At 63.5% G+C, this 57,375-nt stretch carries 49 protein-coding genes, 1 pseudogene and 1 riboswitch (1 of these 51 cut by a window edge); of the genes and pseudogenes, 26 read left to right on the top strand and 24 right to left on the bottom strand.

From position 1 onward, the window contains the following. Positions 1-30: 30 nt before the first annotated feature. Positions 31-291: a DUF1344 domain-containing protein gene (locus tag AC3WWH_RS04335; RefSeq protein ID WP_057250698.1), complete on the top strand. Its 261-nt coding sequence runs from the start codon at positions 31-33 to the stop codon at positions 289-291. Positions 292-385: 94 nt separating this feature from the next. Here AC3WWH_RS04335 and AC3WWH_RS04330 read toward each other — a convergent pair whose 3' ends face one another. From AC3WWH_RS04330 to AC3WWH_RS04315, 4 genes are all read right to left on the bottom strand, one after another. Next, complete coding sequence (locus AC3WWH_RS04330) at positions 386-970, bottom strand: histidine phosphatase family protein (protein WP_058320385.1); 585 nt, start codon at positions 968-970, stop codon at positions 386-388. Positions 971-1,017: 47 nt separating this feature from the next. Further along, positions 1,018-1,836, bottom strand: a complete 819-nt coding sequence (fabI, locus tag AC3WWH_RS04325; RefSeq protein ID WP_057250703.1) for an enoyl-ACP reductase FabI — start codon at positions 1,834-1,836, stop codon at positions 1,018-1,020. Positions 1,837-2,044: 208 nt separating this feature from the next. Further along, on the bottom strand, positions 2,045-3,151 hold the full coding sequence (locus AC3WWH_RS04320) for a DnaJ C-terminal domain-containing protein (RefSeq protein ID WP_058320386.1): 1,107 nt from the start codon (positions 3,149-3,151) through the stop codon (positions 2,045-2,047). Positions 3,152-3,357: 206 nt separating this feature from the next. Further along, positions 3,358-3,810, bottom strand: a complete 453-nt coding sequence (locus AC3WWH_RS04315; RefSeq protein ID WP_058320387.1) for an RT0821/Lpp0805 family surface protein — start codon at positions 3,808-3,810, stop codon at positions 3,358-3,360. Between the two features lie 141 nt (positions 3,811-3,951). Between AC3WWH_RS04315 and pdxH the strand changes: the two genes are divergently transcribed. Then, positions 3,952-4,572: a pyridoxamine 5'-phosphate oxidase gene (gene pdxH, locus AC3WWH_RS04310; RefSeq protein WP_057250709.1), complete on the top strand. Its 621-nt coding sequence runs from the start codon at positions 3,952-3,954 to the stop codon at positions 4,570-4,572. A gap of 11 nt (positions 4,573-4,583) precedes the next feature. On the opposite strand, the gene AC3WWH_RS04305 is transcribed toward pdxH, so the two are convergent. Next, positions 4,584-5,624, bottom strand: coding sequence for a polysaccharide deacetylase family protein (locus tag AC3WWH_RS04305; protein ID WP_058320528.1), 1,041 nt, complete (start codon positions 5,622-5,624; stop codon positions 4,584-4,586). Between the two features lie 231 nt (positions 5,625-5,855). Here AC3WWH_RS04305 and AC3WWH_RS04300 point away from each other — a divergent pair, with 231 nt between their 5' ends. Next, on the top strand, positions 5,856-7,115 hold the full coding sequence (locus AC3WWH_RS04300; RefSeq protein WP_373419807.1) for a D-alanyl-D-alanine carboxypeptidase family protein: 1,260 nt from the start codon (positions 5,856-5,858) through the stop codon (positions 7,113-7,115). Between the two features lie 126 nt (positions 7,116-7,241). Here the strand turns inward: AC3WWH_RS04300 and tldD are convergent, their stop codons facing one another. Together tldD and AC3WWH_RS04290 are read right to left on the bottom strand one after the other, a co-directional pair. After that, positions 7,242-8,657: a metalloprotease TldD gene (tldD, locus tag AC3WWH_RS04295; RefSeq protein ID WP_058320388.1), complete on the bottom strand. Its 1,416-nt coding sequence runs from the start codon at positions 8,655-8,657 to the stop codon at positions 7,242-7,244. 74 nt (positions 8,658-8,731) lie between these two features. Further along, the gene (locus tag AC3WWH_RS04290) at positions 8,732-9,931 is read right to left on the bottom strand and encodes a winged helix-turn-helix domain-containing protein (protein WP_058320389.1); all 1,200 of its coding nucleotides are present in this window, start codon (positions 9,929-9,931) and stop codon (positions 8,732-8,734) included. 172 nt (positions 9,932-10,103) lie between these two features. On the opposite strand from AC3WWH_RS04290, the gene AC3WWH_RS04285 reads away from it, so the two are divergent. Genes AC3WWH_RS04285 through AC3WWH_RS04265 form a run of 5 tightly spaced genes read left to right on the top strand, consistent with a single transcriptional unit; the run spans position 10,104 to position 14,649 of the window. Next, positions 10,104-10,784, top strand: a complete 681-nt coding sequence (locus AC3WWH_RS04285) for an energy-coupling factor ABC transporter ATP-binding protein (RefSeq protein ID WP_058320390.1) — start codon at positions 10,104-10,106, stop codon at positions 10,782-10,784. Then, positions 10,778-11,383, top strand: a complete 606-nt coding sequence (locus AC3WWH_RS04280; RefSeq protein WP_082640658.1) for a CbiQ family ECF transporter T component — start codon at positions 10,778-10,780, stop codon at positions 11,381-11,383. The genes AC3WWH_RS04285 and AC3WWH_RS04280 overlap by 7 nt, the downstream gene beginning before the upstream one ends. Positions 11,384-11,419: 36 nt before the next feature. Further along, positions 11,420-11,983 (top strand): biotin transporter BioY, encoded by a 564-nt coding sequence (locus AC3WWH_RS04275; protein ID WP_058320391.1) that lies wholly within the window; start codon positions 11,420-11,422, stop codon positions 11,981-11,983. Positions 11,984-11,987: 4 nt separating this feature from the next. After that, positions 11,988-13,490 (top strand): class I adenylate-forming enzyme family protein, encoded by a 1,503-nt coding sequence (locus AC3WWH_RS04270; RefSeq protein ID WP_058320530.1) that lies wholly within the window; start codon positions 11,988-11,990, stop codon positions 13,488-13,490. After that, positions 13,468-14,649: a thiolase family protein gene (locus AC3WWH_RS04265; protein ID WP_058320531.1), complete on the top strand. Its 1,182-nt coding sequence runs from the start codon at positions 13,468-13,470 to the stop codon at positions 14,647-14,649. The genes AC3WWH_RS04270 and AC3WWH_RS04265 overlap by 23 nt, the downstream gene beginning before the upstream one ends. 56 nt (positions 14,650-14,705) lie before the next feature. On the opposite strand, the gene AC3WWH_RS04260 is transcribed toward AC3WWH_RS04265, so the two are convergent. Beyond that, positions 14,706-15,107: an acyl-CoA thioesterase gene (locus tag AC3WWH_RS04260; protein ID WP_058320392.1), complete on the bottom strand. Its 402-nt coding sequence runs from the start codon at positions 15,105-15,107 to the stop codon at positions 14,706-14,708. Positions 15,108-15,123: 16 nt separating this feature from the next. Between AC3WWH_RS04260 and AC3WWH_RS04255 the strand changes: the two genes are divergently transcribed. From AC3WWH_RS04255 to AC3WWH_RS04225, 7 genes are all read left to right on the top strand, one after another. After that, complete coding sequence (locus AC3WWH_RS04255; protein WP_058320393.1) at positions 15,124-16,095, top strand: zinc-dependent alcohol dehydrogenase family protein; 972 nt, start codon at positions 15,124-15,126, stop codon at positions 16,093-16,095. 63 nt (positions 16,096-16,158) lie between these two features. Beyond that, entirely contained in the window at positions 16,159-17,088 is a 930-nt protein-coding gene (locus AC3WWH_RS04250; RefSeq protein WP_058320394.1) for a histone deacetylase family protein, read from the top strand. A gap of 2 nt (positions 17,089-17,090) precedes the next feature. Continuing rightward, complete coding sequence (locus AC3WWH_RS04245; protein ID WP_058320395.1) at positions 17,091-17,342, top strand: exodeoxyribonuclease VII small subunit; 252 nt, start codon at positions 17,091-17,093, stop codon at positions 17,340-17,342. A 110-nt stretch (positions 17,343-17,452) separates the two neighbouring features. Further along, entirely contained in the window at positions 17,453-18,376 is a 924-nt protein-coding gene (locus AC3WWH_RS04240; RefSeq protein WP_058320396.1) for a pirin family protein, read from the top strand. Positions 18,377-18,620: 244 nt separating this feature from the next. Next, positions 18,621-20,534, top strand: a complete 1,914-nt coding sequence (dxs, locus tag AC3WWH_RS04235) for a 1-deoxy-D-xylulose-5-phosphate synthase (RefSeq protein ID WP_057250732.1) — start codon at positions 18,621-18,623, stop codon at positions 20,532-20,534. Positions 20,535-20,817: 283 nt separating this feature from the next. Then, on the top strand, positions 20,818-21,588 hold the full coding sequence (locus tag AC3WWH_RS04230) for a TlyA family RNA methyltransferase (RefSeq protein ID WP_058320397.1): 771 nt from the start codon (positions 20,818-20,820) through the stop codon (positions 21,586-21,588). Further along, on the top strand, positions 21,585-22,835 hold the full coding sequence (locus tag AC3WWH_RS04225; protein WP_058320398.1) for a class I SAM-dependent RNA methyltransferase: 1,251 nt from the start codon (positions 21,585-21,587) through the stop codon (positions 22,833-22,835). Before AC3WWH_RS04230 ends, AC3WWH_RS04225 begins: the two co-directional genes overlap by 4 nt. Before the next feature lie 169 nt (positions 22,836-23,004). Here AC3WWH_RS04225 and mcpU read toward each other — a convergent pair whose 3' ends face one another. From mcpU to AC3WWH_RS04210, 3 genes are all read right to left on the bottom strand, one after another. After that, positions 23,005-25,092, bottom strand: coding sequence for a methyl-accepting chemotaxis protein McpU (gene mcpU / locus AC3WWH_RS04220; RefSeq protein WP_492376895.1), 2,088 nt, complete (start codon positions 25,090-25,092; stop codon positions 23,005-23,007). A gap of 354 nt (positions 25,093-25,446) precedes the next feature. Next, a complete protein-coding gene (locus AC3WWH_RS04215; protein ID WP_058320399.1) occupies positions 25,447-26,199 on the bottom strand; it encodes a crotonase/enoyl-CoA hydratase family protein in 753 nt (250 codons plus the stop codon). An 11-nt stretch (positions 26,200-26,210) separates the two neighbouring features. Further along, the gene (locus tag AC3WWH_RS04210) at positions 26,211-27,992 is read right to left on the bottom strand and encodes an acyl-CoA dehydrogenase family protein (protein WP_058320400.1); all 1,782 of its coding nucleotides are present in this window, start codon (positions 27,990-27,992) and stop codon (positions 26,211-26,213) included. A gap of 187 nt (positions 27,993-28,179) precedes the next feature. Between AC3WWH_RS04210 and AC3WWH_RS04205 the strand changes: the two genes are divergently transcribed. Further along, positions 28,180-29,169 (top strand): transporter, encoded by a 990-nt coding sequence (locus tag AC3WWH_RS04205; protein WP_058320401.1) that lies wholly within the window; start codon positions 28,180-28,182, stop codon positions 29,167-29,169. Between the two features lie 47 nt (positions 29,170-29,216). Here the strand turns inward: AC3WWH_RS04205 and AC3WWH_RS04200 are convergent, their stop codons facing one another. Both AC3WWH_RS04200 and AC3WWH_RS04195 read right to left on the bottom strand, forming a co-directional pair. Then, positions 29,217-29,669 carry a BA14K family protein gene (locus tag AC3WWH_RS04200; protein ID WP_057250743.1) on the bottom strand — a complete coding sequence of 151 codons (453 nt, stop codon included), beginning with the start codon at positions 29,667-29,669 and terminating at the stop codon, positions 29,217-29,219. 171 nt (positions 29,670-29,840) lie between these two features. Further along, positions 29,841-29,972 (bottom strand): hypothetical protein, encoded by a 132-nt coding sequence (locus AC3WWH_RS04195; protein WP_255570933.1) that lies wholly within the window; start codon positions 29,970-29,972, stop codon positions 29,841-29,843. A 103-nt stretch (positions 29,973-30,075) separates the two neighbouring features. Between AC3WWH_RS04195 and AC3WWH_RS04190 the strand changes: the two genes are divergently transcribed. Further along, the gene (locus tag AC3WWH_RS04190) at positions 30,076-31,227 is read left to right on the top strand and encodes a glycoside hydrolase family 25 protein (RefSeq protein WP_082615826.1); all 1,152 of its coding nucleotides are present in this window, start codon (positions 30,076-30,078) and stop codon (positions 31,225-31,227) included. 4 nt (positions 31,228-31,231) lie between these two features. Here the strand turns inward: AC3WWH_RS04190 and AC3WWH_RS04185 are convergent, their stop codons facing one another. Together AC3WWH_RS04185 and AC3WWH_RS04180 are read right to left on the bottom strand one after the other, a co-directional pair. Then, positions 31,232-32,326 (bottom strand): FAD-binding oxidoreductase, encoded by a 1,095-nt coding sequence (locus AC3WWH_RS04185; RefSeq protein WP_057250745.1) that lies wholly within the window; start codon positions 32,324-32,326, stop codon positions 31,232-31,234. Position 32,327: 1 nt separating this feature from the next. Further along, on the bottom strand, positions 32,328-33,572 hold the full coding sequence (locus AC3WWH_RS04180; protein WP_057250748.1) for an aromatic ring-hydroxylating oxygenase subunit alpha: 1,245 nt from the start codon (positions 33,570-33,572) through the stop codon (positions 32,328-32,330). 104 nt (positions 33,573-33,676) lie between these two features. Beyond that, positions 33,677-33,885, bottom strand: a riboswitch (cobalamin riboswitch). A gap of 313 nt (positions 33,886-34,198) precedes the next feature. Between AC3WWH_RS04180 and AC3WWH_RS04175 the strand changes: the two genes are divergently transcribed. The 3 genes from AC3WWH_RS04175 (at position 34,199) to AC3WWH_RS04165 (ending at position 37,430) form a co-directional block, all read left to right on the top strand. After that, on the top strand, positions 34,199-34,798 hold the full coding sequence (locus AC3WWH_RS04175; protein ID WP_492376894.1) for a DUF6656 family protein: 600 nt from the start codon (positions 34,199-34,201) through the stop codon (positions 34,796-34,798). A 79-nt stretch (positions 34,799-34,877) separates the two neighbouring features. Then, positions 34,878-35,852: an L-threonylcarbamoyladenylate synthase gene (locus tag AC3WWH_RS04170; protein WP_057250750.1), complete on the top strand. Its 975-nt coding sequence runs from the start codon at positions 34,878-34,880 to the stop codon at positions 35,850-35,852. A 144-nt stretch (positions 35,853-35,996) separates the two neighbouring features. Next, positions 35,997-37,430, top strand: a complete 1,434-nt coding sequence (locus AC3WWH_RS04165; protein WP_057250752.1) for an FAD-binding oxidoreductase — start codon at positions 35,997-35,999, stop codon at positions 37,428-37,430. Between the two features lie 70 nt (positions 37,431-37,500). Here AC3WWH_RS04165 and AC3WWH_RS04160 read toward each other — a convergent pair whose 3' ends face one another. Further along, complete coding sequence (locus AC3WWH_RS04160) at positions 37,501-39,975, bottom strand: DUF1217 domain-containing protein (protein ID WP_058320402.1); 2,475 nt, start codon at positions 39,973-39,975, stop codon at positions 37,501-37,503. 334 nt (positions 39,976-40,309) lie between these two features. Here AC3WWH_RS04160 and AC3WWH_RS04155 point away from each other — a divergent pair, with 334 nt between their 5' ends. Beyond that, positions 40,310-40,876: a DUF6101 family protein gene (locus AC3WWH_RS04155; protein ID WP_057250756.1), complete on the top strand. Its 567-nt coding sequence runs from the start codon at positions 40,310-40,312 to the stop codon at positions 40,874-40,876. A 513-nt stretch (positions 40,877-41,389) separates the two neighbouring features. Here AC3WWH_RS04155 and ubiA read toward each other — a convergent pair. From ubiA to AC3WWH_RS04140, 3 genes are all read right to left on the bottom strand, one after another. Next, positions 41,390-42,349 carry a 4-hydroxybenzoate octaprenyltransferase gene (gene ubiA, locus AC3WWH_RS04150; RefSeq protein WP_058320403.1) on the bottom strand — a complete coding sequence of 320 codons (960 nt, stop codon included), beginning with the start codon at positions 42,347-42,349 and terminating at the stop codon, positions 41,390-41,392. 70 nt (positions 42,350-42,419) lie between these two features. Next, a complete protein-coding gene (locus AC3WWH_RS04145; protein ID WP_058320404.1) occupies positions 42,420-43,226 on the bottom strand; it encodes a MipA/OmpV family protein in 807 nt (268 codons plus the stop codon). 172 nt (positions 43,227-43,398) lie between these two features. Further along, positions 43,399-44,214, bottom strand: coding sequence for an AraC family transcriptional regulator (locus AC3WWH_RS04140; RefSeq protein ID WP_058320405.1), 816 nt, complete (start codon positions 44,212-44,214; stop codon positions 43,399-43,401). A 109-nt stretch (positions 44,215-44,323) separates the two neighbouring features. On the opposite strand from AC3WWH_RS04140, the gene AC3WWH_RS04135 reads away from it, so the two are divergent. From AC3WWH_RS04135 to AC3WWH_RS04115, 5 genes are all read left to right on the top strand, one after another. Beyond that, on the top strand, positions 44,324-45,520 hold the full coding sequence (locus tag AC3WWH_RS04135) for an MFS transporter (RefSeq protein ID WP_058320406.1): 1,197 nt from the start codon (positions 44,324-44,326) through the stop codon (positions 45,518-45,520). A gap of 172 nt (positions 45,521-45,692) precedes the next feature. Then, on the top strand, positions 45,693-46,733 hold the full coding sequence (locus AC3WWH_RS04130) for a polyamine ABC transporter substrate-binding protein (RefSeq protein WP_058320407.1): 1,041 nt from the start codon (positions 45,693-45,695) through the stop codon (positions 46,731-46,733). Continuing rightward, positions 46,730-49,099, top strand: coding sequence for a putative bifunctional diguanylate cyclase/phosphodiesterase (locus AC3WWH_RS04125; protein ID WP_058320408.1), 2,370 nt, complete (start codon positions 46,730-46,732; stop codon positions 49,097-49,099). Before AC3WWH_RS04130 ends, AC3WWH_RS04125 begins: the two co-directional genes overlap by 4 nt. Positions 49,100-49,205: 106 nt before the next feature. After that, a complete protein-coding gene (purD, locus tag AC3WWH_RS04120; RefSeq protein WP_058320409.1) occupies positions 49,206-50,477 on the top strand; it encodes a phosphoribosylamine--glycine ligase in 1,272 nt (423 codons plus the stop codon). Between the two features lie 107 nt (positions 50,478-50,584). After that, the gene (locus AC3WWH_RS04115; RefSeq protein WP_058320410.1) at positions 50,585-51,112 is read left to right on the top strand and encodes a plant virulence effector HPE1-like domain-containing protein; all 528 of its coding nucleotides are present in this window, start codon (positions 50,585-50,587) and stop codon (positions 51,110-51,112) included. Between the two features lie 115 nt (positions 51,113-51,227). Here the strand turns inward: AC3WWH_RS04115 and AC3WWH_RS04110 are convergent, their stop codons facing one another. From AC3WWH_RS04110 to AC3WWH_RS04090, 5 genes and pseudogenes are all read right to left on the bottom strand, one after another. Next, positions 51,228-51,731, bottom strand: a complete 504-nt coding sequence (locus tag AC3WWH_RS04110; protein ID WP_058320411.1) for a 2-thiouracil desulfurase family protein — start codon at positions 51,729-51,731, stop codon at positions 51,228-51,230. Between the two features lie 135 nt (positions 51,732-51,866). Then, a pseudogene (locus AC3WWH_RS04105) lies at positions 51,867-52,235 on the bottom strand (cupin domain-containing protein); the annotation flags it as partial. Between the two features lie 118 nt (positions 52,236-52,353). Beyond that, a complete protein-coding gene (gene glyS, locus AC3WWH_RS04100) occupies positions 52,354-54,519 on the bottom strand; it encodes a glycine--tRNA ligase subunit beta (protein ID WP_113398721.1) in 2,166 nt (721 codons plus the stop codon). A 112-nt stretch (positions 54,520-54,631) separates the two neighbouring features. Continuing rightward, positions 54,632-56,572, bottom strand: a complete 1,941-nt coding sequence (locus AC3WWH_RS04095; RefSeq protein WP_058320533.1) for a DUF2207 domain-containing protein — start codon at positions 56,570-56,572, stop codon at positions 54,632-54,634. A 123-nt stretch (positions 56,573-56,695) separates the two neighbouring features. Further along, positions 56,696-57,375 carry the 3' portion of a 3-phosphoshikimate 1-carboxyvinyltransferase gene (locus AC3WWH_RS04090; RefSeq protein ID WP_058320412.1) on the bottom strand. 592 nt of this gene lie beyond the right edge of the window, so only the last 680 of its 1,272 coding nucleotides appear in the window; its start codon lies off the right edge, out of view; the stop codon is at positions 56,696-56,698.

Below are 57,375 nucleotides of genomic sequence, written 5' to 3'. Positions count from 1 at the left end.
TTCGCAGAATCGTTGAAAAGGGCAAGAAAGATGCGTTTTGTCATTGCCGCGCTCATGGCCGCCGCCGGCTTGCTTTCGCCTTTGTCCGCTCTTGCGGAAAGCGCCGACGTGGAAGCGACCATTACGGGTGTCGACACCGAACGTCTCAGCCTGCAGCTCGATGACGGCAAGAGCTACCAGGCACCCGAAGAATTCAATTTCGAGGGCCTGAAGGAGGGCGTGAAGGTGCTGGTCTTCTATACCGAAGTCGATGGCAAGCGGGTCATCAACGACCTCGAAATCGTACAGTAAGCAGCGACCCGTCCCTCAGATCACGCAATTCCGGACGGGAAACCGTTCCATACTTTTCCTGGCATTGCTTTGGGGCGGGTTATCGTTCCGGCCGTCAGATCCAGCCGATGGCACCGCCGGAAATGCGCAGAAGGCGATCCTGCGGGATCGCCGCAGACGCAGCCTCTTCGGCCTCCATTTCTCCAAAGAGCTTGAAAAGCGATCGGATGACACCGCCGTGGCTGACGCAGACGGTCGGCTTCGTCACGTCCTTTAGCCAGGCGGCAACACGCCAGGACAGGATTTCGTAACTCTCGGCATCAGGTCCCGGCGGAATGAAGTCCCACTTCACCGCGCGCCGTTCGGCGATCCTTTGCGGCGCCGAGCGCTTGAGCTCGGGAAGCGTGTGCCCTTCCCAGTCACCGAAGGATACCTCCTTCAGCCGTTCGTCGGTACGGTAGGCGGCGGGATCGAGCCCCATCGCCAGCCTCACGCGCTCCATGGTCTCGCGCGTGCGGCCAAGCGGGCTCGCGACGAAATCGAAATGCGCGGCGTCGGTGCCGAGGATACCGGCGAGTGCTGCGCCATTGCCGGTCGCCTGCTGGCGACCGAAATCATTGAGCGGGATGTCCTTCTGCCCCTGGAGCCGGCTTTCGGCATTCCAGTCGGTCTGTCCGTGACGGATCACATAGATCAGCACAACATGTCTCCGGGCAGCGGGGCCGTCGAACCGGCAAGCCGTGCCGATCAGTCCTTGAGCACGGAGATATCGGGCGCGTCCACCGCCTTCATGCCGACGACATGGTAACCGCTGTCGGCGTGGTGGACTTCACCGGTGACCGAACGCGAGAGGTCGGAGAGCATGTAGAGGCCGACGTCGCCGACTTCCTCGATCGTCACGGTGCGGCGCAGCGGCGCGTTGTACTCGTTCCACTTGAGGATATAGCGGAAGTCGCCGATGCCGGAGGCGGCCAGGGTCTTGATCGGGCCGGCGGAGATGGCGTTGACGCGAATGTTCTTCGGGCCGAGGTCGACCGCGAGGTACTTCACGCTGGCTTCGAGCGCAGCCTTGGCCACACCCATGACGTTGTAGTTCGGCATGACCTTTTCGGCGCCGTAGTAGGTCAGGGTCAGCATCGAGCCGCCATCGGTCATCAGCTTTTCAGCACGACGGGCAACCGCGGTGAACGAGTAGACCGAAATCTGCATCGTCTTGGCGAAGTTCTCGGGCGAGGTATCGACGTAGCGGCCGGTGAGTTCGTCCTTGTCGGAGAAACCGATCGCGTGCACCACGAAGTCGATCTTGCCCCATTGCTTTTCGAGCGTATCGAAGACGGCGTCGATGCTGGCTTCGTCGCTAACGTCGCAATGGCCGGCCATGAAGCCGTCGATCTCGGCGAGCAGCGGCTCGACGCGCTTCTTGAGCGCATCGCCCTGATAGGTCAACGCAACTTCACCACCCTGCGCGTGGATGGCCTTGGCAATGCCCCATGCGATGGAACGGTTGTTTGCAACGCCCATAATGACGCCGCGTTTGCCCTTCATCAGACCGGATGCCTGAGCCATGGTAAGTCCCCAATACTATTTCCAGCAACGGCCGGCGCCGGTGCCAAAGTTCACAAATGTCATACACACCCCACCGAACGGGTGCGGCAAATTGTCGAGAATTGCCTATGGCATAGTGGCAAGGGTGGTTCAAGCGCGCCTGAGATCAGGAACTGTTAGTCCCCGTAATATTGGTTCAAAGTGTCAGCGAACTGTCACAAATCGACCGTCACAGATAGAATCCGTCGCGCTGCGACTTCATCAGATCGGTCACCTTCTCATCCGGCGTGTCTTTCAGGACCAGCCGCAGCTCCACCAGGAGATCGCCATGGGTCCCGTAGGTTCCGGGCAGGCCTTGGCCTGCGAGACGGACGATCTTGTCCGAACCGGACCAGGCCGGCACGACGACGGTGACCGGACCAACCGGCGTCTCGATGCGCTCCTCGCAGCCGAGGACGGCACCCTGCAGATCGATCGGCAGGGTCGTAAGCACATCAAGACCGCGGGTGCGGAAGGTGCCGCTCTGATCGACCCTAAGCGTGACGACGACATCGCCGCGGCTCATGCCGGTGACGCGATAACCCTGTTCCGCCAGGCGAATGGTCTGCCCGTCGACGGCACCCGGGGGAATTTGAACCTTCAGGCTCTCGCCATCCGGAAGCTCGACCGTCAGGCGCTGGCGATTGATCAGGTCCTGGATGCTGACAGCCAGATCGATGGTAAGGTCGGGCACCTTCTCGGCGGTCTTTGCTGCGCGGCCGCGGATGCGCCGGACGATGGCTGCGACGAGTTCGGCTGCGGGCGCTGCGGCGCGCTGCATGAGCGGCGTATCCGTCTTGGCAACGACTTCCGGCTGCGCATCGGCCGCAGGTTCAGGCTTTGCCTCGGCAGCTTGAGCCGGGCGTTCCGGCTCCTTGGCCGCTGTCGGTTTCGGCGCGGGCTTGGGCGATGGGGTCGACGCCGGCTTCGGCGACGGCCGGGCCGACTTGGCACGTGCTTCGGCGCCGAAGATCTGCGAGATGGCGTCCTCGGCGGTCTCCGCGTCGACGGGCGCCTCCTCCTGGACATTGCCACGCATCTTTGCCTTCATCGCCTCCATGCGACGAAGCTCGGCCTCGCGGCGCGCATAGTCGTAGCGACTCCTGAGCTTCGGATCGCGCAGAAGCTCATAGGCCTTGCCTGCCTCGGCAAAGCGCTCGGCGGCAGTGGGGTCGTCCTGGTTATGGTCCGGATGCACGGCCTTTGCCAGCGAACGCCAGGCCGCCTTGATTTCGTCCTGCCCGGCGTTGCGCCGGACACCGAGGATCGCATAGGGATCACGCATGGCTTCTACCATCTTCTCTGATCGGCGGCCTCTCCCTGATGCCCGCCTTATGCCCCGATTGAAGGCGTCATTGTCGCCCGTCCACTGAGCACCGATGATCCGGAGAACTTGCTAAATAGTGGTTAGCCGCAACGGCGCCACCGGCTCTGGAATGAGCGCCGCGGACGATCGTTCGCACTTTTAGAGAATTGTGGTTAATCGCCGATTGCCGCGCTATCTCAGGCGCGCGGGCCGAAGCTCGTCAGATACCAGGCGCCATCGCCGCCCTGGCACGTGCTGCCGTCGAACTTTGCGATGCCCTCGTAGGAATGGCGCGTCGTGGTGAAGCGGCGGCAGAGCATACCGCTCGCGCGGTCTTCCTGAATGATGCTGATGACACCGGCGCTGCCGGAAGTCGCGTTGGCCCAGGGGATCGGGTTGATCGAGCCGCCACCGAGTTCGGCCGATGTCACGGCATTGCGAACCATCACGGCGTCGGAGAGGCCATCGGAGGTCTTGGCAACCGGAACGGTACCCGTCGAGACCGTGCGGTCGACGCCGCTGCCAAAGAAATCGAGACCCGCGCCCATGCAGCCAGAAAGCGACAGGACCGGCAGGCAAATTGCCGCGCTACGCAGCAAGGCGAAGGAATACCCCTTCTTGGTATCGATCCACTTTGCTATGTCTTGCACGGCAATCCTGTCAGACTCGCTGGAGCCGCACGCTGCTCGAGAAGGTCAACGTACAGGCTCCGACATTTTTGATGCGGAAATACCGGTCGGGCTCATCCCGAAGCATTTCCGCGCCAGACATCACGGCATTGGAAGGCAATAATGGCGGCGAATGAGTTAACAAGCGGTGACTTCACCGAATCAAATGAGCCCTTTTCCCTGTTTGGCACATGGCTGAAGGACGCGGAAGGCAGCGAAATCAACGACCCGAACGCGGTCGCGCTTGCCACCGTCGACAGCGACGGACTGCCGAACGTCCGCATGGTTTTGCTGAAGGGCTTCGACGAACGCGGTTTCGTTTTCTACACGAATTTCGAGAGCCAGAAGGGCCAGGAAATCCTTGGCGCCCGCAAGGCGGCCATGTGCTTCCACTGGAAATCCCTGAGGCGGCAGGTGCGCGTGCGCGGTCCGGTCGAGATCGTGACCGACGAAGAGGCAGACGAATACTTCAAGAGCCGGCCGCGCGGCAGCCGCATCGGCGCCTGGGCATCGAAACAGTCACGCCCACTTGAAGGCCGCTTCGCACTGGAAAAGGCCGTCGCCGAATACACCGCCCGCCACGCACTCGGCGAGATCCCGCGCCCGAGCTACTGGTCCGGCTTCCGCATCCGCCCGACCTCGATCGAATTCTGGCACGACCGCCCCTTCCGGCTGCATGACCGGATGGAGTTCCGCCGGGCAACACCCGAAGGCGGCTGGGAAAAGGTGCGCATGTACCCTTAATTGGCGGCCGTTCAGGCGCCCGCCAAGCGGAATGGGATACCGGACGCCAGCGCCGAGACGTAACGTGCCCGCTGGAAATGACCATTCAGCGAAATGCGCGGCAGCGCATGAAGGCTGGATGTCGCGCGTTCGACGAGCGTTCCGGGCCGGGTGGTGACCGCGAGGGAAAAACCGAGATCGGCGACGATGCGATGATCGCGTGCCGAGACGGCTGGTGCGTCGCCATAGGGATAGGCGAAGGCCAGAGGCTGCCGGCCGGTAATGGCCTCGACACGCTCCGCCGACTGGCGAATTTCTCGCCTTGCGTCGTCGCCGCTCAGGCGCGCGATTGAGCGATGGCTGATCGTGTGCGCGCCGAGGCTGGCCAGCGGGCTTTCGATCAACCGCCGAAGCCCTGTCTGATCCAAAGTCAGCCGTTCGGTAATCGCCAGCGGATCGATGCCGTGTTCGATCGCTACGGCGTTCAGCAATGCAATGGCCGTCGCTTCATCGCGGCTATGAACGACCGCCGCGACACGATTGAAGGCCGCCTGCTTGTCCGCAGTCGTACGCGTTGGCAGCGTCTCGACACCGTGACCGAAGTCGAACCGCAGCGTCTCCTTCGTCGCGAGCACGTCGGCGAGCGTTTCCCACCAGAGCGTATGGGTTCGATCGATGAAGCCCCCAGCGACAAACACGGTGAAGGGTGCAGCATGGCGCTCGAACACCGGCAGCGCATGCGCGAGATTGTTCCGGTAGCCGTCATCAAGCGTAAAACAGGCGATCGGCCCGCCTCCGGTGGCCAGCGCATCCGGCAACTGTTCGAGCGGGACGAAACGATAGCCGTCACGCTTCAGCGTCGTCAAAGCTGCGTCGAGGAATTCCGGCGTGATCTCCAGATGGGCGTTGGGATCGAAGGCACGCGCAAGCCTCGGCCGGACATGGTGCAGCGTGAAGATCGCCCCCTTTCCGCGCGCGCCACCCATCAGCCCGACGCGGCTCAGCCCTCCGGCGACCTCCAGTCCGCCGGCGATGGCGGCGCGGCGAACAATTGTCGCGATCGTGCTCTTGATGTTCGGCCCCATGTTTCCCCGCGGCATACAGGCCTGGAAAGTTAACGGCGAGGGCGTTAAACCTTGTTGAACGGAGAGGACATTCATTGGCCATTTACCACGGCCCCGAAAACAGGGCGGGACCGCCACATTCCGCCCTAAAGTTGCAACAAAGACACGCACCTTGTCACAAAACGAAACAGCTTTGCGCCCGGCCGACGGCGCTTTCCGACGGGGATCGACATGAAAACTTTGCGCTGCCTCCTGCTTGCGATCTTCGCTTTCGCGCTTGGGTCCGCAACGGCAATCGCCGGAACCGCCTCGCTGGTACTGGATGCGCGCACCGGCAAAGTCCTGTCGGCCGAAAACCCTGACGTGCTCAACCATCCGGCCTCGCTGACCAAGATGATGACGGTCTACATGACCTTCGAGGCGCTGCGGCGCGGCGAACTTTCGTGGGACAGCAAAATCAAGGTCTCGAAGGCAGCCGCCGCCAAGCCACCGATGCGCCTCGGCCTCAAGTCCGGCATGACTATCACGGTTCGCGAGGCCGTGCTCGGCATGATCGTGCGCTCAGGCAACGACGCGGCGACGGCGATGGCGGAAAGGCTCGGAGGCTCCGAGGCCAACTTCGCCCGGATGATGACCGCCAAGGCGCGGCAGCTCGGCATGCGCAAGACGGTCTTCACCAACGCCTCCGGCTTGCCGGCCAGCCAGCAGGTGACGACAGCGCGTGAGATGGCGACGCTTGCCGTCGCGCTGATGCGCGACTTTCCCAGGGAATACCGGCTGTTTGCCACCGAGAGCTTCAGCTTCCGCGGCCGCAAGGTCCGCGGCCACAACAATCTGATGTATCGCTACGAGGGCATGGACGGCATCAAGACCGGCTATACCAACGCTTCCGGCTTCAATCTCGTCAGCGCCGTCAAGGACGGCAATCGCCGGGTGGTCGGCGTCGTGCTCGGTGGGCGGTCGGCGCGCAGCCGCGATGCCAAGATGGCGGCACTTCTCGATCGCCATGTCGGCAAGGCTTCGACTAAGATCGGGCGGCAGCTGGTCGCGTCCACCCGCGGCGGGAAGGTGGTCGAGGTGACGTCGGCCGCGACATTGGACGTTCCAATGCCCTTTGCCGCGCCCCAGCGGACGAAGCAGGATTCCGTTGCCGCTTTGATTGCGGCAACATCCACAGCCGCTATACCTGCGGAACGTCCCACCGAGGTGGCTGAGATCGAAACGACGGCGGCGGCACCGGCTGCAGCTGGCGGTTGGCAGATCCAGATTTCGGCGGCACCGTCTGCCGAGGCAGCCCGCATGCTGCTCGCTCAGGCACGCTCCGAAGCCGGCGCTCCCCTCGCCGGAGCCACACCCTACACTGAAGCTGTCGGCAAGGGCGCCAATGCCATCTACCGCGCCCGCTTCGTCGGCTTCTCGAGCCGGGACGCCGCGGCCGCGGCCTGCGATGCGCTCAAGCAGCGCTCCTATGATTGCATGATGCTGCCGTCGCGCGGGTGAGCTTTAAGGCGCGGGCCATCTTTCGGCCCCGAAGAGCGCTAATGGCGGCGCGGCTCTTGCTTATGCAGAGCCTGCCGCCCACAGGGATGGGCGCGGCACCCATCACCGGAACAGCCGAGACCGTTCTTACGCCTGCGTGCCGCCGACGGTGATTTGATCCATGCGCAGATGCGGCTGGCCGACGCCGACGGGCACCCACTGGCCGGCCTTGCCGCAATTGCCGATGCCGGTGTCGAGCTTGGTATCGTTGCCGACCATCGTCACACGCTTCATCGCGTCCGGGCCGTTGCCGATCAGCATGGCGCCCTTCACGGGCGCGCCGATCTTGCCGTTCTCGATCAGGTAGGCCTCGGTGCAGCCGAAGACGAACTTGCCGGAGGTGATGTCCACCTGGCCGCCACCGAAGGAAACGGCATAGATACCCTTCTTGACCGACGCGATGATTTCCTCCGGCGTCCTGTCGCCAGAGAGCATGTAGGTATTGGTCATGCGCGGCATCGGCACATGGGCGTAGCCCTGGCGGCGGCCATTGCCGGTGGGCGTCATGCCCATCAGCCGGGCGTTCTGCCGGTCCTGCATGTAGCCGACGAGCTTGCCGTCCTCGATCAGAACGTTGTAGCCGGACGGCGTGCCTTCGTCGTCGATGGAAATCGAACCCCGGCGCGCCTCGATGGTGCCATCGTCGACGACAGTGACGCCCTTGGCAGCGACCTGCTCGCCCAAAAGGCCGGCGAAAGCCGACGTTTTCTTGCGGTTGAAATCACCTTCGAGGCCATGGCCGACCGCTTCATGCAGCATGACGCCCGGCCAGCCTGAAGCGAGCACCACGTCCATGGTGCCGGCCGGTGCATCGATCGCTTCGAGATTGACCAGCGCCTGGCGCAGCGCCTCGTCGGCGCCCATCTTCCAGTTTTCCTCGGTGACGAAATCGCCGAAGCCGCGACGCCCGCCGGTGCCGAAAGAACCACTTTCCTGGCGATCGCCGTCACCGGTGACGACGGAGATGTTGATGCGGGTCATCGGCCTGACGTCATGCACGCGGTGGCCGTCGGCACGGAGGATGTCGACAACCTGCCAGCTTGCCGCGATCGACGCGGTGACCTGCCGAACCTTGGGATCCTTGGCGCGCAGGTAGGCGTCGATCTCCTGCAAGAGGGCGACCTTCGCCTCAAAGCTCGGCTCGCCGATCGGGTTCTCGTCGCCATAGAGCTTTTTGTTGGTGCGCTGCGGCGCGGCCGCGTAGGAGCCGGCATAACCGCGGGTGACCTGCGCCACCGCGTCGGAAGCGCGGCGAAGCGCCGACAGCGAAAGCTCGCCTGAATGGGCGTAGCCGACCGCCTCGCCGGCGACGGCACGAAGACCGAAACCCTGGTCGGTGTTGAAGCTACCGCCCTTCAGACGGCCGTTGTCGAAGGACAGGACCTCCGCCTGCGCATGTTCAAGGAACAGTTCGCCGTCGTCGGCGCCGGCGAGCGTCTCCGAGAGAACCTTGCGGATCGTTGCCTCGTCGGCATCGAAGAGGCTCATCAGATCGGTGTTCATGGCAGTGCGCTCCCGCATCGAGAAATTCTATCGCCTCCATTTAGGAAGGCCGCGGGTTCAAGCCAAGGAAAATATCACGTAAGCGATGCGTTCCAGCCTTCGAGACGCTCGACCCGATCGACGCCGGCAAAGCGGGCCACCCGCTCGAGCTCCGCATCGATCCGCTCCAGGCGGCCTGCCGACGCGCGGACGCCCGTCTCGAGCCAGAGCTTGCGCACATCGAGGCTGCCGCGCTTGCGGTCCGCCTTCATGTCGATGCGGCCGATCATTCGGTCACCTTCGATCAGTGGAAAGACATAGTAGCCGTATTCGCGCTTGGCCTCGGGCACGAAGATCTCGATGCGATAGAAGAAGCCGAACAGGCGCTCCGTGCGGTTGCGGTCGCGCAGCAGCGGGTCGAAGGGGCTGAGCACCCGGACACGGCCCGGAGGTTCCGGGATATCGCCGAGCGCTTGCGGAAAACCGGTGAAGGCGAAGGCGGCGCGCGGACGGCCACCATCGATCGCCTCGATCAACACTTCGCAAAGTTCATCGCGATGCTCGGCAACCCAGGTCTTCGCCTCGTCGGGGGATACGAGATCCCAGAAGGCGGCGATCTCGCCGTGGGTGGCAAAGCCCAGGCGTTCGAGCGCGCTGCGGCAAGCCCAATCGATGAACTCCTGGTGGCTGACGTCGCCATCCTGATGATGCGGCGGGATCACCCGCTCGGTCAGATCATAGACCTTCTGAAAATTCTCACGCCGCGCGATCGCCAGCTTTCCGGTGCGCCAGAGCACTTCGAGCGCGGTCTTCGAGGGATGCCAGTTCCACCAGCCGCCGGACTCATGCTCGGCTTCCTTGAGGTCGCGCGCCAGCACCGGTCCGCCCTCGGCGATGCGCTGATAGGTCTCGTCACAGCCCTTCTCGAAGCCCTCGCCGCGCCATTTCTGCCAGCGCTCGACGATCGTCTCGCCCTCCCATTTGAAGCGATGCTTCCAGTAGCGGAAGAAGCTGCTCGGGATGATCGAGGCGTCGTGTGTCCAGTGCTCGAACAGGTCGCGATCGTCTTCCAGAAGCGCCGTCAGATGTTCGCGCCGGTAGGTCTGGTTGCGGGCAAACAGGATCTGGTGATGGGCGCGCTCGACCGTGGCGATGCTGTCCACCTGCACGAAGCCGATGTCGTGGATGAGCTTCAGCAGCCCCTCCTTGCCGAGCGCACGGTTCGGAGCGCCGGAAAGGCCCTGCTTGGCGAGGAAGATGCGACGGGCGTCGCTGTTGGAAAGGCGAATCGACATGGCAAGAAGAATAGGCTTTTATTCCCATAATTCAAACTCACGCGGGATGAGGAAATGTATGCGCCGTGTTCTGCTCGCATCTCGGTCCCGCTCCACCGCATTGCCCTTGTTGCCGGACTTGGCCTATAGAGCACCCCGAAAGCGGCGCGGGCCGAAGATAGCGAGGGACGGAATGGACATCCGCTTTACCGATTGCGCGGTCCGCTTCGGCGAGCGGGTGGCCTTGCACCCACTGAACTTGGCGCTCAGTGAAAAGCGCGTCGGTATCATCGGTCTCAACGGTTCCGGCAAGACCACTTTCGCCCGGCTGATCAATGGCCTGGTCAAGCCTTCCTCGGGTCGAGTGACGGTCAACGGGCTGAACACGGTCGAAGACGATCGCGCCGTGCTTTCCGAAGCCGGCTTTATCTTCCAGAACCCGCAGCACCAGCTCATCATGCCCATCGTTGCCGAAGACATCGCCTTCGGCTTGAAGAACCGCGGGCTTCCTCGCGAGGAAATCGACCGCCGCATGCAAGGCGCGCTGTCGCGCTTCGGTATCGAACATCTGGCACGACGGCGCGTGCACGAGCTTTCGGGCGGAGAGACGCAGCTCGTCGCCATGGCGAGCGTCGTCGTCACCGATCCGAAAATCCTCATCCTCGATGAGCCGACGAACCAGCTCGACCTGCGCAATCGACGCCGCGTCGCCGAAACGATCGAGGGGCTGCCGGAGGATACGGTGGTGATCACCCACGATCTTGCACTCGTCGAGAATGTCGACCGGCTGCTGCTCTTCCATGAAGGGCGGCTTGCGGCCGACGGCGACCCGCACGAGACCATTCGCCGCTACCACGAGATCGCCGGATGCTGACGAGCCTGCACATCGAAGGCGACAGCCTGCTGCACCGCCTGCCGGTGAGAGTGAAGCTCATTGCACTCGTAGCCCTGAGCATCGTCCTCTTCCTCAGCGGTTCACTGGTGCTGCAGGCGATCGCCTTCGTCCTTGCTGCCGGCCTCTATCTTTCCGTTGGGCTCTCCCTGAAGGAGGCAATCGCGCGCGTCGGCTTCGTCTTCCTGACGATCTTCTTTCTGGCCGCGGTCAACCTTTTTCTGCTGCCGGTCGGCGAGGTCGCGACCCTGACATTGAGGCTGATGGCCTTGGTGCTGTTTGCGGCCGCGGTCACGGCGACTACGACGATCAGCGCCTTCATGGACGAGATCACCATCCTCTTGACCCCTTTCGAACGGTTGGGTTGGCTGCGGGCGGCCGATGTCAGCCTGGCGCTCGGGCTGGTGCTGCGCTTCGTCCCCGACATCTTCGCGCGCTACGAGGCGATCCGCGAGGCGCACCGCGCCCGCGGCCTGCCGATCCGACCGTTGACGATCATCGGGCCGCTGATCATCCTGACGCTCAAAGATGCCGATACCATCGCGGCGGCAATTGACGCGCGCGGATTTCGTCGCCAATAGATGCGAAAAAACTAATACACAGGGAACCGCAACGTCATGAACACCAGAGATCTCGTCCTCATCGCCCTCTTCGCCGCGATCGTCGTCGTGCTTGGCCTCATTCCGCCGATCACGCTCGGCTTCATTCCGGTGCCGATCACCGCCCAGTCGATGGGCGTGATGCTCGCGGGGTGCATTCTCGGCGCCAAGCGCGGCGCGCTCGCCTTTCTCCTGTTCCTGCTTTTGGTCGCCATCGGCCTGCCGGTGCTCTCGGGTGGTCGCGGCGGCCTTGCCGTGTTGGCCGGCCCATCGGGCGGCTTCATCATCGGCTGGGTCGTCGCCACCTTTGTCACCGGCCTGATTGCCCAGCGCACCGTGCGCGAGGGCCAGGCGGAAACGCGCCAGTTCATCGGCTTCTTCCTCGCCTCCGTCCTCGGCGGCATCGTCGTGCTTTATGCGATCGGCATGCCCTGGGTTTCGGCGGTTACCGGCACGCCGCTCCTGACCGTCGCCACCGGTTCGCTCGCCTTCATCCCGGGCGACCTCTTGAAGGCAGCGATCGCGACGCTGGCCGCGCGCGCCGTCTATGCCGGCTATCCGCTGCTGCCGGCGCGCGCCTGAACCGATGCCGTTGGCCGCCGCGGTCCATCGCCACGCGGACGAACATCCGTATGCCCCGGCCTTCCGTATGGAGGGCCGGGTTTTCACTTTCGATAAGCTGGAGCGCCTCGCCGGACAGCTCTTTGCGGCATTCGACGGTTTGGCGGGGAGCGCCGGGCACCGCAGCGTGCTTGGAAACCGCGCGCGCCTGATCGTACTTGAGGCCGGCAATCATCCACTCTTCGCCGCCGCCTTTCTCGCCGCCACCAGCCAAGGCTATTGCGTCGCGCTGATCGACCCGCATCTGCCGGCCGCAACCCGCCAGGCCATGCGCGACCGCTTGTCTCCCGATCTTATCGTCAGCGCCAATGGCGCGGACTTGTCTCTTCACGCTCCGGCAAGCGGCGAGACGCGATCCTTCCACGAGAGCGACGGCAAAGAGCGAGCGCCACTCGCAGCCGGCAAAGAAAGCGAGCCGTTTCTGGTCGTTTTCACCTCGGGAACGACCGGCGCGCCGAAAGCGATCATCCGTGATCGCGGCTCGTGGCGCAGGAGCCTGGCCACCGGCGCGCGCTTTTTTGGCATCGACCATGGCACCCGCACCTTTGCTCCCGGTCCCCTGGCGCACGGGCTGACGCTCTACGCGCTCGCAGAAACGCTCGTCGCCGGCGCCGAATTCATCGGGGCGGCTCATTTCGACGCAGCGCGAGCGCTAACCATCATCGAGACGGAGAAAGTGAAACGCCTGGTGCTGGTACCGACGATGCTGCGGCGGCTCTGCGCAGCGGCCACGAACAGACCGCAGGCCTGCGTCACACAGATCACCGTCGCCGGCGCCAAACTGACGGCGAGCGATCGCGCCGTCGCCGCACTCGCTTTTCCGAAAGCGGAGGTCATCGAATATTACGGCGCCTCGGAACTGGGCTTCATCAGCGTCGCAACAAAGGACGACACCGCTTCGGCCACCGCCGTCGGCAGCGCCTTTCCCGGCGTTGCGCTCAGCATTCGCAATGACACAGGGGATGAAGTGCCCACAGGCGAAACGGGGACGATCTTCGTCGACAGCGCCCTCATCTCCGACGGTTATGTCGGCGACGCCGATGGCGCCGGTTTCCGCCGTCTTGGCCAGCTTGCGACGGTGGGCGACATCGGCTTCCTCGAGGACGACGGTACGCTTCATCTTCTCGGGCGCGCCGGCGGTATGGTGCTGTCGGGCGGCAACAACATCTACCCGCAGGAAGTGGAGGCGACACTTGTCGCCTACCCTGACGTTCACGCTGCGCTCGTCCTCGGCCTTGATCATCCCGACCTCGGCAGCGAACTCGTCGCCGTCATCGAGCCGGATGGCAGCATATTTGACCGAGAAGCACTTGAGCGTCATCTCGCTGCCCATCTGCCGCGCTACAAACATCCGCGCCGCATCTGGCTCTGCCCGAAGATGCCGATGACGCAGTCGGGCAAGGTAGCGGCGGGCACGCTCAGGCAATGGATCGCGGATGGAAACGATGCTCTCGAACTCATCGACTGAGCCGGCACGCATACCGGTGATCATCGCCGCGCTCCGGACGCCAATCGGCCGGGTCAACGGCACGCTTCGCGATATCGAACCGTCGCAGCTGGCAGCACCGCTGATCGCCCGTATTCTCGGCGATGTCGGGCTGGAAGCGACCGATATCGACGACGTCATTCTCGGCAATGCCGCAAACAGCGCCGGCAATCTCGCCCGGCTCGCAGCGCTCGAAGCAGGCCTGCCGGTCTCGACGCCGGGCGTGACCGTCGATCGGCAATGCGGCTCCGGGCTGGAGGCGATCACGCTCGCGGCGCGGATGATCCAGGCGGGTGCCGGCCGCTTCTACCTGGCCGGCGGGACCGAGAGCGCCAGCCGCGCGCATATCCGTCTGAGGCCGCCGCTGGAGCGCGGCGGCGAGCTCGCGCCCGTCAAGCGCGCCCGCATGGCACCGGACGAGATCGGCGATCCGGACATGGGCGTCGCCGCCGAAAACGTCGCGACCGCCTGTAGGATCTCTCGCGAACGGCAGGATGCCTTTGCGCTTCAAAGCCATCGCCGCGCCGTTGAAGCCGAGCTTGCCGGCCGTTTCGTCCGCGAGATCGTGCCGATCGAGACCGCAGCGGGCTTTGTGTCTCGCGATGAGTGCCCGCGTCCGAACGCGTCGATGGAAACACTGCAGCGGCTGAAGCCGGTCTTCGTCGAGGGTGGCACGGTGACCGCCGGCAATGCCTGCCCGATCAATGATGGCGCGGCGCTCGTGTTGGTAACGAGCCTCGCGGAGGCGAAACGGCTCGGCGTTCCCTTCGCGCTCGAATTCGTCGATGCGGCGACGGCCGGCGTGCACCCCAACCTTCTCGGCCTCGGCCCCGTGCCGGCGATGCAGAAGCTGAAAGTGCGGCAACCCGCGCTCGACCCGGCCAAGGTCGATTTCATCGAATTCAACGAGGCCTTCGCTTCACAGGTGCTTGGTAGCCTCGACCAGCTCGAAATTGCCAAGGAAAGGGTCAATCTCGATGGCGGCGCCATCGCGCTCGGCCATCCCTATGGCGCGTCAGGGGCAATCCTTACGGTCCGGCTTTTCTCGCAAATGTTGACCGCGCCCGCCGGCACCGAAGGACTGGCGATGATGGGCGTTGGCGGCGGCATGGGCATCGTCGCCCTGTTTCGCGCGGTTTGAGCGCGCGCAATTGCGGACGGAAAACCGCTTCGCACTTTTCCTGCAATTGCTTTGGTTCAGACCGTATAGGCCGCCAGCCATTCCCGTGTCGCGGTCGGCAGCGGCAGCGGGGTGTGGCGTTGCGGATCGACCGCCACCCAGACGACCTCCACTTCCGCCACAAGTTGGCCGCGCGCCTCGACCTTGACGGCGAAGCTGATCGAGCTGCCGCCGATTTTTGTTACGTTGACAGTGAAACGGGCCGGTTCGTCGTAACGCAGGCCGCGGTGATAGACGCAGGCCGAGCGGCGCACGAGATAGCTCGGCTCGTTCACCACATGCGGGCGGTGGCGCCAGAGACAGGAAAGGGCTGCTTCCGCATGGGCATAATAGGCGGCATTGTGCATATGGCCGTGCATGTCTATATCGCGAAACGGAATACGGATTTCCGTAACGTTCTCCAGCTCCCTGCCGTCCATGCGAGGCTCCCCGACGATGCGCTCCACCCTCGTTAGACAGTTCGGCGACCCCCGGCAAGTGATTGCGCTCGTCGATGGGGAACGCGTCGCACCGGGACCGGGCGAAGTCGAAGTAGCGCTGTCGCTTGCCGCCATCAACCCGTCCGATCTCATCCCGGTGACCGGCGCCTATAGCGCCCGCACCACCCTGCCCTTCGTTCCGGGCTTCGAGGGCTTCGGTACGGTGACGCGCGTCGGCGGCGGCGTGACTTCGCTGAAACCCGGCGACCGCGTGGTGCCGATCGGCGCCAGCGGCCTCTGGCAGGAGTATCTGCTGCGACCGGCCGAATGGTGTTTCACACTGCCCGACGACATCAGTGAGACCGGTGCGGCGACCTGCTACGTCAATCCGCTGACGGCGCTGCAGCTGATCGAGGCCCTGCGCGCGCATTTCGGCGCGCTCGACCGGCGCCGCATCGGCGTCACGGCGGCAGGGTCCGCGATCGGCGGGATGCTGATGAAGCTGCTTGCCGGCGAAGGCGCCGACGCGGTCGGCATCGTACGCAGTCAGCGCAGTGCCGATCGACTCGCCGTCGAGGCTCCCGGTCGCATCGTTCTTGGCGACGAGAGCCGCTTACCCGACCTCCGGCTCGACGCGATCGTCGACGCCGTCGGCGGTCCGTTTGCCGGCGACCTTATCATCCGCGCGATCGAGCCTGGCGGCGCCTTTATCCAGTATGGCGCTCTAAGCGGCATTCCGGTGCCGCAGGCGGCCATCCAGTCGCGGTCGGATATCCGCTTTTCGTTCCTGTGGCTCCGCACCTGGGTGCATTCGGCCGGACGGCTCGCGATTGAGGCCGCCTTTGCGAAAAGTTTCGACGGCCTGCGCACCGGTCTCTTTTCCAGCCGGATCGCGGAGATCTATCCCTTGAGCCAGCTCGGCGCGGCGCTTGCGCATCAGGCAGATGCGGGCCGCGACGGTAAACTGCTGCTCGATCCGCGCTGTTGAAAATTCCGCCTTTCGACTGCCTCGCCATGGACCTTGCAGGGTGACAGCACTAGGTTTCGCGACATGACCACGTTCCTCTATGAAAATCCGGTCTTTCTGGAACACGAGGTTCCGGAGGGGCATCCCGAACGGCCGGACCGGCTGAAGGCGCTGAACCTTGCGCTCGAACATCCGAACTTCGCCGATCTCAAGCGGATCGAGGCGAAGAAGGTGAGCGAAGATCTCGTTCTGCTCGTTCACCCGGAAGAACACCTGCGTAACGTCAAGCGCGCCATCCCGGCGGAAGGCATCAACCATTTCGAGGCGGACACCTATGCCAGCCCCTTGAGCCTCGAAGCCGCACTGACGGGCATCGGCGGGGCGACCGCCGCGGTTGACGCGGTCTTCACCGGCAAAGCCGACAACGCCTTCGTCGCGGCGCGCCCGCCCGGTCATCACGCCGAGAAAAACAAGGCGATGGGCTTCTGTCTGTTCAACACCGTGGCGATTGCCGCCCGGTACGCCCAGAAGGCCCATGGCGCCGAGCGCGTTGCGATCGTCGACTGGGACGTGCACCACGGCAACGGCACGCAGGACATTTTCTGGAACGATCCGTCCGTGCTCTTCTGCTCGACGCACCAGATGCCGCTTTACCCCGGCACCGGCGCCAAGGACGAGACGGGCATCAAGGGCAACATCGTCAACGCGCCGCTGTCGCCGAACATGGGCAGCGAGCAATTCCGCGAGGCGTTCCGCAGCCGCGTGCTTGCGGCGCTCACCAATTTCCGGCCGGACTTCATCCTGATTTCCGCCGGCTTCGACGCCCATCACCGCGATCCGCTGGCACAGATCAACCTCGTCGCCGAGGATTTCGACTGGGCGACCGGGCGCCTGCACGAGATCGCCGACCGCAGCGCCGGCAACCGCATGGTCAGCCTGCTCGAAGGCGGCTATGACCTTCAAGGCCTAGCCGAATCGGCCGGCCTGCATATCTCAAGACTGATGAGAGGGTAACCATGAACAACACCACGCAACCGGACGTTTCCGCCCTCACCTTCGAGCAGGCCGTCGAGGAACTGGAGCGGATCGTCTCGGCGCTGGAGCGCGGCGACGTCGCCCTCGACAAGTCGATCGAGATCTACGAGCGCGGCGAAGCGCTGAAAAAGCATTGCGAGGCGCTGCTGAAGGCTGCCGAAGACCGCATCGAAAAGATCCGCCTCGACCGCGCCGGCAAGCCGCAGGGCGTGGAGCCGCTCGACGCCGATTGAGAAGCGGATTGATTGCTCCGCGGAAACGCTTCGTATCGGATTGGTCCCTAGCCGCCTCAGTGCGCAGGCGCTAGTTATTGATATGACAGCAAGAAACGGGAGCACGCGCCATGTCTTTCTTTCCAGGCCCCGATCCGCTCGCCGGCGACAAACCCGCCTGTGACGCCATCGAACATCTGATCGTTCCGCGCACCAGCGATATCGGCGGGCTGCAGGTTCGCCGCGCCCTGCCGTCGGCGAAGCGGCGCCTGGTCGGCCCCTTCATCTTCTTCGACCGCATGGGTCCGGCGCTGTTGCGCGCCGGCGAGGCAATCGACGTGCGCCCGCATCCGCATATCGGGCTTTCGACCGTCACCTCTCTCTTCGACGGCGAGATCAAGCATCGCGACAGCCTCGGCACCGAGATGGTCATCCGCCCCGGCGACGTGAACCTGATGACCGCGGGCCGCGGCATCGTGCATTCCGAGCGCTCGCCGGAAAACCAGCGCGGCCACGCCCGCTCGATCTCCGGCTTGCAAACCTGGCTGGCGCTACCCGACCACAAGGAAGAAATCGACCCGATTTTCAGCCACACCGAGGAGCGCATGCTGCCGCATATGAGTGATGACGGCATCAAGGCGCGGGTGGTCCTCGGCAATTTCGAAGGCGCGAAGTCGCCCGTCTCGGTCTTCACCGACACCATCTATGTCGACCTCAACATCGCTCCGGGCAAAAGCGCCCCCTTTGCCGCACAGTGGGAAGAACGCGCGCTCTACATTCTCTCCGGCGAGGCGATCATCGCCGGCGACCACTTTGCCGACAACCAGCTGCTCGTCTTCCGTCCGGGCGACGAGATCACGGTGACCGCCGGGCCTGAGGGCTGTCACGTCATGCTCTTCGGCGGTGCAGCACTTGGCTCCGCCCGCCACATCTGGTGGAACTTCGTCTCCTCCTCCAAGGAGCGCATCGAGAAGGCCAAGGAAGAGTGGCGCACCGGCCGCTTCGACATCGTGCCCGGCGACGAGGAAGAATTTGTTCCGCTGCCCGAAAGCTGATCTCGACCGCAAGTAGAACGGCATAAGCGCATAAAACCGCGCAACATTGCCTCATGGCGCTTGAATCGATTTCGATTCACAGAATCATGCGCTAGTCTCTTGGTTGACGACGCAGGAACGCCTAATTTTGCATTCAGCAACGATTGCGTCTAAAGAGCCGCTTCGACGGTACCACCAACTATCGCGCGCCTGACCCCACGGCGCGCATGAGGCATGCAGCGTGACACAACTGCCAACCAATCCGATGCCGGCTACTCCCTTGCTCGACAAGGTGACTTTCCCCGACGATCTGAAGAAGATCGACGACAAGGATCTGCCGCAGCTTGCCGGTGAGGTCCGAGCGGAAATGATCGACGCGGTGTCGCGCACCGGCGGCCATCTCGGCGCCGGCCTCGGCGTTGTCGAACTGACGATTGCCATCCACAAGGTCTTCAACACGCCGGATGACCGGCTGATCTTCGACGTCGGCCACCAGTGCTATCCGCACAAGATCCTGACCGGCCGTCGCGACCGCATCCGGACGCTGCGCCAGGAAGGCGGCCTTTCCGGCTTCACCCGCCGTGCCGAGAGCGAGTACGACCCCTTCGGCGCCGCCCACTCCTCGACCTCGATTTCTGCCGGCCTCGGCATGGCGGTCGCCGCCGATCTCGACGGCAAGAACCGCAACGTCATCGCCGTCATCGGCGACGGCGCGCTTTCGGCCGGCATGGCCTATGAGGCGCTCAACAATGCCGGCGCGCTCGACGCCCGCCTGATCGTCATCCTCAACGACAACGACATGTCGATTGCGCCGCCGACCGGCGCGATGAGCGCCTATCTGGCACGCCTTGCCTCGGGCCGCACCTATATGGGCATCCGCGAGGTTGGTAAGAAGCTGACCGCCTATCTCGGCAAGACCGTCGACCGGGCGATCACCCGCGCTGTCGAGCATGCCCGCGGCTACGTCACCGGCGGCACGCTCTTCGAAGAGATGGGCTTCTACCATATCGGCCCGATCGATGGGCACTCCTTCGACCATCTCCTGCCGGTGCTGCGCAATGTGCGCGACAATGCCAAGGGTCCGGTGCTGATCCATGTGGTGACGCAGAAGGGCAAGGGCTATCCGCCGGCGGAAGCCGCGGCCGACAAGTATCACGGGGTCAACAAGTTCGACGTCATCACCGGCGCCCAGGCGAAGGCCAAGCCGAATGCCCCGGCCTATACCTCGGTCTTTGCCGATGCGCTGACGCAGGAAGCCGGTTTCGACGACAAGATCGTCGCCGTCACCGCCGCAATGCCGTCCGGCACCGGTCTCGACAAATTCGCCAAGGTCCATCCGTCGCGCTGCTTCGACGTCGGCATTGCCGAGCAGCACGCCGTAACCTTTGCCGCCGGTCTTGCTTCCGAAGGCTACAAGCCCTTTGCAGCGCTTTACTCCACCTTCCTCCAGCGTGGCTACGACCAGGTGGTGCACGATGTGGCGATCCAGGGGCTGCCCGTGCGCTTCCCGATCGACCGCGCCGGCTTCGTCGGCGCCGACGGTCCGACCCATGCAGGCTCCTTCGACACGACCTATCTCGCCACACTCCCCGGCTTCGTCGTGATGGCCGCCGCCGACGAGGCGGAATTGAAACACATGGTGCGCACTGCCGCCGCCTATGATGCCGGACCGATTTCGTTCCGCTACCCGCGCGGCGAGGGCGTCGGCGTCGAAATGCCGGAGCGCGGCCAGATCCTCGAGATCGGCAAGGGCCGCGTCGTCAAGCAGGGATCGAAGGTGGCGCTGCTCTCCTTCGGCACGCGCCTTGCCGACTGTCTGCTGGCCGCAGAAGACCTCGATGCCGCCGGCCTTTCGACGACCGTTGCCGACGCCCGCTTCGCCAAGCCGCTTGACCATGACCTCATCCGCCAGCTGGCCCGTAACCATGAGGTGCTGATCACCATCGAGGAAGGCGCCGTCGGCGGCTTCGCCAGCCATGTGCTGCAGTTTCTCGCTGAAGACGGCCTGCTCGACGGCGGCCTCAAGGTCCGCCCGATGGTCATGCCCGACATCTGGATGGAGCAGGCCAAGCCCGAAGCGATGTATGCCGCCGCCGGTCTCGACCGTGCCGGCATCGTCTCTACTGTTTTCAAGGCGCTCGGCCAGAAGCAGGATATCGGCATCGGCGCTGCCGGCTGACACGAACGGCGCCCCGTTTAAAAGCAAAACCCCGGCTCTGGTCGGGGTTTTGCTTTTTGTGGATACCGTCGGAGTTCCCGTCTGCGCCATCGCTGTGTTCCCACGAGACAAAGATCTGCGGGGTTGAACCACTCGGCGGAGGCAACTGGTGTAGCGTGGCGCAGGCGGCGGACGGTAAGTATTCCCCGATTTCTTGGGTTTCCTAGCTGTTAAGCCCAAAGCGGGTCATCGCTCCGAGCGCGAGGGGCTTGCCATTGGGGCGGCAAGTCGCCATGAGAAGCACATGTCAGAAGAACGCCAGAATGAAGAACACAGAAACAGGGTGCGCCTGGATCAGTTGCTGCTCAACACGGGACTGGTCGCCAGCCGCGCCCGCGCCCGAGACGCGATCCAGCGCGGCACCGTCAAGGTCGATGGCCGCACAGTGACCAAGCCGTCATTGATGTTCGCCGAAAGCGTGACGATCACCATTGATGACCCGGCGCAGGACTATGTCTCCCGCGCGGCGCTGAAACTTGTCGCGGCACTCGATCATTTCGCGCTCGATCCCTCGGGCGAAAGCTGTCTCGATATCGGTGCCTCGACCGGCGGCTTCACCGAAGTGCTGTTGAAGCGCGGGGCAGAGCACGTGGTTGCCATCGACGTCGGTCACGGCCAGATCCATCCGCGCATCGAAGGTGACCCGCGTGTCACCAGCATCGAGGGCCTCAACGCCCGCGCGATGACTGAGGACGACGTCGACAACCGAGAAGTCACCTTCGTCGTCTCGGACGTCTCGTTCATCTCGCTGAAGCTCGCCCTCCCCCCGGCGCTCGAGATGGCGCTTCCCGGCGCGCACTGCATCCTGCTGGTGAAACCGCAATTCGAGGCCGGCCGCGATGCAATCAGCAAGGCGGGGCTGCTCAAGGATCCCGACAGCGCTCCGGCCGTTGCTGCCGAACTGGAACGTTGGCTTGTGGAGGACATGGGCTGGCAGAGCCTCGGCCTCATCCCCTCGCCCATTGCCGGCGGCGACGGCAATGTCGAATTCCTGCTGGCGGGCAAGAAGCCATGAGCACCGAGACCGTCACCATCAACCGGCTCGGCGCCCAGGGCGACGGTATTGCAGAAGGCCCTGACGGGCCGATCTATGCGCCCTTCACGCTGCCCGGCGAAAGTGTGGCGCTCGCGGTCAACAAGTCGCACGGCACGCTGATCTCGCTGAGGGAACCGTCACCCGAGCGCATCGAGCCGCACTGTCGGCATTTCGGGCCCGATGGTGTCAACGGCACCTGCGGCGGCTGCACGCTGCAGCATGCGTCAGACACGCTCTATCACGGCTTCAAGCGCGATCTCGTCATCGCTGCCTTGAAGTCGAAAGGCCTGAAGCCCGAGGTGGCCCCCCTCATTACCGCCCAGCCGGGTCAGCGCCGGCGCGCGGTCTTCACTGCCCGCAAGACCGAGAAGGATCTGCTTCTCGGTTTCAACCAGGCCGAAAGCCACCACATCGTCGCGATCTCCGAATGTCCGATCGCGAGCCCGGGCATCGTCTCGAAGCTCGCAACCATCGCCAGAATCGGCACGGCGATGGCCGTCAATGCCGAGCCTTTCCGTATCACCGTGCTCGAAACGCTCTCCGGCCTCGACCTCGCTGTCGATGGCATCAAGAAGCTCGACGACCGCGAGCGCCGCCGCACGGTCGAAGCGGTGCTTGGCGAGCGTGGCATCGCCCGCGTCAGCCTCAATGGCGAAATCATCGTCGAGCCGGTGAGACCGGTGATCGATTTCGGCGGCGTTTCCGTTTCACCGCCCCCAGGCAGCTTCACCCAGGCGACGGCGCAAGCCGAGGAAGCGATGGCGAAGCTGGTGCTCGACCATCTCGGCAAGGCCAAGCGCGTCGCCGATCTCTTTGCCGGCTGCGGCACCTTCGCACTGCGCATCGCCCGCAAGGCGCGCGTTCATGCGGTCGAGGGCGAGGACAAGGCGCTCAAGGCGCTCGATTTCGCCGCGCGCAACACGCAAGGGCTGAAGCCCGTGACGATCGAAAAGCGCGACCTCTTCCGCCGCCCGGTCATGGCGCAGGAGTTGAAGGTGTTTGACGCGATCGTCTTCGACCCGCCGCGGGCCGGCGCCGAGGCGCAATGCCAAGAGATCGCCCGCTCCGGCGTCAAGAAGATCGTGGCCGTTTCCTGCAATCCGGTCACGCTGGCCCGCGACCTCTCGATCCTGACCGCCGCCGGCTACCGCATCACCTCGGTGACGCCGATCGACCAGTTCCTCTGGTCGTCTCATGTCGAGGCGGTGGCGACACTGGAGAAATAAGACAAGGCCGAGAAGTCGGCGGACGGCGTCAAGAACACCCCAATGACAAGGGCCCGGTTTCCCGGGCCTTTGTCATGTCAGGCTTGAAGCACTTGCGACACCGATTCACGACAGTGGTCTTATCGCTTTGTTATTGCAGCGTTCTGTCGATGGCCACGCTGAGCTCCGCTCAAGCCGCGCGACGACGGCCACCACTTACCGTCGGCACTTCGCCGAGGTTGAACTGGGCGAGCAGCGCATTGAGCGAAGCGGCTTCGGAGGCGAGACCATGGCTTGCCGCCGTCTGCTCCTCGACCATCGCCGCGTTCTGCTGGGTGCCCTGGTCCATGGTGTTGACGGCCGTGTTGATCTCCTGAAGACCCGTCGACTGTTCGCGCGTCGCGGTCACGATTGCGCTCACGTGCTTGTTGATCTCCTGGACTTCGGCGACGATCGTCTCCAACGCCTTGCCGGTATCGCCGACGAGCGTCACGCCGTTGCGCACCTGGTTGCCCGAGGTGGTGATCAGCGCCTTGATCTCCTTGGCGGCATTGGCCGAACGCTGGGCAAGCTCGCGCACTTCCTGGGCGACGACGGCAAAGCCCTTGCCGGCCTCGCCGGCACGGGCGGCTTCGACGCCGGCGTTCAGCGCCAGCAGGTTCGTCTGGAAGGCGATGTCGTCGATGACGCCGATGATGTTGGAGATTTCGCCCGAAGACTTCTCGATCGCGTGCATCGCCTCGACAGCGTTCGCAACGACTTCGCCTGATTTCTCGGCGCCGGCACGGGTGCGGGCAACGAGAGCGCCGACTTCCTCGGCCCGGCGGGCGGAATCCTTGACGGTCGTGGTGATCTCTTCCAGAGCAGCAGCAGTCTCTTCGACCGAGGCTGCCTGCTGCTCGGTGCGGCGGGCAAGATCGTCGGCGGCCGAGCGGATTTCCGTTGCACCGGCACCGATGCCTCGGGCGTTGGCGCCGACAGCGCGGAGCGTGTCGTGCAGCTTGGCGACCGAGTTGTTGAAGTCGGCCCTTAGACGGTCAAGGCGATCGGCAAACGGGTTGTCGATCCGGTAAGCGAGATCGCCTTCGGCCAGGCGGCCGAGGCCGGACGCCAGACCATCGACGGCCTGCTGGATTTCCGCCGCATCCCGCGCCTTCTGCGCCTCGCGCTCCAGACGCTCACGTTCCGACAGCGAACGGTTCGCATCCGCTTCGCTTTCGAGACGGGCACGCTCGACGGCATTCGCCTTGAAGATGGCGACGGCCGCGGCCATCGAGCCGATCTGGTCGGTACGCTCTTCGCCGGGAATTTCGACGTTGTGGTTGCCCGAAGCGAGCTTCTCCATCGCGCCGGTCATCTCCGTCACCGGACGGATGACCAGACGGTTGAGGAAGGTCGCAAGGAAGACCAGCATCACGCCGACGGCCAGGATGGTGGCGATGGTGGCGGCGATGCGGAACTGGTCGATCGCCGAGTAGGCGGCGTCGGCATCAATGACGAAGCCGACATACCATTCGACCGACGGCAGACCCTGGACCGGAACGAAGCTCACCAGCATCGGCTTGCCGCCGAGCTCGGTGTTCATGATGCCGGAGCCGATCGTCGGCGTGTCGATCGGGAAGGCGTCGGTGAGCGACTTGGTGACGAGCTTGGCATCCGGATGCACGAGGATCTGGCCGTCCTTGCTGGCGAGGAAGGCGAAGCCTTCACCGCCGACATCGACGCCCTTGATCATTGCCACCAGCGTATCGAGCGAAAAGTCGCTGGCCGCAACGCCATAGAGCTTGCCATCACGCTTGACCGGGACGGCGGCGCTGATGATCAGCGCGCCACTGGAGGCGTCGACATAGGGCTCGGTCAAGACGCGGGCGTCGGCCTTGACGGCCTGCTGGTACCAGGGGCGCTGGCGCGGATCGTAGCCGGCCGGCATCGGATTGTCCGGCCAGGTGATGAACTTGCCGCTTTCATTGCCGACATAGGTCGACATGAACTCGCTGGTCAGAACGTCGTTCTTCAGGATCGGCTGGATGGCGCTATCGTCCGCGACGTTGCCGGTGGCATTGGCCACCATCGCCGTCAGCGTAACGCGGCCGTTCAGCCACTTGGCGACGCTCTGGGCGGCCTGCGTGCCGGATGAGGCAATGTTCTCCTCGACGGCCTTGGTCGTGGTGCCACGCTGCAGCGTGTCGATGTAAACGGAAAAGCCGGCAAAGGCGCCGACAACGACACAGGACGCGGCAACCAGAATGCGCGTCATGAGGTTCGATCGCTTGGACAAGATGGGCTCCCAATGGGTGCCGGCGCTCACCGCCGGACATGAGCTCTCGATGATTTTCGCGCAGCACCCTTCGCCCGTCTGGATGACGGCGAGCAGATGCGTACGGAAAACGTTGAACATGCCAGAAGGCGGAGCCAGCCATGCTTCATGCGGCTGGGGCCTCTCGAAGTGAGGATAGGCCTATCGCGCCGCACGCTAGCGATCGCTATTTAAGAACAAATTAAAATTGAACTATGCAAGTTCGCGATGCCGACGGCAACGCGATCTTTACTGTCCGGAGGCTAGGACATCCCCCCGAACGCAAAACGGGCGCCGTTCGGCACCCGTATCTCGCCTCGCAATGGGCAAGACGTATCAGCGGCGCATAAAGGCCTCGAATGCGGCACGCGCCTCGGCACTCTTCAACTGCGCGGCGAAATGCTTGGCTTCCTCGTCGATGCGCGCAAGAACGTCGTTGCGGTCGCCACGGACGAGGTCGCGGGCGATGCGAAGCGCTTCCGGCGGCTTTTTGGCGAGACGGGCGGCGAGTGCCAGCGTTTCTTCTTCCACCGCGTCCTGGCCGACGATCTTCCAGATCAGCCCTGCGTCCAACGCACCTTTGGCATCGAGCGGCTCGCCCGCCGCAAGCAAGGCGAAAGCCCGCTGATGGCCCATGATGCGCGGCGCTATCAGGCTCGACGCGGCTTCCGGCACCAGCGCCAGATCGACGAAGGGCGTCTTGAACAGCGAACGTTCAGAGGAGATCGTCAGGTCGCAATGCAGATGGATCGTCGTGCCGATGCCGATCGCCAGGCCATCGACGCCCGAGACGATGGGTTTGGTTGCGGTCGCCAGCGCCTTCAGGAACTCGATCACCTCCATGCCCATGGAGCCACCCATGGCGAAGGCGAGAAAATCGGCCATGTCGTTGCCGGCGGAGAAACAACCATCGGTGCCCAGGAAGGCGGTGGCGCGCACGGCCGGATCGCTTGAGGCAACCGTCAGCGCATTGGTCATCTTCGCGTACATGTCGCGGGTGATGGCGTTCTTCTTTTCCGGCCGGTTGAAGCGGATCACCTGGACGCCGGGATAGGCTTCCGGCCGCTCGATGAGCACGTGGTCGGTCATGACAATTCCTCTCAAGCCAGAACGGCGCGGGCGACGGCCAGGCTGTCGGCGCCGTTGACGACACGATCCTTCAGGGCGGTCGTTTCCGCCAGGAGGTTTTCGGCGGTGAAGCGGCAGAGTGCGATGCGCTGGTCTTCCTTGCCGTCAGCCACTTCGGCCAGACCGCCCTTCGCCAGATAGGCGCCGCTCAGCGTCAGGCCGAACAGGCGCTGATAGGCCGTCGCGCCAGCGAGCGCTTCGGCGAGCTTGCCGCCGGCGACGGCCGCGATCAGCCACTCCGTCGCAGCCGAAAGATCATCCAGTGCCGCATCAAGGCGCGCCGCCGTCTCGCCGAAACCATTCCGGTTCGAGGCGCGCACGGCCTGCGCGATCTCGCGCAGTTCGCCGATGAAGCCGCGCACATGCGCGCCGTCGGAGAGCGGCAGCTTGCGGGTGACGAGATCGATCGCCTGGATGCCGTTGGTGCCCTCGTAGATCGGGGCGATGCGGGCGTCCCGCAGGTAGCGGGCGGCACCGGTTTCCTCGATAAAGCCCATGCCGCCATGCACCTGGATGCCCATCGAGGCGACGTCGACGCCGGCGTCGGTCGAGAAGGACTTGGCAATCGGCGTCAGCAGGCTGGAGCGCTCCTGCCAGTATTTTGCTTTTTCGCCTTCAGCCGCATGCGCCATGTCGACGGCGTGGGCACAGGCATAGGAGATCGCGCGCGACCCTTGCGTCAGCGCCTTCATCGTCAGAAGCGTGCGGGCGACATCGGGATGCTCGATGATCGGGCTCATGCCCTGCCCCGTCCAGCCGGGCGCTTTGCCCTGGGTGCGTTCCTTGGCAAAGGCGATCGCCTTCTGGGTGGCGGCGTCTGCGATGGCGACGCCCTGCATGCCGACGGCGAGACGCGCATTGTTCATCATGGTGAACATGCAGGCGAGACCGCGGTTTTCCTCGCCGATCAGATAGCCGATCGCGCCCTTCTCTGCGCCGAACTTGCCGTCGCCGTAGATCATCGTGCAGGTCGGCGAACCGTGGATGCCGAGCTTGTGTTCGAGCGAATGGCAGAAGAGATCATTGCGTTCGCCGAGCGAACCGTCATCCTTGACCAGGAACTTCGGCACCAGGAAGAGCGAAATACCCCTCGTCCCCGCCGGCGCGTCGGGAAGCCGGGCAAGCACCAGATGGATGATGTTGTCGGTGAAGTCGTGTTCGCCCCAGGTGATGAAGATCTTCTGGCCGAAGATGCGGTAGGTGCCGTCGTCGCGGCGCTCGGCGCGGGTCTTCAGCACGCCGAGATCGGAGCCGGCATGCGGCTCGGTCAGGTTCATCGTGCCGGTCCATTCGCCAGAGACCATCTTCGGCAGATAGGTGGCTTTCAGCGCTTCAGAGCCGTGCTTTTCCAGCGCCTCGACGGCGCCCATGGTGAGTGTCGGACCAAGCGCGAAGGCCATGGAGCCGGCGTTCCACATCTCCATGGCGGCGACATGCAGCATGTGCGGCAGGTTCTGGCCGCCGAATTCTTCTGGAGCCGTCAACCCGTTCCAGCCGCCAGCGATCCAATTGTGATAGAGGTCACGCCAGCCATCCGGCGTCTCGACCTTTCCTTCGACCAGACGCGAGCCCTGACGGTCGCCGACGTCGCCGAGGGGCGCCACCTCCTCCGTCGCGAATCGGCCCGCTTCCGACAGGATGGCATCGACCAGATCTTCGCCGAGGTCGCCGAGCGCACCCGATTGCAGCGCGTCGCCCATGCCTGCCACGTGTTTCAGCGTAAACGCGATCTCGTCGACGGGTGCCTTGTACATGATGATCCTCCCAGATAGCCAGGTCGCGCAGGGCGCATCCTCGTTGCGCCGAACACTATTGATTTTTACGTAAACGTCAACGTCAATTGCCGCACTCTGCCACGACGTCGCGCCGCTTCGACTGTAACAAAACTGTCATCAACGGCGCATAGAAGCCAAGGCATAAGGCTTTTGCCAAGGCGTTCAGATGAACCTGATTTCCCCCGAAATACCCGGCATCGTCTGGGCCTATCGTTTCCTGCCAGGCGAAAGCCGCTGCCAGCGCATCGCCACCGACGCTTCGGTCGACAGCCTGCTGACCGGCGAAGGATGGGTCTGGGTTCATCTGGCGCTCTCCGATGCACGCACGCCTGCCCTCATCGAGCGGATCGGCAACCTTCCGCCACTCGCGGTCACCGCGCTGACCAGCCACGACACGCAGGCCGCGATTACGGTTTCGGATGATATCGTACACGGCACGCTCGTCGACTTCGAGCGCACCTTCGATGCCGTGACCAAGACGATCGGCTGGCTGCATTTCGCCGTCAGCGACCGGATCATCATCACCACACGCCTGCATCCGCTGCGCAGCATCGACCGCGTCAAGGCGGCCGTGGAGAAGAGCACGAAATGTGCCCGCCCGATCGACCTCTTCGAGATGATCGTGGTCGAGTTCCAGCGCACCTTGATCTCGCTGGTTCTGGAATTGACCGAGGAGCTGAACGTCATCGAGGATCATGTCTATGGGGCGGCGGGACATCGCCAGCAGCCGGGGCTTGCGCCGCTCCGCCGCACGGTGGTGCGGCTTCATCGGCATCTGCGCACGATCCTGGCTTTGCTGAGGCGGGCGGCCGCCTCGGATGAAGACGAGGTGCCGCCCGGCTTCATCGACGTTGCCGAGCGGCTTTCGGACCGGCTCGAGGCGGTCGACCGCGACGTCTTCGCTTTGCAGGAACGGGCACGACTGCTGCACGAAGAAATCGACAGCAAGATCTCCTCGGAGACCAACCGCCACCTTTACATCCTGTCGCTGATGACCGCGTTCCTGCTGCCGCCGACGCTCGTGACCGGCTTCTTCGGCATGAACACCGGGGCGCTCCCCTTCGCCGATGGCAGCGGCACGCTCTATGCCGCGCTGTTCATCGCGTTTTCCATGGGCTTTGCCTGGTGGATCCTCAGGCGGATCGGGATTCTTTGAATGTCAGAGAAGAGGCCGGCGGCGAAAGCCCCCGGCCCTGCTCACCCTTAGCTATAGGGCGAATAGCACTGCTGGCGCGGGCCGCCATAGGGCTGATAAGTATTGTCATAGGCCCTGTAGGACCGGTACCGGTTGGCGCACCATTGCACATGGCGGCTGCCATAGACGGGAGCCGGACGCTCGTAGCGCGGAGGCTGGGCGATTGCCCCGCCGATGATCACGCCGGTGCCGAAGGCGGCCATCGGGTACCACCAACCGTTATAGTAACGGTATCCCGGACGGCGGTAGTTATAACCGCGGTAGCCATTGTAGTAGTAATAGTTGCCGCGGCGTTCATACCCCGGCCTGCGATACTGAACGTTCGTCGCGTCGTTCTGCCGCTCGACGCGCGGCGGCGTCGGCATGAACGCCTGCGACGGGGCCGCGGACGTCATCAGGACTGCCACGGCAATGATCGAAGAAAACCACCGGCTCTTCCCGGTCTTCAGCAAAGTCTTCATCAAAACCTCCATAACCGAATCCACGCTCCGCAGGGTGCCGAAAAATCGGGCAACCACGGGAACTTCAGCCTCTGCGTGATTTCACCCGGTTCGCTGCAAACCGGGGATGACCCTCAGCCGGGAAATCCGAAGCCAACCAGCAACGCATAAGTCACCGGTTTTGTTCCATCTTCAGGCATCGCGGCTGCTGCGGATCAGCAGCTGCAGATCGGCAGCAGTGACGGCTTTGGCGCATTCGTTCATCCGCCTGTCGGCGTCGAAGGCATCACGCGACACACCAATATTATGCAAGGCATTGCTCATATACAGCCGGAGGTCGGTATACTTTCGCGCGCCGCTCCAGCACAGTCCGCCTCGGGGGCTGGGATTTACGATACATTAACGATACTGTCGGCAATCTCAGAGAATGGCAAAGCGGTATATCTCCACCACAGGGATGATTCTGCGCCTCGCGACCTTTCTAGGTCTGGCTTTCGCGGCGGCGATCGCACGCGCCGGTGAACTGGAGCCCTGGAAGACCAAGTCCAACGCCATCATCGTCGATGCCTATGAGATGAACAGCATCGACTGGGAAACGATGCTTGCGGACAAGCGCATCTCCGGCTTCATCGCCAAGGCCTCCGACGGCCTGCCCGAAAGCTTCTCCTGCACCGGCGACCACAACGGCGACACCTTCAACCACTGCAAGACCATGTGGCGCAAATACGCAGTCAGCCGCGAGCTCTACCAGACCCGACGCATGATCGCCCGCACGCACGGGCTGCTGTGGGGTGCCTACCATCTCGCCCGTCCCGGCAATCCCGTCGACCAAGCAAACCATTTCCTCGACTACGCCGAGCCGCGCGACGACGAGTTGATGGTTCTCGATCTCGAGGGCATCGATGCCGAGAAATACATGTCGCTAGAGGATGCCGCGATCTTCGCCGGCCACGTCAAGACCCGCACCGGACGTTATCCGATCCTCTATACCAACCACATCACGGCCAAATATATCGCCGCGCACCGCGCCAAGCACCGGCTGCTGTCGCGCCTGCCGCTCTGGTACGCGCGCTACAAGCCGGATATCCGCCAGGTCTTCCCGATGGGCAATTGGGAAAGCTATGCGTTGTGGCAGTTCTCGTCCGGCATCAATTGCGGCAAGCGGCGTTGCCCCTACCGGGTACCGGGGACGCTCGACGATATCGACGTGAATGTCGCTGCAATGTCGCCGCTGGCGCTGAAAGCGATTTGGGCGCAGGGTGCCTTGCTGCCTGAAAAGCCATTGCCGCTCGCCCTCGTCGCTCAAGCCGAGCAAGGGACGGGCATGCACGCGGTCGCACGGGCGACCGCAACGCTTAGCGAGCCGCTGCTTGTCAGCCGTGCCGGTGCCACGAGCGGCGCCGGCAGCGGCGTCGACATGTTGGTGACAGGCTCGATCGACTTCGCTCGCCACGAGCGCGCCCTACAGGTGGCGGTCGCCGCCGATGACGCGGCACAGGGCGGTTGTGGCAGCGCAGTTGCCAATGCCGACACGCTACGGCGCGTTGCAATCAAGCCTGCGCCCTGCAACACGCCCTGATCCTTCAGGCTTCGATCTGGACATCTCCCAGCGGCCGCGAGCAGCAGGCGAGGATGTAGCCCTCGTCGATCTCGTCATCGAGAATACCGCCATTGTGGTTCATCTCGACCTCGCCCGCGACCTTCATCACCCGGCAGGTGCCGCAGATACCGCCCTCGCAGGCAGCGCCGATCCTCACACCATTGGCACGCGCCGTCTGCAGGATCGTTTGGCCGGGTTTCGCCTCGACCTCCTTGCCGCTCATGGTGAAGGCGACCTTGGCCGCCTGAACCTCACCATCATCGCCGGCACCGGCGCGCACGGCGATCTCTTCCGCGGCAGGTGCTGCCGCCGGCTGGAAGCTCTCCTCGTGATAGCGGGCCATGTCGAAGCCGGCTGCCTTCAGCATCTCGCGCACACCGCGCATGAACGGTTCCGGACCGCAGCAGAACACCGTGCGCTCCTGGAAGTCGGGAGCGAGCAACGGTAGCTTGGCACCGTCGATGCGGCCGCGCAGGCCATGCCAGCCGTGACGCGCCTCGTGCCCCTCGACGATGAAGCCGAGGTTCAGCCCGGACATCTGTGTCGCCAGAACCTCGAGCTCCGAGCGAAACAGAAGGTCGTCCGGCCGGCGAGCACAGGAGATGAAGGTGACATCGGTCTCCGGCACGCAGTCGGCCATCCAGCGCGTCATCGACATCATCGGGGTGATGCCGGATCCGGCGGAGATAAACAGGTACTTTTCGCCGGGATGACGGACGAAGCTGAAATCTCCGAGCGGTCCAAAAGCCCGGAGCTTCATGCCCGGCTTCAGGTGATCGAACATCCAGCGGGTGCCGACGCTGTCGGCCTGCGCCTTCACCGTGACGGCAATTGACAGCGGTCGCGATGGCGTCGACGACAGGGTGTAGGTGCGCATGACCGGTTCGTCGGCGACCGGCAATTCGAGGGTGACGAACTGGCCGGGCAGATAACGAAACCAGGCGGGCTTCTCCGCACGGAAGGTGAAGGTCATGACATCGGCGGTTTCGACAACCGCCGATGTGCATTCGAGCATCTGCTGCCGGTCGATCCAGACATGCAGTTCGTCGAAATGATGGAAGGAGGACGCCATCTGCATGTCAGGCGACCTTTGAGAGCGGAGCCGCATCGCCCTGCAGGCGCTGCTCCATGAACTTGCAGTACCATTCGACGAACTGCATCACGCCACCCTCGTGCTCCGGCGAATACGGACCGGGCTCATAGGCCGGCGAGCGGATGCCGAAGGCATTTTCCTCGACGATCTGGCGATCCTGGTCGTTGGTCTCGGTCCAGACATGAGTCAGATCCTCGAGCGTGTAGTCGACACCTTCGACCGCGTCCTTGTGGACCAGCCACTTCGTTGTCACCTGCGTGAGTTCCGGCCCCAGCGGCAACACGCGGAAGGTGATGGCGTGATCCGAAAGCACGTGGTTCCAGGTCGTGGGGTAATGGAACATCAGGAGCGTGCCGATCTGCTTCTGCCTGACATCGGCCGACAGCGCCCTTTTTACGGCGGGCGCACCCGACATGGTGTAGCTTTCGGCATTATCGACCAGCGGCATGCGCGCGGCGCGGAACTGGCCGGTCGGCGACATCCGGAACTCGCTCGGCAGGCCCTCGGCCTCGCACTTCGCCCAATGGGCGGCAATCACCGGATCGTCCTTGGCGCCCTGCACCCCGGTCGCGGTCGGCGCTTCCGGATAGGTCCGGCAGAGTTCGGGGTGATTGGCGGCGCAGTGGTAGCACTCGCGGTTGTTCTCCCAGACGAGCTTCCAGTTGCCCTTTTCGATGATGGTGCTTTCGAAGGCGACCTTGGTCTCTCCCAGCCGGTGCGGCGCGAGGTAGGGGAATGCCAGCTCGCGGAAGGCGGCGAAATCCGCCGGCGTCTCCGACAGGTTGATGAAGATGTAGCCGCCGACCGTTTCGCAATGGATCTGCTTCAGGCTGTGGGCTGCCTTGTCGAAGTCTTCGCCCATCTGGCGTGCGAAGAGCAGCGAGCCGTCGAGCTCGTAGGTCCATTGATGATAGGGACAGACGAGCTTTGCCGAAGAGCCCTTGTGCTGCGTGCAGACGCGGGAGCCGCGGTGGCGGCAGGAGTTGTGGAGCGCGCGGATCGTGCCCTGGCGATCGCGGGTGATGACGACCGGATAGTCGCCGACCTGGACGGTGAAATAGTTGCCGGCCCGCGGGATTTCGCAATCGTGGCCGATGAACAGCCAATCCCGATACCAGATGTTTTCCAGGTCCTGCCGGTAATAGTCGGGGTCGATGTAGAAGGCCCGATCGAGGCTGTAGCCGTCACGCCGGCCCTTCAGCTTGCGAAGCATATCGGTCTTGGTATCCATGTCCTGTCCTCATGCGCCATGTTTCGGAGAGGCAGGACAGGAACCCGCATGGGCGCACGCCCATGCGTTTTAGGCTCCGATCCGGCTGCCCGCCGCAACCCGTTACGGTTATGTCTGTCAAGGCTGGTTTCCGGGCTCAGGAGCCGTCCTTCGAAGGACCAGCCCGGCGCCTTCCCGGACGGAAAACCGTCCAGTGGCCTTTTGCCGAGGCTTTCGCTCCACCACCGTTGCGGGGGCAGCGCCGGGATTTGACCGGCTTCCCAATTCTCCGCCTTCCCCTTTGGAAGACGACACCTTGAGTAAGGATATGTAAGCGCGGAAGGCGCCTCGGCAGGCGCCGGATAGCGACATTCAATTCCAGAATGACGACACGATCGAAACCGCCTTTTGGAAACGGATGCGAGAATTTTTCACTTTATAAACATATAGATAGATCAAAAATTGGGCAGATGCCGGCTTTTGTGACTGACATGACGCAGACACAGGAAGGCTTCGCCCGTTTGCGACATTCCCATGAATGTGCAGGGGCATCTTCCGCGAACGAAAGGAAATCCTTCATTAACCATAAGCCACTAGGCTTGCCGGCGGACGAAGATGTCCGGCAGGCAGACGGCGCACTGACGATCATGGCAAAGTTCAGATATTACGACGCTGCGGCCGAGAAGCCGCCGGCGGTCATGCCGAAGACGGCCGTGCACACCGAGTTTCTGCGCACCGGCAGGATCAACCGCCGGCAATGGCTGCCGAGCGAGCGACGGTATCTGAGCTACGAAGAAGTCGCGGACAGGACCGGCAAGAAGCTCGCGACCGCCGGTGACACGACGCACAAGCGGATCAACGGCTTTCATGCCTCGATCCAGTTTCCCAAGCTGATTTTTCACCGCACGCTCGTCGGCAAGCCGCATCTCGGCTATTGCCATGTGACGGCGGCGCGGACGGCGGTCACGCCTTCCAAGGACATCAACTGGTCGTTCTACTTCGCCAATTTCTTCAGCGACCTTGGTGATGAGACGCATTTCTTCGACCGTATCCAGAGCGGCTATTCCCGCATGTATTTCGCGGTCGCGATCGAGCCGAACGCCGAAGACGGACAGATGGTCATCAACCGCAACGTCCGCGACAACGGGCTCCTCTTCCGCACGGACGACCCCAAGGTTGCTCTCAAGAACGTGCTGATGCTGGGTGCCCGGGACTCCGCGCTGCGCCGCATTATCCGCAGTCTCTGAGGCAGCAACCGAACGCCCCCAAAAAAATCGTTCTGTTTTCCCGGCACGTCCGTTAAGGAAGCGTCGGAAAGGAAACGGCATGGCAGAGATCATCGACACAGGCAGGGAACCGGACCGCGCGATCGAACGCGCCTGCGCCGTTCTTGCCGAAGGCGAACCGGTCGCGATTCCCACCGAAACCGTCTATGGCCTTGCCGCCGACGCCACCAATCCCGATGCGATCAGCCGCATCTACGAGATGAAGGGCCGGCCGCGCTTCAATCCGCTGATCTCGCATGTCTCCGACATGGCGATGGCCGAGGCCCATGTGCGCTTCGACCCGATTTCCCGACGCCTGGCGGAAACCTTCTGGCCCGGACCCCTGACGCTGATCTTGCCGCAGCGGCCCGATAGCAGCGTGCATGCGCTGGCCTCGGCCGGCCTCGACACGCTTGGCATCCGCATGCCCGACGGCTTTTCGCGCCGGGTGATCGCCCGCTTCGGGCGGCCGCTCGCAGCGCCCAGCGCCAACACCTCGGGCAAGATCAGCCCGACCAGTGCGGTCCATGTCGATGCGGATCTCGGCGAAAAGCTGAAACTGATCCTCGACGCAGGCCCGGCCGAAATCGGCTTGGAGTCCACGATCATCAAGGTCGATGGCGACGAGATCCGGCTGCTCCGCCCCGGCGGCCTCGATGCCGCAGAAATCGAGCGCCTGCTCGATCGTCCGGTGATCCGACCGGAAACGGCGGGAGCAACGATCGAGGCGCCGGGCATGCTGGCCTCCCACTACGCGCCCGGCGCGGCCGTCAGGCTCGATGTTGCCGATGTGCGTGCGGGCGAGGCCTTGATCCGCTACGGCGGCGGCCGGATCGCCGGCGAGGAACAGGCGGCCATCGTTCTCGATCTCAGCCCGACCGGAAATCTTCACGAAGCGGCAGCCAATCTCTTCGACTACATGAAGCGGGCCGACGCCAGCGGCGCTGCGACGATCGCCTTCGGGCCGATCCCTTCGGAAGGATTGGGAGAAGCGATCATCGACCGGCTGCAGCGTGCGGCGGCGCCGCGAGGGTGAGATCGCGTGCGGCTTCTCCTCCGCACCCCGCCCTCACCGGACGGCCGCGATTGCGGTTATGATCGCAGCCGATAGGAACCGAGGATCGTGTCTTCAGATCGACCGATCCGATAGCGCGCTCAAGCGCAGTGCGAAGGCAGACTCATGACGACCCTTCCCTCTCCTGAACTCATCGCCTCCTTCGTCGAGATCGTCGGCAGCGCCAATGCGCTCACCGCCGAAGCGGACAAGGCGCGCTATCTCGTCGAATCCCGCGGGCTCTTTCGCGGCACGACGCCGATGGTGCTTCGCCCCGGTTCGGTCGACGAAGTCTCTCGCATCATGAAACTCGCCAGCGCGACCCGCACCGCGATCGTACCGCAGGGCGGCAACACCGGCCACGTGGCCGGACAGATCCCGCGGGAAGGCAAAGCGGACATCGTGCTTTCGCTCGAACGGCTGAACCGGATTCGCGACGTGGATCCGGTCGGCAACGTGATCGTCGCGGACGCCGGATGCATTCTCGCCGACATCCAGAAGGCAGCGGACGATCACAATCGCCTGTTCCCGCTGTCGCTCGGATCGGAAGGCTCCGCGCGTATCGGCGGCAATCTCTCCACCAATGCCGGCGGCACGGCGGTGCTCGCCTATGGCAACATGCGCCAGCTCTGCCTCGGCCTCGAGGTCGTGTTGCCAACCGGCGAAATTTGGGACGGGCTGCGCCGGCTGAAGAAGGACAATACCGGCTACGACCTGCGCGACCTCTTCATCGGCGCCGAGGGCACGCTCGGCGTCATCACCGGCGCGGTGCTCAAGCTATTCCCGAAACCGCTTGGACATCAGGTAGCCTTCGCCGGTGTCGGCAGTGTGGAGCATGCGCTCGCTCTCTTCGAAAAGGCCGCCAGCCTTTGCGGGCCGGCGCTGACCGGCTTCGAGCTGATGCCGCGCCTCGGCGTCGAATTCACGACGAAACATATTCCCGGCGTTCGCGACCCGATGGACACCGTCCATCCTTGGTACGCGCTGATCGACATCTCGACCTCGGATTCGGCCGAAAGCGCCGAGCGCATGGTCAACGACCTCCTGGAACAGGGCTTTGCCGCCGGTCTCGTCGAAAACGCCGTGATCGCCGCCAACGAGACGCAAGGCAAGGCGCTGTGGCATATGCGCGAAAGCATGTCGCCGGCGCAGAAACCCGAGGGCGGCTCGATCAAGCACGACGTCTCAGTGCCCGTTTCCAGCATTCCTGCCTTTATGAAGGAGGCGGACGCCGCCGTCATGAAGGCGATCCCAGGCGCGCGCATCTGCTCTTTCGGCCACATGGGCGACGGCAACATCCACTACAACATTTCGCAGCCGGTCGGCGCCGACAAGCAGGCCTTCCTCGATCGCTGGCGCGAGATCAACGCGATCGTGCACGGTATCGTTCTGAGATATAACGGCTCGATCTCGGCCGAACACGGCATAGGCCAGCTGAAGCGCGACGAGCTCGCAGAAATCCGCGCACCGATCGAGATCGAGCTGATGCAACGGATCAAGCACGCCTTCGATCCGGCGGGCATCATGAACCCTGACAAGGTGCTGCGCGCCGACCGGTGAAGCGGGCAGTCTTCTGCGGCAGGCTTAAGCACCTGCCGCAAAGGGCTCGCTGCACTTTACGCAACCTGACTCAGCGACCGCCTGCGCGCAACTGCGAGAGAGACAGGAGCGTCTCGGCGCTGACGCCGCCTCCGCCGCTACCGCTGAGGATCGCCAGCCCCGGTGATACGTCCGTGTTGTTTTCGACGTCATAAAGTGCCGTGAACCGCTGCAGGAGCTTCTCGAGCTTCCCGGGATCCTGCAGATCCTTGATGTTGACGACGCGCTCGATATAGGCGGCCTGCGCCTCGATCTTGGCGTTCTGCAGCCCCTCCGGCATGCTGTAGGCCGTCTTGATAACCTGGAACAGGGCGGTCTCGGCCAGGATGTCGTAAGCCGTGTTGATCTCCGGGGCCTTGCGCTTGAAATAGAGCGCCAGGCGAACGCCGCCGTTGTCGGCGCCTTCGGACTCCTCGAGCGACTGATTGAGATAGAGGTCGACCGTGGTGATCAATCCGCGCCGGGTCTGGATCTGGCCGGCCTCGCCCCGGACGATCTTGCCGTCTGTGTCGAAGTTGAAGGAGGCGACGATCCCGCGGTACTTCAGCCCGTTCGGATCGGTATTGATGAAGCTCTTGGGATCGTCCAGGTTGGACGTGAACATGTCCTTGAGGTATTCGGTCTTGACCGTTCCCGGATCGATGCCGGACCCGACGAGCACGAAATCGACCAGCCGCCGGTTCGCCAGGAAGGCGTCGAGCGTCTCGATCTTCTCGATCTCGGCCGTGTAGTACTTGGCTTCCTCCTGCGCCTTGACCTTGGCGACCTTCTTCTCTTCATCCGTGCCGAACCGGGACTTGGCGATCACATAGGCCTTGGCCGTATTCATGATGTCGGCTTCGCTCTGCGCCAACTTTGGTGCGCCGAGCGTGCCGTCCGGATTGAAGTTGAATGCCTTTACCAGCTTGACGTAGCGCTCATCGCGCAGCGTGTTGGCATAGCTTCTGGGATCGTTGAGGTCGCTGGTCAGAATCCGCTTCAGCGTTCGGCTGCTCAGATCCTCATTATCGAGGCCGAAGGCGCGCAGCATGAATTTCTTCATGTCATTGTTGGCGAGCAACTCGTCGACCGATTTCATCGTGCCGATCAGGAGTTTGAAGCGTTTGACCAGCGCTTCGTCCTCGGCATCACTCTTGTCGTTGTAGCGCACCATGTAGCCGTCGGACGTCGTCTTCATCTGGTCCGCATCCTGCGCGGTCTTGCCGGCTGGCAGCGTACCGTCAGTCTGGAGGTTGAAGGCGGCAAGCATCTTCTTGTAGGCGGCGTTGTATTCGCCGCCATATTTGTTGACGTAGCTCTCCGGGTCGTTGATGTCGCTGGTGAGGATGTTTTCGACCGTAGAGGGCATCGTCGTCGCGGACGGCAAGCCGAAGGCGGTGATGATGTAGTTGAGCAGGCGGTTATCGGCGATCAGGTCCGAGACCTTGGTAATGCTGCCGATCTTCTGTTCGTAGTATTCCTTGTTGAGCAGCGCCCCGGCGCCGGTCAATCGTGCAGCGCCCGACGGTGTGACGCCGGGCCGCAGGAAGACATAGGCCTCGTTGAGCAGCGCCTTCTTTTCGTCGCTGATCGCCTTCTCACCGGCAGGCACGCTGCCGTCGGCATTGAAATTGAATGTCGAGGCGAGCTGGATATAGATATCGAGACTGCTGATCTGCCTGGCAAGCGTGTTCACCTCCAGGGAGAGCTGCGTCTTCAGCGCCGGCGCCTGGTCGCGCGGCGGCAGCCGTGCATCGAGGTCGGTGACGATTGCGTTCTGCTCATCGATCTTCGTCTGGATGGCAGGCTTGTCGGCATCGGGCGCCGCGGCCAGTTGGGCTGTCAGGCTGACGATCTGGGCGAGAGCGGTGTCGCGCGCGCCGAGATCCGTCAGCTGCTTGCTCGCTTCGGTCAACCGCGTCTTGGCTGCCGTCTGGTTGGCGGTCAAGGTCGCGGGATCGCTGGTCAACGCATTGCGAACTTCCGTGTACGAAAAGGTCTTCGGGTTCAGTCCGAACACGGTGAAGGCAAAGGAGCGCAGCTTTTCGTTGCCCAGGAACTGGTCGACATCGGTGACCAGATCCATGGCCGCGCCAAAATAGGCCATCTCTTGCCGCATGACTGTATCGAGATCGTTGATGCGGTCGTTGTAGAGGCCGATCAGCGCATCCTGCTGTGCGCTGGTTTGAGCCACCGCGGTTGCCGAACTGAAGTTGAAGGCCTGCGCAAAATTGCGGTAGCGTTCATCCGTGAGACGGTTGGCAAAACTGTTATCGTCCTTCAGGTCACTTTCCAGAACCTTGCGCATGAAGGCCTTGGCATAGGTCATGTCCTCCAGGCCATGCGCCTTCATCGCGTAGGAGTAGAGCCGGTAGTCGTCGAGGAACGCGTCGACGGTTTTCACGCGGTCGATGTTTTCCCGGTAATATTGGGCCTCGCGCGCGATCTGCGGCTGCTGGGCAACACGATTGAGGCTGCTGCGCAAATCACGCGTGATGCGACTATAGTCGAGATAGGTCGATACCATGCCTGGCCCCGTCGGTTACCCATGGGGCGGCCGAACCAACCCCGAAACAGAATTCTGACGCGTCATGATTGCAGCACTGGCTTGTGTGTGGCTTTTGGCCGGCCGCCGACAGGCCGCTTGTTGCGTCCGATCGGAACAAGACCGTCCGACCCGTTGACGAAACAGAAACCCTGAGCGGTCGGCTTTTGCTAACCATCGAAAAACGCAAAGTTTTCTTAACCGCGATTCTTAAGCCGTTCGGAAAGGGGGGCGCCTATTCTCAGCCCATAGAGGACGAAAAAGTCCCGACGAGAAGACCGGAAACGGCTCTCAAGGAAAAACAAGGGCGATTGAAATGCGCAACACACTCTCTCAACCCGCATGGGTCGAAAACACGCTCCGTCTTGATCCGAAGCGCTTTCCACAGCAGGCAAGCTACGCCTTGCGCGGTCACACGGGTAATGTCACGATCAGCCTGGACGAGCGTGGCGCAGTTCTGCGCAAGGTGCTACCATCGAGCGGCCTGCCGCTTTCGATCGCACTGCCGGCGCGGGCATTCAAAGGGGTCGCGGCTCGCGCGATCGATCACGGCGACGGAGACGTTACAGTGACGCTGGAACTTCATCACGACGACCCGGACCTCTGCGTTCCGCTGCTCGTCGCACACGACCTGTCCGACATCGCGGCCGACTGGCGCGCCTGGGCGGAGGCCTATCGCATTCCCATGCTGATGGTCGAAGCGGATGGCGTCGCAAGGCCCCTCGAAGAGCATCTCGGCGACGTGCGCACCGCGCCGGTCAAGCCGCGGCGCCGCCACTCCTTCTTCGCCGAGCGCCGGCCGCGTTTCCTCGTGCGCCGTTCCACCGGCACGCTTGGCGTTCACATGAAGATCGACGGGCGCGAGATCATCGCCCGCAGCTAATTCCGCAGCAGTACCTCCAGCGCAACAGCCGGCCGTTCCCTGCGGCCGGCTGTTGTCGTTTGATCTCCGCGCTGCCGATTTTGGGGCTGCCGATTTTGGGATGCCGTTGCGGACGGCAAGCCATTTCACAGGTTTTCTGGGATTGCTCGAGATGTTCCCACGGAAACAGCTCCGCCGCCTTCTTCGTGCCATATCGGGTTCATAGCCAAGATCACGAAAGAAGGAGAAACCCGATGCGCAAGCATATCGCCGCCGCCGTTGCTGTCATCCTGTCCAGCTTCCGTGCGCGTCACGAGGCGAAGGAGCGCAAGGCCGCCCGCGAGATCAGCTGGGCCTGAAGCTTTTGCGGCCCGCCACTACAGCGCCGCGCGTCTTTTCAGACGCGCAAAGGTCGCTGTAGCAATTTCAGGGCTGCATGTTTTTATCCTTAAACCGACTAGGATTTAAGGAAACATGCAGAAGCGGGACGGACCGAATGCATGAAGAGGATCCTCCGCCGCGACGGAGGATTTTTCATATCAGGCGAATAAGAAACGCCAGCACCAGGCCGACAAAGATGATCAGGCCCACGACCCCATTGAACTTGAACAGCGCCAGGCACTGTGCCGGATCGTGGATGTTCAACACCAGGATCTGATAGGTCAGCATCGCCGCGGCAATCAGAAGTCCGATATAGGCAATGGTGCCGGCACCGGCAGCCACGAAGGACAGCAGCAACAGCAGCGTCGCGATGCCATAAAGGCCGATCAGCCACGGTCGCGGATTTTCGCCGAACCGCCTTGCCGTCGAACGCACGCCGATCAGCTCGTCGTCCTCTCTGTCCTGGTAGGCGTAGATCGTGTCATAGCCGATCGTCCAGGCAATGGCCGCACCGTAGAGCAGCACGGCTGCCAGCGACAGCGTGCCGAACGCGGCTGCCCAACCCATCAGCGCGCCCCAGGAGAAGGCGAGGCCCAGGAAGAATTGCGGCCAATCGGTAAACCGCTTGGCGAAGGGATAGATCGCCACGATCGCGAGCGACAGAATGCCGAGCACGATCGAGAAAGTATTGAACTGCAGCAGTACGACAAGGCCGACGAGCGCCTGCAGCACCATGAACACCTTCGCCTGAAGACGCGAAACGCGTCCCGACGGCAGCGGCCGCGAGCGGGTGCGCGCAACCTCCATATCGATGTCGTGGTCGACGATGTCGTTGTAGGTGCACCCGGCGCCGCGCATGGCAATCGCGCCGGCGGTGAACAGGAAGCAATGATACAGGAAGCGGCCGAACGAGAATTCTTCGGTGCCCGCCGCTGCGCCCGTCGCCAGCGCCACGGACCAGAGGCAGGGCAACAGCAGCAATTGCCAGCCGATCGGACGATCCCAACGGGCAAGCTGCGCATAGGGCCAGAGCGCACGCGGCAGCACGCGATAAACCCAGTTGTTGGAGGGCGCGTCGTGGACGCGGCCGGAATCGGCGGAGAACGTGTTCATCCCCCTGTTTGACGCCGCCCGTCCGGCCGGTCAAGCGGCGAGATCGTCGCGGCGCCGGACCAGCGCAATGTCAGGGAAGGGTGAAGTCGAAGCGGTAGGTCGCCGACAGACCGACCAGGACCTGGTTGCGGCTGCCACGCTCTTGAACGAGGCTGGAATCGGCGGCAGGGCCAAGCAGGCGCCGATACTCGGCATAGGCACTCGTCTCAAGCTTCTCCGTTGCCTGCCAGGTGATCGCGGCGCCGACGCCGGCGGATCCGACGCCGCCATGCGGATAATACGTGGCGAGGCCGGATGCGGCAGACTCGCGGTCGTTCACGCCATAATAGGCGCCGTAGTAGTCGCTGGTCGCAGCGGTCAGGCGCGGGCCGCCGGAGATGCGGACATTGCTGCTGACATCGGTGAAGGCGTCGGCCGCGACGTCTGCGACGACGCCGTGGTGGCTGCGAATGCCCTGGCGGACTTCGGCGCGCACCCGCAGCCAGTCCGTCGGATAGACCTCCGCAAAGCCGCCGACTTCACCGCCGAACTTGATCGGATCGAGGCCCTTCAGGTCGCTGGAGGTGCTGGCGTCGCGCTCGAAGATCAGCTTGCCGACGAGACCGGCACGGAAACTTCCCTGGTCGACGAGCGCATAGGACATGTTGTCGTTGCGCGAGGAGAAGCGGACCGAGCTGCCGGCCTTGCCGAGCGAGATCAGGGGCGCGGCCTGGAACATGCGCTTCGAGGCGCCTTCATACTTCGGGCCGAGGAAGCCGGTGGCACCGACCTTCAGATACCAGTCACCGGACCAGAAATACTGGCCGTCAGCGGCAGAGGCGGCGTTGGCCGACAGCAAAAGGGTTCCAGAAAGGAGGACGAGAGAACGGATACGCAAGAAACAACTCCGGAAGAATCATTCGCCGGGGCGAAGTTTGACCGTGCCGTTGCGCCGAGGGAGGGAGGTGGGCAGGAACGACACGAGGGCGGTTTATTGCGGCTTGTTCCTACGATTCCGTTAACCAGGTCAATTCAACCTTCCTTTGCCATACCCGGTTGGCGAACCCCGGTCACTGGCCAAGATAGGTCTTGAGATAGACGCTCGGCGGGCTGCCGAGCATGCGGCGAAACATGGTGGTGAAGGCCGCGACATTCTCATAGCCGGCATCAAGGGCCACATTGGTGATTGGCTCGCCATCGGCAAGGAGCGGCAAGGAAGCGAAGATACAGGCCTGTTGGCGCCAGGTGACAAAGCTAACGCCCGTCTCCTTGCGGAAGAACCGCGTGAATGATCGCCGGCTGAGGCGCATGCGATCCGCCCACTGGTCGATGCTCGCTGCCGCCGATGGCGCCTGCAGGAACTGTCGGCACAGCGCCGCGAGCTTCTCGTCGCGCGGAAACGGCAGGCCGAGCGGGCGTTCCTGCAGTCGGCCGATTTCTTCCAGAAGCAGATCCGTGACCAGTTGTTCGCGCCGCGCCGACATCGTCTCGTTCTCGACGCTGACGAGCGCATCGACAAGGCTGCCGGCGAGCGGATTGATTTCCATGACCATCGGCCGTTCGGCGCGCAGCAGTTCCGGCGCGAAGTAGATCGAGTGCATGCGCACGTCACTGATCATCTCGGCCGAGTGCTCCATACCGGCCGGGATCAGCAGGGCATGGCCGGGCGGAACCATCCACCGCCCGCGCTCGGTGCGCATCAGCACGACGCCGCCGCGCGCCCACCAGAGCTGCGTGCGCGTATGGCTGTGGAAGGGAACCAGAAGACCGGCGCTATAGTCTCGTCCGAGCGCCAGCACCGGGGCGTTTCCCGTCTCGACCCAATCGAGGTTCCGGAAGTGATCGTCATCGGGAAGCTGCGGCAAGGGATATCGGCGGATCGGCATTTGGCCCACTCACGAAAGAAATCGACCAGATCACAAAAGCAGGCCAATCGCAACCTCAGTACAGATAGCCCTTGCCGCATACAACCTTCGAGACGGCAAGGAATCACCCATGTCTACCGTGACCTCAACTTCCGGGATCTCGCCGGAAAAGACGGCCTTCTCCGTCATCCTGGCCGTCAGCTTCTGCCATATGCTGAACGACATCATGCAGTCGCTGCTGACCGCGCTCTATCCGCTGCTCAAGGCGAACTATTCGCTCGATTTCGTGCAGATCGGCCTCTTGACCTTTACCTTCCAGCTGACGGCGTCGATGCTGCAGCCGGCCGTCGGCATCATCACCGACCGCTGGGCGCTGCCCTATTCGCTGCCGCTCGCCATGCTTTCGACCTGCAGCGGCCTGATCCTGCTCGCGAATGCGCATGATTTCTGGGTCCTGCTGGTGGCCGCGAGCCTGATCGGCATCGGCTCGGCGATCTTCCATCCGGAATCGTCGCGCATCGCCCGCCTCGCCTCCGGCGGTCGCCACGGATTGGCGCAATCGCTCTTCCAGGTGGGTGGCAATGCCGGCAGTGCCATGGGTCCGCTGCTTGCCGCCTTCATCGTCATTCCCTTCGGCCAGGGAAGCCTCAGCTGGTTCTCGATCGTCGCGATCATCGGCTTCTTCGTGCTCTCCTGGGTCAGCACCTGGTATGTGCGCCATCGCCGCACCACGATGAGCCGGCCGGCACCGAGCCGTGCCCTTCCGCTGCCGAAGGGGCGGGTCATGTGGGCGGTTGCCGTGCTCGTGCTCCTGACCGCCACCAAGAACGTCTACATGGCGAGCATCTCCAGCTACTTCACCTTCTTCGTCATCGAGAAGTTCGGCATCGACGTGCAGCAGGCGCAGCTCATGCTGTTCCTGTTCCTCGGCGCGGCCGCGGCCGGAACCTTCCTCGGCGGTCCGATCGGCGACCGTTACGGCGCCCGCTTCGTCATCTGGTTCTCGATCCTTGGCGTCATCCCCTTCGCCTTGCTGCTGCCCTATGCGAACCTCTTCTGGACCGGCGTCCTGTCGATCATCATCGGCCTGATCTTCTCCTCGGCCTTCTCGGCGATCGTCGTCTTCGCCCAGGAGCTGGTGCCGGGCCGAGTGGGGCTGATCGCCGGCGTCTTCTTCGGTTTCGCCTTCGGCTTCGGCGGCATGGGCGCGGCCGTGCTCGGCATCTTTGCCGACCGGCAGGGCATCGAGTTCGTCTACACCATCTGCTCCTATCTGCCGCTGCTTGGCATCCTCACGATCCTGCTGCCGAAGATTCCCGCGCGATAGGCTCTTCGCGCCGAAATCGCTTCCGTTTTCACCGGGCGCCGCCATGCGGCGCCCGGTTTTCGTCTTGCGCCACAAGCAGCACTCGACACCCATCCCCCGTCGCAGCCCTACGTAATCATTCATCAATTTTTGCGCGCTACGGTCGCCTGACGGGCTTGGGCAGGGGTATAGAATGCAGGGGCGAACGGCGATTCCGGCCTTTCTGGGGACGTTGCTATTTGCAACGGCGGCATCGGCCGAGACCCTGAACCTGCTGATCTGGGAATCCTACATCGACCAGAAGATCCTTGATCGCTGGACGTCGATAACCGGCGTCGCGGTGCACCAGGTCTATTACGATAGCGGCGACACCCGCGACGAGGTGCTGGCCGATCCGAACAGCCGCGTCGACCTGGTGGTAACCGGCGAAAACAGCGCCGCCCTCTTCGGTCGCAAGGGCGTGCTCGAAAAGCTCGACGAGACCAACGTCGCCTCGCTCCGGGACTATGACGAAAGCTGGCGCAAGCGCTGCTCGGGCCGCGGCCTGCCCTATCTCTGGGGCACGATGGGCATCCTCTACCGATCGGACGTCGTTCCGGAGGCGCCGGCCTCCTGGCAGGACCTCATGCGCCCAGCCCCGGCACTCGCGAAGCATGTCGCCATGTACGACGACCACAACGAGGCCTTCGTCGCGCCTCTGATGTTGCTCGGCCAATCGATCAACACCAACGATAGCGCGACGCTGAAAGCGGCATTCGGCCTGATGAAGGAACAGGCGCCCTCGGTGCTCACCTACGAATATATCATCAGCTCGATCCAGAACCCGACGGTCAGCAAGGACATCTATATGGCGCTGGGCTATAGCGGCGACCAGCACGTGCTGAACGACAAGGCAGGTACGCCCGGCGTCTGGCGCTACGCCGTTCCCAAGGAGGGCACGCTTTCCTGGCTCGATTGCATGTCGGTCGTCGCCAAATCGCCGAACAAGGATCGGGCGCTCGCTCTGCTCGACTATCTCGGTTCGCCCGGAAGCGCTGCCGCGAACGCGCTGGCGCTCAACATGCCGACGGCAAGCCAGGCAGCCTATGCGCTCCTGCCGGAAGAAGTCCGCGCCGACCCCGCCATCTACCCCTCACCCGACATCCTGGCCAAGAGCCAGTATCAACAGGAACTGTCCACAGAGTCGGTGCAATTGCGCCGGCGCATCATCAGCACATTGGCGAACTTCCAGTGAATCTCGGCAAACGCGCGCTCATCCTGATCTTCCCCGTCGTTCTCGCTGGCTACCTACTGGCGGCAGTCTCGGTCCACGTCACGCAGAGCCGCTCCATCCGCGCGCTCGAACACGCCAAACTGTCGCAGCGCCTGGAACATGCGGCCGCCGTGTTCCAGAACGAGATCGGCCGCAGCAAGGGCTTCCTCAATGCGCTCTTGAACGGCAACTCGCTGCGCCAGTATGTGTCCGAAACGGATGAGAACTACCGCGCCAATGCGCTTGGTGTCAGGCTGCAGGAAAGCATCAAATCACTCCTGGACGACCCGACGGGCTACGTGTCGCTGGCGCTGCTGACTTCCGATCTGAAGACGGACTACTATTTCGAAAACAGCTGGGACCCCTTCGCCCAGATCGACGAGGCCCAGCTCAACCTCGCCCGCCGCTTGATCCGCGAAGACACGCTCGCCGACTGGACCTATCTTTACGAAGCGGGACAAAGACCACGCATCGTTTATTCCTTCTTCCTCGATCCGGTCGCCTTCACCCGGCCGCTGCCGAGCAAGAAATCGAGCGCTCTGCTCGTCCAGGTCGCGATCCAGCCGGACCGCTTCCTCGACATGCAGCAGGCACTGAAGAAGGAATACGGCTCCGACATCGTGCTCCAGCCCTGGCCGCTGGCGATTACCGAAGACCTTTCGGCAAGCGTTCATCTCGGGCCCTCGCTCTATGCGACGCTCACGGTTTCGAGCGAACATTTCGATGCGCTGTTGGCCAGGCAGAAGATCCTGCTGGCGCTCGGCGCCGTGGCGATGAGCCTGTTCTCGATCTGGCTGATCATCATGCTGATCCGCCGCTTCATTACCGACCCGATCGCAAGCCTCGACGCCAACGTGATGGCGGTGATGGTGGGCGCGCGCGACGAGATCCGCGACATGGAGGAGAAAGGCGAGATCGGGCGGCTGACGGAAAATATCCGCGAATTGCATCGGCAGTCGGTGCAATCGCTGAAACTCGTGCAACGCAGTTCCTGGACCGACACCCTTACCGGCATCAGCAACCGCGGCCATTTCAACGCGCTTGCCGCCGGCGCCGTGCGCGAGGCAATCGCCGCCGGCGAGAAGTGCAGCCTGCTGTTTATCGACATCGACAACTTCAAGTTCGTCAATGACAAGCACGGCCACGAGATCGGCGACGAGCTCCTGAAGACGCTGGCCGTCCGCATCGGCGAGCGTGTCGATGCCATTACCAAGCGGCGCGGCCAGAAGCCGGCCATTCTTGCCCGCCTCTCCGGCGACGAATTCGCCGTTTTCGTGCGATCGCGACCCGGCGACGGAACGGTCCGGGAAATCTCGGCCGCCATTCTGGGATTGTTCGAGGACGGCTTCGAAGTCTCCGACAAACGCTACCCGGTGACCGCAAGCATCGGCGCGGCGATCTGCCCGGACGATGCGACCAACCTTGCCGAGCTGATTTCGAATGCCGATGCCGCGATGTATCAGGCGAAGACCAGCGGCAAGAATCGTTCGGCCCGTTTCTCGCGCGCGCTTCACGATAAGCGCACGCGGCTGCGCCAGATCCAGGACGAGCTGCGCGCGCTCGATCCGGACGAACAGTTCCATCTCGTCTACATGCCGATGGTCGACACCGAAGGCCGCGTCACCGGCTGCGAAGCGCTGCTGCGCTGGTACTCGCCGGTCCTCGGCAATGTTACCCCGGATGAATTCGTGCCGATCGCCGAAAGCTCCGGTCTCTTCACCAAGATCGACTGGTGGGTGATCAACAAGGCGATGTCCGATTGCCGGCAGCTCAAGGCGCTGTTCGGCCCGGAAACGGTGCTGGCAATCAACATCTCCTCGGCCGAACTGCACTCCAAGGCGATTGCCGACCATTTCTCTGACTGCCTGGAGCGACATGGGCTGGAGGCGCGTTCGATCGAGATCGAGCTCACCGAAACCTTCGCCGTCAAGTTCAGCGACCAGCTTCGCCGCAACATCGACGCCCTGCGCCAGAATGGCTTCCGCCTTTCGATCGACGATTTCGGCGCCGGCTACACGTCCGTGCAGCAGATCATCGAATACACGGCCGATACTATCAAGCTCGACCGGGCGCTGGTCTCGAACCTCACCGCGTCGCAGTCGCTGCCGGTGCTCAAGGCGCTCATCGCGCTCTGCCACGCCAAGGACGTCGCCGTCGTCGGCGAAGGCATCGACACGCCAGAGAAGCTCTCGATGCTGACTGCAGCCGGTTGCGATCTGTTCCAGGGCTATCTCATCAGCAAGCCGCTGCCGATTGAAGATCTCGGCATCTGGGCGCTGACGCGCACCGCCCGCTACGCGCACGACGAAGGGCTGGATGACGTACAAACTCGGCAGGCCATCGCCTGAACGGTGGCGATTGCGGGAATCGCTGCCCGGACTCCCGTTTTCCCTTGACCTTGCCGCCCTGCCGTCCTAACCGCAGCGCAGCAATTTCGGGATATCGGGGGCTGCAATGAAGGTTCTTCTCATCGGATCGGGTGGGCGCGAGCACGCCCTTGCATGGAAGATTGCGCAGTCTCCCAAACTGACGAAGCTCTACGCGGCACCGGGCAATCCCGGCATCGCCGAAGAAGCCGTCATCGTCGCGCTCGACACGGACGATCATGCGGCCGTCACCGATTTCTGCCGCAAGGAAGCGATCGATTTCGTCGTGGTCGGTCCTGAGGGCCCGTTGGTCGCCGGCCTCGCCGACGTCCTGCGCGTAGCCGGCATCGCCGTCTTCGGCCCGTCTGCCGCCGCCGCCCAGCTCGAAGGCTCCAAGGGCTTCACCAAGGATCTTTGCGCCCGCTATGACATTCCGACCGGCGCCTATGGCCGCTTCACCGATGCCGAAAGCGCCAAGGCCTATGTGCGCGAACAGGGTGCGCCCATCGTGATCAAGGCCGATGGCCTGGCAGCCGGCAAGGGTGTCACCGTCGCCATGTCGCTCGATGAGGCGCTCGCTGCCGTCGACGATTGTTTTGCCGGCGCCTTTGGTGCTGCCGGCGCCGAAGTGGTGGTCGAGGCCTATCTCGACGGCGAAGAAGCAAGCTTCTTCTGCTTGTGCGACGGCAAGACCGCGCTGGCACTCGCCTCCGCGCAGGACCACAAGCGCGTCGGCGACGGCGATACCGGGCCGAATACCGGCGGCATGGGCGCCTACTCGCCCGCCCCGGTCATGACCACGGAAATGATCGAACGGACGATGAAGGAGATCATCGAGCCGACGATGCGCGGCATGGCGGAAAGCGGCCATCCCTTCTCCGGCGTCTTCTTTGCCGGGCTGATGATCACCGCCAAGGGCCCGGAACTCATCGAATACAATGTCCGCTTCGGCGACCCGGAATGCCAGGTGCTGATGATGCGGATGAAGAGCGATCTGCTGCCTCTACTCTATGCCGCGGCGACCGGCACGCTCGCCGGCATGGTGGCCGATTGGCGCGAGGAGACGGCGCTGACCGTCGTGATGGCCTCCAAGGGCTATCCTGGCAGCTACGCCAAGAACACGCCGATCACCGCCCTGCCCGTGGCCTCGGCCACCACCAAGGTGTTCCACGCTGGCACAGCGATGAAGGATGGCGCCCTGGTCGCGACCGGTGGCCGCGTGCTCAACATCACCGCAACAGGCGCAAATGCAGGCACGGCCAAGGACAGAGCCTATGCGGCGGTCTCGGCCGTTTCCTGGGACAACGGCTTCTACCGGCACGATATCGGCTGGCGTGCGGTTGCACGCGAGAAAGCGTGATCCGGAGCGGAACTCATTTCCGGATCATTCTATTTTTACCAATTCTCCTGACGGGAAAGTAAGGGAGTGCGCATATTCTCGCCGCTAACAATTGCGGGAGAAAGCGTATGCGCCTGTTGCTGATTACCACCGTCCTCGGGCTTGCCGCCGGCAACGCAGAGGCGTCGTCGATCGAGGCGCTCGCGTCGGGCACGACCGACAACGCCAGTGTCGCCACCGTCTCCTGCGCCGCGTGCCCGCCGCTGCAGTCGAAGAAGAAGGTGACCTATGTGGTACCCACGATCGCTGCGGGCGACGAAACGGTCGAGCTCAAGAAAATCAACGGCGAGATGAAGATGGTGCGCACCGAAGCCTGGCTCGGTGGCTCCCCGGTCGTCTTCGTCAGCAAGCCTTCGCCGGAGATCATCAAGGCGGTTTCCACCGACAGTGATGCCTCCCCGACGGTCGTCGTCTCGACGAATGCGGACGACCAGAACCCGGTGGCGGACGACGCGAAGATGATCGCGATCGACCAGACCGCAAAGACCGCCGCGGTCACGCCGATCGGCGCCTCCATGGGCGGCACGGTTGCACCGCCAACCGAAGACGGCTCACAGCAATTTGATCCGTCCACCCTCGAACTTCGGCTAGACTGATCTCCTATCGGGAAAGTTCCCTGCCCCGCTCAGCTGTCCCCTGCATGCAAGGCTGACGGGCGTTTCGCTGCACAGCGAGAGATTGCGCCCCTGAGAGAAGCAGGGGCGCAATCTTTTATTGTGGGCCTTCCAATCCTTCGATCCGCGCGACCAGCGCCTCGATCTGCCTGTCCGAATAGACTTCGATGCCACTGCCGGCGAGCAATGCTGCCGTCACACCTTCGCCCGGATGGCGAGCGCCGGAAAAGCTGCCGTCATAGACGAAGCCGGATCCGCAGGACGGGCTGCCATCGATCAGCAGCGCAAAACGACAGCCGGTTTCCTTCGCCAGCGAAAGCGCGTTTTCGGCGGCCCGCACGAAGTCTTCGGTCACATCGCGGCCGTTGATCTCCACCACCCTCGCCTCGCCTTCGAGCACATCCTTGCCGACGGCGCCTGAAGCAATTTCCGCTGGCAGGCGCGGCACCGGCATGCCGGCAGACATTTCCGGACAGATGGTCACGAGACGGCCTTCGGCCCGCCAGCGATCGACCGCCGGATGAATGAGCGGTTTCGACTGACCGTCATAACGGACGGCATGGCCCATGAGACAGGCGCTGACGAGGATCTTTGCGGGCATATGCCTTCCTACTCCGAGGCGGGATGGTCATCAAGCGCGATCCCGACCCTACAGCGCCGCGCTGCATGAATTCGTCCTCAAATCGAGGTCGATTTGAGACATGCAGTGAGCAGCCACGCGCGTCAGATCCAGCGGATCGTTTTCCGCCGTGCGTTCGCCGCCCTCATGGCCGGTGTTGAGGGTGCCGCGCGGCTCGATCAGCAGCATCTTCACCTCGCGCTCCGCATAGGGCTTGTGCTCGACACCCTTCGGCACGACGTACATCTCTCCTGGCCCAAGCGTCACCGACCCGTCGTGGAAATCGATGCGCAGTGTACCTTCAAGCACGATGAACGCCTCGTCGGTATCCTTGTGATCATGCCAGATGAAGTCGCCCTCGATACGCACGATCTTGAACTGATAATCATTGAGTTCGGCAATGACGCGCGGCTGCCACTGATCCCTGAAGAGCGAGAGTTTTTCGGCGAAATTGATCGGCTTGTGGGTCCTCGTCGCGGTATCCATCGGCTGTCTCCATCTGCGTGATGGAGACAGGTTATAGGTCGCCTCACGGCGACCCGCTTGAACGTTTGTGCGGGAGCAACAGCGGATGCTTCCGGAGCCGGCAGCCGACCTTTTCGCCTTAGCCTGCGATCTTGGAGAAGTCCGCGACAGTGCCGGTTGCCGAACGGATCAGGCCAAGCAGCGCCAGCCGGTTCGCTCGGATCGCGGCATCGTCATCATTGACCAGCACGTCGTTGAAGAACTGATCGACCGGCTCGCGCAGCCTTGCCAGCGCTTCCATCGCCGAACGGAAGTCTTCCTTGGCGATCGCGTTGCGCGCTTCGCCCGAACCGGTTTCGACCGCCTGGTGCAGCGCCTTTTCGGCATCGAGACGAAAGAGGCCGGCATCGACGGCGTCGGCGACAGTCGTTCCCTTCTTCTCTTCGGCCGCGAGAATCTGCGTTGCACGCTTGGTGCCGGCCAGGAGGTTGCGGCCTTCCTCGTCGGTGATGAAGGCCGTCAGCGCCTCGACGCGGCGGGCAATCATCAGCAGGTCGTCCGAATCCGACGTCAGAACCGCGTCGATCAGGTCGTGACGGGCGCCGAGATCGCGCAGATAGACCTTGAGCCGGTCATGGAAGAAGGAGAGCAGATCGGCGGAAACGTCGCCTGCAAGCGCCGGCTTCTGTGCTCGGAGAGCAACGAGCGCGGCTTCGAAGGCCGGGAGCAACGCCAGGCGCGCCTTGCCTTCCAGGATCAGGCGGATAACGCCGAGTGCCGCGCGGCGCAGCGCATAAGGGTCCTTCGAGCCGGTCGGCTTTTCGTCGATCGCCCAGAAGCCGACGAGCGTGTCGAGCTTGTCGGCAAGCGCGACGGTCACCGCCACCGGATCGGTCGGCACGCGATCGGACGGGCCCTGAGGCTTGTAGTGATCCTCGAGCGCATCGGCGACCGACTGCTCTTCGCCTTGAAGCAGCGCGTATTTGTGACCCATGATGCCCTGAAGCTCGGGGAATTCACCGACCGCTTCGGTGCGCAGGTCCGCCTTGGCGAGCACCACGGCGCGGTCGACGAGCTTCTGATCCGCGCCGATCACCTTGGCGAGTTCAGCGGCCAGCGCCCGGATGCGGGCGACGCGTTCGCCCTGCGTGCCGAGCTTGGCGTGGAAGGTGACGTTCAGCGCGTCGAGCTTGGCCATGCGCTGGTCGAGCGGCTTCTTGAGATCGAGAGCGAACTTTTCCGCGGACGCTTCCAGCGTTTCGAGATCCGGCAGGTTGCCCTGGTCGCGGTGCCAGAAATGGGCGGCGTCCGAAAGGCGGGCGCGCACGACCTTGCCGTTGCCGTGCACGATCTCCTTGCCGCCGTCCTTCGCCTCGATGTTCGAAACGAGGATGAACTTGTTGGAGAGCGTTTCGGCGCCAGGTGCGCGGGTGACGAAGCACTTCTGGTTGGTCTTGATCGTCAGACGGATGATTTCCGAGGGGATTTCGAGGTAGGCGTCCTCGAAGCTGCCCATCAGCACCTGCGGCCATTCGACGAGGCCGGAGACCTCTTCCAGAAGACCTTCGTCTTCAACGAGCTCAAGCCCGTTGGCGAAAGCCACGTTGCGCGCATCGGCAAGGATCATCTCCTTGCGGCGTTCGCCGTCGAGAACGACCTTCGCCTTTTCGAGCTTTTCGGCGTAGTCGGCAAAGCGGCGAACCGTAATCGCTTCCGGTGCGTGGAAACGGTGACCATAGGTGACGTTCGAGGCGACGATGCCGTCGACTTCAAACGGGATCACATGCGTTTCCTCGGTTTCCGAGCCGAAGGTGCAGACGATCGACTGCAGCGGGCGGACCCAGCGAAGCGCACCGGGCTTTGCCGACGCCACGCCGGAGCGCATCGGCTTCGGCCAAGGGAAATTGCGGATGATGCCGGGCATCGCCTCGGCGATGATCTCTTCGGCCGGACGGCCCGGCTTGACGATGTGAGCGACATAGAAATCGCCCTTCTTCGGATCGCTGTGAACATGCGCCTCGCTGATCGAGGAGAGGCCGGCGCCACGCAGGAAGCCTTCGATCGCCTTCTCGTTGGCGTCGGTGCGCGGGCCCTTGCGCTCTTCGCGAATATCCGCGGAGCGGGCGTTGAGGCCACGGATATCGAGCGTCAGCCGGCGCGGCGTCCAATATTCGCGCGCACCCTCATAGGTCAGGCCCGCCTCCACCAGGGCATCGGTCAGCAGCTTCTTGAGGTCGCCGGCCGCCTTGCGCTGCAGGCGGGCAGGAATTTCCTCGGAGCGGAGTTCGATAAGAAGATCGGGCATGGGAGCGACTTTTTCTGTTCCTGACGGTTGCGGCGGACTTAGCAATCTCTGGCAACATTGTCACCAAGCGCCGCGATGATTTTGGCTTTCTATGCCCGAGCGCGCTGCGGATTCACCAACCACCACCGCCGCCACCGCCACCGCCGCCGCCGGAGAAGCCGCCGCCGGTCGAAAAGCCTGACGATGACGATTTGGGCGGGGGAGGCAGGGACGAGGTCATCGTGTCCGCCATCGAACCGGCAAATCCGCCGATACGGTCGCCGAAGGTGCTCGAGCCGAAGCCGTCGCCGTGATACCAGCTCGGTTGATAGGCGGCCGCCGCCGCCGCTCCCGCCGCGGCGGCGAGCAGCCATCGATCGAAGGTCTCTGTCCACGGTTTCTCGACGCCGAGCGCTACCGCATAGGGCAGAAGCGTCTCGAAATGCCGGGGCGACATTTCAGGCGCGCCCTGCATGTTCATCCGGTCCTTTTCGGCGAGCGTCATGTACTGCCTAAGCCCGTCGATACCATCCATCATCCGCGTGCCGAGCGGCGTCGGCGCACCCATCAGGAAGAAGAACAACACGTTGACGAGGACGATGGCGCCGATCACGAACAACAGCGGCAACTCATCGGTTTCGGCTGCCGAGTAGGAGACGGCTGCGAGGATCGCCGAGAAGATCGTGAAGGCCACGAAGCCGATGAAGGCGACCACCACGATCGACATGATCCGGCTCATCAGGCTCTTCTCACGGCGCAGCGACTTGCCGAATGAGACGGCGAGGATCGACACGAAGAAGGCGATGAAGACGGGAACGATTACCAGCGGCAGGCTGTCTTCGCTGAGATCGCCGAAGAGGAAGACCGCCGCGACCGCCAGGACCGACAGGACGACCCCGGCGACGATGTAGCCGCTGTTCGCCAGGTAGTACTTGCCGCGATGCTCGCGCTCCATGGCATTGCGAAAATCCGCACCGGTCGCCTGCACTCGTGTGCCATGAGCGCGATCGATCGTGAGCGTGCCGCCGGCCGCATTGACCGCCTTCATGACGGCCGCTTCGCCGGTCGGCAGTTTTTCGTTGCTTCCCTTGCCGGTGGCGGCGATGACGATGGCGTTCTTGAGATCTTCGAGAACCACGTGGCCCTTGACCGCGAGGTTGAGTGCTGCCGCCGACAGTGCGGTCCAGCCTTCGCCGGAAAAACCCTTGTTGTCGATGTAGTTGACCAGCGCCGGCGAGATGCCTTCCGGCGGATCCCAGCGCGGCACCATGACGCCGCGGTCCGGGTCACGCCCGACCCGCAACCAGGCCTGGCTGTAATAGATGAGGACGAGGACAAGCCCGGCACCGGCGATGACAAGCGCGAGGTGGTCACGCAGCCACCAGGCGTTCTCCTGGCTGGAGGACGGCCTGATGATGCTGCCCTTCGGCATCTTGATGGCGATCGTCAGCCCTTCGCGCGGATCGAGACGGCGGGTGGTGGCGAAAAAGATCTCGCTGCCGTCCCGCGAGGCTCGGGCGTCCTTGCCGGTCGCGCCGTAGCCGCCGGTGAAGAAATCGAGTGCTTCCGCCCTGACGCCTTCCGGCAGGGTCACCGTGGCGCTCGCCTCGTCGATCGGGAAATCCCACTCCGTGCCGGTCGCGTTCCAGTAGAGTTCGTCGTGATCGTCGAAGAAACGGATCTGCCGGCCGGTCTCATAGGTGAACTGGAAGGTGTGCTCACCCGGCTCGAGAAACACCTCGGCCGATCCGGTGTAGATACGGATGCCGCCGCTGATCGATTCGGTACGGTAGGGCTCCTCCTCGCCGTCGCGCTCGACCGACAGCAGCTCGAAGTCGACCTTGCTGCGCTTGCCCTTCGCGTCGGTGAAGGTCAAAGGCAGGTCGCGATAGATGCCGCGGCGGATCTTGTTGCCTTCGACCGTCGCCGTGATCGTCTCGGTGACGGTCATCGTGCCGTCCTTGGCGACATCGATGACGGAGCGGTAGGCGGAGAAGACCTCCTCCGCCCGCCCGATGCCCGCCGTCGCCAGCAAAAGAACCAGAACGGCGAATGCGGCAGCGAGGCGGGCCATGCGGATCAAGCTTTCTTCCGGTTGAGGGTCAAGTTCCGGTGGGGGTCAAGGCGCGGCGATTTGATAAGTTAGAGCGGGATGCGGGCGGAAAACCCCATACACTTTTCCTCATCCCGCTCTCGCTCACGGCCGATCGCCGGTAAATTCGACGCCGAGGGATGCGAGCGCGTCCCAGTAGGCCGGATAGGTCTTGGCGACGCAGCCAGGGTCCTCGATGGTGATGCCGTGGATCTTCAGGCCGGCAAGCGCGAAGCTCATGGCGATGCGATGATCGGCAAAGGTGTCGATCGATGCCGGCAGGGTCTGGCCGGCAAGACCCGGGTCGGAAGAGACGATGAGGTCGTCGCCTTCCTCATGCGCAAGGTTTGGCCGGATCGCCGTCAGGCCCAGTGACAGCGCGCGCACGCGGTCGCATTCCTTGACGCGCAGATTGGCGAGACCGACGAAGCGCACCGGCGTGTTGTTGAAGGCGGCGAGCACCGCAATCGTCGGGATCGCGTCCTGCATCTGCGAACCGTCGATGACATCAGGCAGGTTCGGGAAGCTTGAGATCACCGCATGGGCGCGTGCATCCGGCTGGGAGAAGGCCGTTGCCGGGACGCCCAGGTCGATGGCGCCGCCGGTCAGCACTTCCGCCGCCCAGAGATAGGTGGCCGCCGACGCGTCAGGCTCGATGACATAGTCGGCCGCACGATAACCGGTCGGGGCGACCTGCCATACGGACGGGCTCACCTGCTCGACCTCGGCCCCGAAGGCGCGCATGGCGGCAACCGTCAGGTCGATGTAACCACGCGCGCCGATCT

The sequence above is a fragment of the Ensifer sp. EB106-03-01-XG145 genome (genome assembly GCF_058792075.1).
The sequence above is the reverse complement of the archived record's forward strand: the minus strand, read 5'-3'. Positions and strand labels throughout refer to the sequence as shown.

Coding starts and splice junctions, on each gene's coding strand:
- AC3WWH_RS04200 (WP_057250743.1), bottom strand. CDS start 29,669: ATGAAGACTTTGCTGAAGACCGGGAAGAGCCGGTGGTTTTCTTCGATC.
- AC3WWH_RS04110 (WP_058320411.1), bottom strand. CDS start 51,731: ATGCCCGCAAAGATCCTCGTCAGCGCCTGTCTCATGGGCCATGCCGTC.
- AC3WWH_RS04135 (WP_058320406.1), top strand. CDS start 44,324: ATGTCTACCGTGACCTCAACTTCCGGGATCTCGCCGGAAAAGACGGCC.
- AC3WWH_RS04245 (WP_058320395.1), top strand. CDS start 17,091: ATGAACAACACCACGCAACCGGACGTTTCCGCCCTCACCTTCGAGCAG.
- AC3WWH_RS04195 (WP_255570933.1), bottom strand. CDS start 29,972: ATGAGCAATGCCTTGCATAATATTGGTGTGTCGCGTGATGCCTTCGAC.
- AC3WWH_RS04115 (WP_058320410.1), top strand. CDS start 50,585: ATGCGCCTGTTGCTGATTACCACCGTCCTCGGGCTTGCCGCCGGCAAC.
- fabI (WP_057250703.1), bottom strand. CDS start 1,836: ATGGCTCAGGCATCCGGTCTGATGAAGGGCAAACGCGGCGTCATTATG.
- pdxH (WP_057250709.1), top strand. CDS start 3,952: ATGGCGGCGAATGAGTTAACAAGCGGTGACTTCACCGAATCAAATGAG.
- AC3WWH_RS04270 (WP_058320530.1), top strand. CDS start 11,988: ATGCCGTTGGCCGCCGCGGTCCATCGCCACGCGGACGAACATCCGTAT.
- AC3WWH_RS04215 (WP_058320399.1), bottom strand. CDS start 26,199: ATGACCGACCACGTGCTCATCGAGCGGCCGGAAGCCTATCCCGGCGTC.
- glyS (WP_113398721.1), bottom strand. CDS start 54,519: ATGCCCGATCTTCTTATCGAACTCCGCTCCGAGGAAATTCCTGCCCGC.
- AC3WWH_RS04255 (WP_058320393.1), top strand. CDS start 15,124: ATGCGCTCCACCCTCGTTAGACAGTTCGGCGACCCCCGGCAAGTGATT.
- AC3WWH_RS04140 (WP_058320405.1), bottom strand. CDS start 44,214: ATGCCGATCCGCCGATATCCCTTGCCGCAGCTTCCCGATGACGATCAC.
- AC3WWH_RS04280 (WP_082640658.1), top strand. CDS start 10,778: ATGCTGACGAGCCTGCACATCGAAGGCGACAGCCTGCTGCACCGCCTG.
- AC3WWH_RS04155 (WP_057250756.1), top strand. CDS start 40,310: ATGCGCAACACACTCTCTCAACCCGCATGGGTCGAAAACACGCTCCGT.
- dxs (WP_057250732.1), top strand. CDS start 18,621: ATGCCGGCTACTCCCTTGCTCGACAAGGTGACTTTCCCCGACGATCTG.
- AC3WWH_RS04175 (WP_492376894.1), top strand. CDS start 34,199: ATGGCAAAGTTCAGATATTACGACGCTGCGGCCGAGAAGCCGCCGGCG.
- AC3WWH_RS04275 (WP_058320391.1), top strand. CDS start 11,420: ATGAACACCAGAGATCTCGTCCTCATCGCCCTCTTCGCCGCGATCGTC.
- tldD (WP_058320388.1), bottom strand. CDS start 8,657: ATGAACACCGATCTGATGAGCCTCTTCGATGCCGACGAGGCAACGATC.
- AC3WWH_RS04260 (WP_058320392.1), bottom strand. CDS start 15,107: ATGGACGGCAGGGAGCTGGAGAACGTTACGGAAATCCGTATTCCGTTT.
- AC3WWH_RS04095 (WP_058320533.1), bottom strand. CDS start 56,572: ATGGCCCGCCTCGCTGCCGCATTCGCCGTTCTGGTTCTTTTGCTGGCG.
- AC3WWH_RS04285 (WP_058320390.1), top strand. CDS start 10,104: ATGGACATCCGCTTTACCGATTGCGCGGTCCGCTTCGGCGAGCGGGTG.
- AC3WWH_RS04265 (WP_058320531.1), top strand. CDS start 13,468: ATGCTCTCGAACTCATCGACTGAGCCGGCACGCATACCGGTGATCATC.
- AC3WWH_RS04205 (WP_058320401.1), top strand. CDS start 28,180: ATGAACCTGATTTCCCCCGAAATACCCGGCATCGTCTGGGCCTATCGT.
- AC3WWH_RS04335 (WP_057250698.1), top strand. CDS start 31: ATGCGTTTTGTCATTGCCGCGCTCATGGCCGCCGCCGGCTTGCTTTCG.
- AC3WWH_RS04320 (WP_058320386.1), bottom strand. CDS start 3,151: ATGGTAGAAGCCATGCGTGATCCCTATGCGATCCTCGGTGTCCGGCGC.
- AC3WWH_RS04190 (WP_082615826.1), top strand. CDS start 30,076: ATGGCAAAGCGGTATATCTCCACCACAGGGATGATTCTGCGCCTCGCG.
- ubiA (WP_058320403.1), bottom strand. CDS start 42,349: ATGAACACGTTCTCCGCCGATTCCGGCCGCGTCCACGACGCGCCCTCC.
- AC3WWH_RS04250 (WP_058320394.1), top strand. CDS start 16,159: ATGACCACGTTCCTCTATGAAAATCCGGTCTTTCTGGAACACGAGGTT.
- AC3WWH_RS04180 (WP_057250748.1), bottom strand. CDS start 33,572: ATGGATACCAAGACCGATATGCTTCGCAAGCTGAAGGGCCGGCGTGAC.
- AC3WWH_RS04130 (WP_058320407.1), top strand. CDS start 45,693: ATGCAGGGGCGAACGGCGATTCCGGCCTTTCTGGGGACGTTGCTATTT.
- AC3WWH_RS04290 (WP_058320389.1), bottom strand. CDS start 9,931: ATGTCGATTCGCCTTTCCAACAGCGACGCCCGTCGCATCTTCCTCGCC.
- purD (WP_058320409.1), top strand. CDS start 49,206: ATGAAGGTTCTTCTCATCGGATCGGGTGGGCGCGAGCACGCCCTTGCA.
- AC3WWH_RS04230 (WP_058320397.1), top strand. CDS start 20,818: ATGTCAGAAGAACGCCAGAATGAAGAACACAGAAACAGGGTGCGCCTG.
- AC3WWH_RS04185 (WP_057250745.1), bottom strand. CDS start 32,326: ATGCAGATGGCGTCCTCCTTCCATCATTTCGACGAACTGCATGTCTGG.
- AC3WWH_RS04225 (WP_058320398.1), top strand. CDS start 21,585: ATGAGCACCGAGACCGTCACCATCAACCGGCTCGGCGCCCAGGGCGAC.
- AC3WWH_RS04165 (WP_057250752.1), top strand. CDS start 35,997: ATGACGACCCTTCCCTCTCCTGAACTCATCGCCTCCTTCGTCGAGATC.
- AC3WWH_RS04170 (WP_057250750.1), top strand. CDS start 34,878: ATGGCAGAGATCATCGACACAGGCAGGGAACCGGACCGCGCGATCGAA.
- AC3WWH_RS04240 (WP_058320396.1), top strand. CDS start 17,453: ATGTCTTTCTTTCCAGGCCCCGATCCGCTCGCCGGCGACAAACCCGCC.
- AC3WWH_RS04210 (WP_058320400.1), bottom strand. CDS start 27,992: ATGTACAAGGCACCCGTCGACGAGATCGCGTTTACGCTGAAACACGTG.
- AC3WWH_RS04160 (WP_058320402.1), bottom strand. CDS start 39,975: ATGGTATCGACCTATCTCGACTATAGTCGCATCACGCGTGATTTGCGC.